At 38.5% G+C, this 51,274-nt stretch carries 58 protein-coding genes and 1 riboswitch; of the genes, 42 read left to right on the top strand and 16 right to left on the bottom strand.

Annotation, left to right across the window (positions count from 1 at the left end):
* Positions 1-263 precede the first annotated feature (263 nt).
* From N782_RS11275 to N782_RS11255, 5 genes are read left to right on the top strand one after another with little or no spacing between them, the layout of a single operon-like run.
* Positions 264-449, top strand: coding sequence for a hypothetical protein (locus N782_RS11275; RefSeq protein WP_036819728.1), 186 nt, complete (start codon positions 264-266; stop codon positions 447-449).
* A gap of 24 nt (positions 450-473) precedes the next feature.
* Complete coding sequence (locus N782_RS11270; protein ID WP_036819726.1) at positions 474-776, top strand: DUF4212 domain-containing protein; 303 nt, start codon at positions 474-476, stop codon at positions 774-776.
* Between the two features lie 43 nt (positions 777-819).
* On the top strand, positions 820-2,487 hold the full coding sequence (locus N782_RS11265; protein ID WP_036819724.1) for a sodium:solute symporter family protein: 1,668 nt from the start codon (positions 820-822) through the stop codon (positions 2,485-2,487).
* The gene (locus N782_RS11260; protein WP_036819721.1) at positions 2,465-4,399 is read left to right on the top strand and encodes a DUF294 nucleotidyltransferase-like domain-containing protein; all 1,935 of its coding nucleotides are present in this window, start codon (positions 2,465-2,467) and stop codon (positions 4,397-4,399) included. Before N782_RS11265 ends, N782_RS11260 begins: the two co-directional genes overlap by 23 nt.
* 41 nt (positions 4,400-4,440) lie before the next feature.
* A complete protein-coding gene (locus tag N782_RS11255; RefSeq protein ID WP_036819718.1) occupies positions 4,441-5,103 on the top strand; it encodes a 3'-5' exonuclease in 663 nt (220 codons plus the stop codon).
* A 143-nt stretch (positions 5,104-5,246) separates the two neighbouring features.
* Here the strand turns inward: N782_RS11255 and N782_RS11250 are convergent, their stop codons facing one another.
* Together N782_RS11250 and N782_RS11245 are read right to left on the bottom strand one after the other, a co-directional pair.
* Positions 5,247-5,675, bottom strand: a complete 429-nt coding sequence (locus tag N782_RS11250; RefSeq protein ID WP_036819714.1) for a BrxA/BrxB family bacilliredoxin — start codon at positions 5,673-5,675, stop codon at positions 5,247-5,249.
* Between the two features lie 30 nt (positions 5,676-5,705).
* The gene (locus tag N782_RS11245) at positions 5,706-6,863 is read right to left on the bottom strand and encodes a conserved virulence factor C family protein (protein ID WP_036819711.1); all 1,158 of its coding nucleotides are present in this window, start codon (positions 6,861-6,863) and stop codon (positions 5,706-5,708) included.
* Positions 6,864-7,056: 193 nt separating this feature from the next.
* Here N782_RS11245 and N782_RS11240 point away from each other — a divergent pair, with 193 nt between their 5' ends.
* Both N782_RS11240 and N782_RS11235 read left to right on the top strand, forming a co-directional pair.
* Positions 7,057-7,296: a hypothetical protein gene (locus N782_RS11240; RefSeq protein ID WP_036819709.1), complete on the top strand. Its 240-nt coding sequence runs from the start codon at positions 7,057-7,059 to the stop codon at positions 7,294-7,296.
* Between the two features lie 280 nt (positions 7,297-7,576).
* Positions 7,577-8,521: a glycine betaine ABC transporter substrate-binding protein gene (locus tag N782_RS11235; RefSeq protein WP_036819707.1), complete on the top strand. Its 945-nt coding sequence runs from the start codon at positions 7,577-7,579 to the stop codon at positions 8,519-8,521.
* A gap of 331 nt (positions 8,522-8,852) precedes the next feature.
* Here the strand turns inward: N782_RS11235 and N782_RS11230 are convergent, their stop codons facing one another.
* The 3 genes from N782_RS11230 to N782_RS11220 form a co-directional block, all read right to left on the bottom strand.
* Positions 8,853-9,563 carry an amino acid ABC transporter permease gene (locus N782_RS11230; RefSeq protein ID WP_052111307.1) on the bottom strand — a complete coding sequence of 237 codons (711 nt, stop codon included), beginning with the start codon at positions 9,561-9,563 and terminating at the stop codon, positions 8,853-8,855.
* Positions 9,564-9,566: 3 nt separating this feature from the next.
* Positions 9,567-10,466 carry a transporter substrate-binding domain-containing protein gene (locus N782_RS11225; protein WP_036819704.1) on the bottom strand — a complete coding sequence of 300 codons (900 nt, stop codon included), beginning with the start codon at positions 10,464-10,466 and terminating at the stop codon, positions 9,567-9,569.
* A gap of 280 nt (positions 10,467-10,746) precedes the next feature.
* Positions 10,747-10,929: a YqaE/Pmp3 family membrane protein gene (locus N782_RS11220; protein WP_036819700.1), complete on the bottom strand. Its 183-nt coding sequence runs from the start codon at positions 10,927-10,929 to the stop codon at positions 10,747-10,749.
* 241 nt (positions 10,930-11,170) lie between these two features.
* Between N782_RS11220 and N782_RS11215 the strand changes: the two genes are divergently transcribed.
* The 5 genes from N782_RS11215 to N782_RS11195 all read left to right on the top strand — a co-directional run bounded on the left by N782_RS11215 (position 11,171) and on the right by N782_RS11195 (position 14,307).
* On the top strand, positions 11,171-11,974 hold the full coding sequence (locus N782_RS11215) for a VLRF1 family aeRF1-type release factor (RefSeq protein WP_036819698.1): 804 nt from the start codon (positions 11,171-11,173) through the stop codon (positions 11,972-11,974).
* Between the two features lie 265 nt (positions 11,975-12,239).
* Positions 12,240-12,545 carry an antibiotic biosynthesis monooxygenase family protein gene (locus tag N782_RS11210; RefSeq protein WP_036819697.1) on the top strand — a complete coding sequence of 102 codons (306 nt, stop codon included), beginning with the start codon at positions 12,240-12,242 and terminating at the stop codon, positions 12,543-12,545.
* Complete coding sequence (locus N782_RS11205; protein ID WP_036819694.1) at positions 12,542-12,895, top strand: hypothetical protein; 354 nt, start codon at positions 12,542-12,544, stop codon at positions 12,893-12,895. Before N782_RS11210 ends, N782_RS11205 begins: the two co-directional genes overlap by 4 nt.
* A 19-nt stretch (positions 12,896-12,914) precedes the next feature.
* Positions 12,915-13,565, top strand: a complete 651-nt coding sequence (locus tag N782_RS11200) for a cobalamin B12-binding domain-containing protein (RefSeq protein ID WP_052111306.1) — start codon at positions 12,915-12,917, stop codon at positions 13,563-13,565.
* The gene (locus tag N782_RS11195) at positions 13,549-14,307 is read left to right on the top strand and encodes an STAS domain-containing protein (RefSeq protein WP_036819691.1); all 759 of its coding nucleotides are present in this window, start codon (positions 13,549-13,551) and stop codon (positions 14,305-14,307) included. Before N782_RS11200 ends, N782_RS11195 begins: the two co-directional genes overlap by 17 nt.
* A gap of 441 nt (positions 14,308-14,748) precedes the next feature.
* Here the strand turns inward: N782_RS11195 and crcB (N782_RS11190) are convergent, their stop codons facing one another.
* The 8 genes from crcB (N782_RS11190) to N782_RS11155 form a co-directional block, all read right to left on the bottom strand.
* Positions 14,749-15,114 (bottom strand): fluoride efflux transporter CrcB, encoded by a 366-nt coding sequence (gene crcB / locus N782_RS11190; RefSeq protein WP_036819688.1) that lies wholly within the window; start codon positions 15,112-15,114, stop codon positions 14,749-14,751.
* Entirely contained in the window at positions 15,111-15,497 is a 387-nt protein-coding gene (gene crcB / locus N782_RS11185; protein WP_036819686.1) for a fluoride efflux transporter CrcB, read from the bottom strand. The genes crcB (N782_RS11190) and crcB (N782_RS11185) overlap by 4 nt, the downstream gene beginning before the upstream one ends.
* Positions 15,498-15,560: 63 nt before the next feature.
* Positions 15,561-15,974: a Fur family transcriptional regulator gene (locus tag N782_RS11180; protein ID WP_036819684.1), complete on the bottom strand. Its 414-nt coding sequence runs from the start codon at positions 15,972-15,974 to the stop codon at positions 15,561-15,563.
* Positions 15,971-16,825, bottom strand: a complete 855-nt coding sequence (locus N782_RS11175) for a metal ABC transporter permease (RefSeq protein WP_036819681.1) — start codon at positions 16,823-16,825, stop codon at positions 15,971-15,973. The genes N782_RS11180 and N782_RS11175 overlap by 4 nt, the downstream gene beginning before the upstream one ends.
* 10 nt (positions 16,826-16,835) lie before the next feature.
* Positions 16,836-17,594: a metal ABC transporter ATP-binding protein gene (locus tag N782_RS11170; RefSeq protein ID WP_036819678.1), complete on the bottom strand. Its 759-nt coding sequence runs from the start codon at positions 17,592-17,594 to the stop codon at positions 16,836-16,838.
* Positions 17,591-18,526, bottom strand: a complete 936-nt coding sequence (locus tag N782_RS11165; protein WP_036819675.1) for a metal ABC transporter solute-binding protein, Zn/Mn family — start codon at positions 18,524-18,526, stop codon at positions 17,591-17,593. The genes N782_RS11170 and N782_RS11165 overlap by 4 nt, the downstream gene beginning before the upstream one ends.
* 109 nt (positions 18,527-18,635) lie before the next feature.
* Entirely contained in the window at positions 18,636-19,094 is a 459-nt protein-coding gene (locus tag N782_RS22200; RefSeq protein ID WP_420805591.1) for a CBO0543 family protein, read from the bottom strand.
* Positions 19,095-19,326: 232 nt separating this feature from the next.
* A complete protein-coding gene (locus tag N782_RS11155; protein WP_036819670.1) occupies positions 19,327-19,842 on the bottom strand; it encodes a CBO0543 family protein in 516 nt (171 codons plus the stop codon).
* A gap of 218 nt (positions 19,843-20,060) precedes the next feature.
* On the opposite strand from N782_RS11155, the gene N782_RS11150 reads away from it, so the two are divergent.
* From N782_RS11150 to copZ, 4 genes are all read left to right on the top strand, one after another.
* Positions 20,061-20,444 carry a DUF302 domain-containing protein gene (locus N782_RS11150; RefSeq protein WP_036819667.1) on the top strand — a complete coding sequence of 128 codons (384 nt, stop codon included), beginning with the start codon at positions 20,061-20,063 and terminating at the stop codon, positions 20,442-20,444.
* Positions 20,445-20,607: 163 nt separating this feature from the next.
* The gene (locus tag N782_RS11145) at positions 20,608-20,925 is read left to right on the top strand and encodes a metal-sensing transcriptional repressor (RefSeq protein WP_052111305.1); all 318 of its coding nucleotides are present in this window, start codon (positions 20,608-20,610) and stop codon (positions 20,923-20,925) included.
* Between the two features lie 18 nt (positions 20,926-20,943).
* Positions 20,944-23,322: a heavy metal translocating P-type ATPase gene (locus N782_RS11140; RefSeq protein ID WP_036819664.1), complete on the top strand. Its 2,379-nt coding sequence runs from the start codon at positions 20,944-20,946 to the stop codon at positions 23,320-23,322.
* Between the two features lie 23 nt (positions 23,323-23,345).
* Positions 23,346-23,552, top strand: a complete 207-nt coding sequence (gene copZ, locus N782_RS11135) for a copper chaperone CopZ (RefSeq protein WP_036819661.1) — start codon at positions 23,346-23,348, stop codon at positions 23,550-23,552.
* Positions 23,553-23,865: 313 nt separating this feature from the next.
* Here copZ and N782_RS11130 read toward each other — a convergent pair whose 3' ends face one another.
* Together N782_RS11130 and N782_RS11125 are read right to left on the bottom strand one after the other, a co-directional pair.
* Complete coding sequence (locus N782_RS11130) at positions 23,866-24,192, bottom strand: spore coat protein (RefSeq protein ID WP_036819658.1); 327 nt, start codon at positions 24,190-24,192, stop codon at positions 23,866-23,868.
* A gap of 18 nt (positions 24,193-24,210) precedes the next feature.
* Positions 24,211-24,492, bottom strand: coding sequence for a hypothetical protein (locus tag N782_RS11125; protein ID WP_036819655.1), 282 nt, complete (start codon positions 24,490-24,492; stop codon positions 24,211-24,213).
* 222 nt (positions 24,493-24,714) lie between these two features.
* Here N782_RS11125 and N782_RS11120 point away from each other — a divergent pair, with 222 nt between their 5' ends.
* The 11 genes from N782_RS11120 (at position 24,715) to N782_RS11075 (ending at position 34,632) form a co-directional block, all read left to right on the top strand.
* Positions 24,715-25,632 carry a proline dehydrogenase family protein gene (locus N782_RS11120; protein WP_036819652.1) on the top strand — a complete coding sequence of 306 codons (918 nt, stop codon included), beginning with the start codon at positions 24,715-24,717 and terminating at the stop codon, positions 25,630-25,632.
* 258 nt (positions 25,633-25,890) lie between these two features.
* Complete coding sequence (locus N782_RS11115; protein ID WP_036819650.1) at positions 25,891-26,214, top strand: MGMT family protein; 324 nt, start codon at positions 25,891-25,893, stop codon at positions 26,212-26,214.
* Positions 26,215-26,456: 242 nt separating this feature from the next.
* On the top strand, positions 26,457-28,856 hold the full coding sequence (locus N782_RS11110; protein ID WP_036819648.1) for a 3-hydroxyacyl-CoA dehydrogenase/enoyl-CoA hydratase family protein: 2,400 nt from the start codon (positions 26,457-26,459) through the stop codon (positions 28,854-28,856).
* A gap of 21 nt (positions 28,857-28,877) precedes the next feature.
* A complete protein-coding gene (locus tag N782_RS11105; RefSeq protein ID WP_036819644.1) occupies positions 28,878-30,053 on the top strand; it encodes an acetyl-CoA C-acetyltransferase in 1,176 nt (391 codons plus the stop codon).
* Positions 30,054-30,066: 13 nt separating this feature from the next.
* Positions 30,067-31,851 (top strand): acyl-CoA dehydrogenase family protein, encoded by a 1,785-nt coding sequence (locus N782_RS11100; RefSeq protein WP_036819641.1) that lies wholly within the window; start codon positions 30,067-30,069, stop codon positions 31,849-31,851.
* A 226-nt stretch (positions 31,852-32,077) separates the two neighbouring features.
* Positions 32,078-32,434, top strand: coding sequence for an arsenate reductase family protein (locus N782_RS11095; protein ID WP_036819639.1), 357 nt, complete (start codon positions 32,078-32,080; stop codon positions 32,432-32,434).
* A 73-nt stretch (positions 32,435-32,507) separates the two neighbouring features.
* Positions 32,508-32,891: a glycine cleavage system protein GcvH gene (gcvH, locus tag N782_RS11090; protein WP_036819637.1), complete on the top strand. Its 384-nt coding sequence runs from the start codon at positions 32,508-32,510 to the stop codon at positions 32,889-32,891.
* Between the two features lie 54 nt (positions 32,892-32,945).
* On the top strand, positions 32,946-33,122 hold the full coding sequence (locus N782_RS21290) for a DUF2553 family protein (protein WP_152600761.1): 177 nt from the start codon (positions 32,946-32,948) through the stop codon (positions 33,120-33,122).
* Between the two features lie 145 nt (positions 33,123-33,267).
* Complete coding sequence (locus N782_RS11085; RefSeq protein ID WP_052111304.1) at positions 33,268-33,624, top strand: toprim domain-containing protein; 357 nt, start codon at positions 33,268-33,270, stop codon at positions 33,622-33,624.
* Positions 33,625-33,642: 18 nt separating this feature from the next.
* The gene (locus tag N782_RS11080) at positions 33,643-33,960 is read left to right on the top strand and encodes a thioredoxin family protein (protein ID WP_036819630.1); all 318 of its coding nucleotides are present in this window, start codon (positions 33,643-33,645) and stop codon (positions 33,958-33,960) included.
* A gap of 348 nt (positions 33,961-34,308) precedes the next feature.
* Positions 34,309-34,632, top strand: coding sequence for a hypothetical protein (locus N782_RS11075; RefSeq protein WP_036819627.1), 324 nt, complete (start codon positions 34,309-34,311; stop codon positions 34,630-34,632).
* On the opposite strand, the gene N782_RS11070 is transcribed toward N782_RS11075, so the two are convergent.
* Entirely contained in the window at positions 34,633-35,046 is a 414-nt protein-coding gene (locus N782_RS11070; RefSeq protein WP_036819624.1) for a TlpA family protein disulfide reductase, read from the bottom strand.
* Positions 35,047-35,252: 206 nt separating this feature from the next.
* A riboswitch (SAM riboswitch) is annotated at positions 35,253-35,360 on the top strand.
* A 332-nt stretch (positions 35,361-35,692) separates the two neighbouring features.
* Between N782_RS11070 and N782_RS11065 the strand changes: the two genes are divergently transcribed.
* The 15 genes from N782_RS11065 (at position 35,693) to N782_RS11000 (ending at position 51,132) form a co-directional block, all read left to right on the top strand.
* Complete coding sequence (locus tag N782_RS11065; protein ID WP_036819622.1) at positions 35,693-36,721, top strand: methionine ABC transporter ATP-binding protein; 1,029 nt, start codon at positions 35,693-35,695, stop codon at positions 36,719-36,721.
* Positions 36,711-37,379 carry a methionine ABC transporter permease gene (locus tag N782_RS11060; protein WP_036819619.1) on the top strand — a complete coding sequence of 223 codons (669 nt, stop codon included), beginning with the start codon at positions 36,711-36,713 and terminating at the stop codon, positions 37,377-37,379. Before N782_RS11065 ends, N782_RS11060 begins: the two co-directional genes overlap by 11 nt.
* 17 nt (positions 37,380-37,396) lie before the next feature.
* Complete coding sequence (locus tag N782_RS11055) at positions 37,397-38,287, top strand: MetQ/NlpA family ABC transporter substrate-binding protein (protein ID WP_036819618.1); 891 nt, start codon at positions 37,397-37,399, stop codon at positions 38,285-38,287.
* A gap of 82 nt (positions 38,288-38,369) precedes the next feature.
* A complete protein-coding gene (locus N782_RS11050) occupies positions 38,370-38,744 on the top strand; it encodes a carboxymuconolactone decarboxylase family protein (RefSeq protein ID WP_036819617.1) in 375 nt (124 codons plus the stop codon).
* Between the two features lie 207 nt (positions 38,745-38,951).
* Positions 38,952-39,128 (top strand): YuzK family famiily protein, encoded by a 177-nt coding sequence (locus N782_RS21830; protein ID WP_202595692.1) that lies wholly within the window; start codon positions 38,952-38,954, stop codon positions 39,126-39,128.
* 582 nt (positions 39,129-39,710) lie between these two features.
* Positions 39,711-40,490, top strand: coding sequence for a Fe-S cluster assembly ATPase SufC (gene sufC, locus N782_RS11045; RefSeq protein WP_036819615.1), 780 nt, complete (start codon positions 39,711-39,713; stop codon positions 40,488-40,490).
* A gap of 18 nt (positions 40,491-40,508) precedes the next feature.
* Positions 40,509-41,828 carry a Fe-S cluster assembly protein SufD gene (gene sufD, locus N782_RS11040; RefSeq protein ID WP_036819612.1) on the top strand — a complete coding sequence of 440 codons (1,320 nt, stop codon included), beginning with the start codon at positions 40,509-40,511 and terminating at the stop codon, positions 41,826-41,828.
* Positions 41,828-43,048, top strand: coding sequence for a cysteine desulfurase (locus N782_RS11035; RefSeq protein ID WP_036819609.1), 1,221 nt, complete (start codon positions 41,828-41,830; stop codon positions 43,046-43,048). The genes sufD and N782_RS11035 overlap by 1 nt, the downstream gene beginning before the upstream one ends.
* A complete protein-coding gene (gene sufU / locus N782_RS11030) occupies positions 43,038-43,475 on the top strand; it encodes a Fe-S cluster assembly sulfur transfer protein SufU (RefSeq protein ID WP_036819606.1) in 438 nt (145 codons plus the stop codon). Before N782_RS11035 ends, sufU begins: the two co-directional genes overlap by 11 nt.
* Before the next feature lie 40 nt (positions 43,476-43,515).
* Positions 43,516-44,913, top strand: a complete 1,398-nt coding sequence (gene sufB, locus N782_RS11025; protein ID WP_036819603.1) for a Fe-S cluster assembly protein SufB — start codon at positions 43,516-43,518, stop codon at positions 44,911-44,913.
* 223 nt (positions 44,914-45,136) lie between these two features.
* Positions 45,137-46,432, top strand: coding sequence for a short-chain fatty acid transporter (locus N782_RS11020; protein ID WP_036819731.1), 1,296 nt, complete (start codon positions 45,137-45,139; stop codon positions 46,430-46,432).
* A gap of 801 nt (positions 46,433-47,233) precedes the next feature.
* Positions 47,234-48,058 (top strand): sulfite exporter TauE/SafE family protein, encoded by an 825-nt coding sequence (locus tag N782_RS11015; protein WP_036819597.1) that lies wholly within the window; start codon positions 47,234-47,236, stop codon positions 48,056-48,058.
* Between the two features lie 12 nt (positions 48,059-48,070).
* Complete coding sequence (locus N782_RS11010) at positions 48,071-49,465, top strand: bifunctional metallophosphatase/5'-nucleotidase (RefSeq protein ID WP_036819594.1); 1,395 nt, start codon at positions 48,071-48,073, stop codon at positions 49,463-49,465.
* Between the two features lie 56 nt (positions 49,466-49,521).
* Positions 49,522-49,839, top strand: a complete 318-nt coding sequence (locus tag N782_RS11005; RefSeq protein ID WP_036819591.1) for a YunC family protein — start codon at positions 49,522-49,524, stop codon at positions 49,837-49,839.
* A 189-nt stretch (positions 49,840-50,028) separates the two neighbouring features.
* Positions 50,029-51,132: an HD-GYP domain-containing protein gene (locus N782_RS11000; protein WP_036819589.1), complete on the top strand. Its 1,104-nt coding sequence runs from the start codon at positions 50,029-50,031 to the stop codon at positions 51,130-51,132.
* Positions 51,133-51,274 lie beyond the last annotated feature (142 nt).

Raw genomic sequence — 51,274 nt, 5'->3', positions numbered from 1 at the left:
AATTTTGAATATATTATATATTTTTACATCCATGCAAGGCTAGTGGGTCTGGCACCGCAAACGGCACCGTAAACACTTTACTGCATTAACAATAAAACAAATTAATTTCAAAAAGTTTCACTAAATTGTTGACATTTACTACTAAATTTTAGAATAATGACAATAAAACAAATATTCAAAAAATAAACCAGGAGGAGATGATGGGTAAGAAAAAATTTTTCGTCATTTTTGATAGCGCTTTCAATTGAAGGAGGGATAATAGAATGTTATGGGTTATTGTATTTGCTCTGGTTACCATTTTATCGGTCGTGTTTGCTTTAAGAAATAAGAGACCTGTTTGGTTGGTAGTTCCATTTGTTTCGATTCTTGCATTTATGCTTGTGAAAATTGCAATGGTCCCACTTCCATTCTGGGATACGGTACAATTTATATTTAATTTACGAGGTTGAATGAAATAAAAGGAGGAGAAAACCGTGAAAAAAATCGATAAGAAAGTAGCAGAAAATTACTTTCGGGCAAGGAACAAGGCAATAATTATTTATCTCGTCATATGGTTTCTCGTGTCGTATGCAGTAGTATTATTTGCTGAACCATTATCGAACATTACCATCATGGGAATGCCATTTCATTACTTCATGGGAGCTCAAGGCGCGATAGTAGTATTTATTATTTTATTATTTGTAAATGCAGTAGTGAGCGATAAAATCGATCAAAGGTTCGGCATTGATGACAAGATGAATGAAACAATCAGTGCAGGCAAACATCTAGATCAATAAAGAAATAGCCAAAACCAAAAAAGAAATGTGGAGGAGGTAAACAATGGATGCACAGTTTTTAGTTTCGTTTGCTCTGATTGTTGCTACGTTTGGATTATACATAGGGATTGCCATTTATAACAAAGCGAAGGCCACATCTGATTTCTATGTAGCAGGACGTGGAGTACCACCTGTTTTCAATGGAATGGCGATAGGTGCCGATTGGATGAGTGCAGCTTCATTCATAGGCTTGGCTGGTACTGTCATGTTGCTCGGATATGATGGACTTGCCTATATTATGGGGTGGACAGGAGGTTATCTTCTATTAACATTCTTGTTTGCTCCACAGCTACGAAAATATGGACGTTACACCGTACCTGAGTTTATTGGGGACCGGTATCAAAGTAATACAGCTAGATTAATAGCTGCTATTGCTACGATTATTATTAGCTTTACGTATTCTGTTGGTCAGTTATCAGGCTCTGGCGTTGTTATTGGACGATTACTTGAAGTAAATGCTTCCATCGGTACACTAATCGGGGTAGTACTCATAGCCTTCTATTCCGCAATGGGTGGTATGAAAGGGATTACATGGACGCAGGTAGCTCAATATGTCGTATTGATTATTGCGTATTTAATTCCTGTTATCTTTATGGCGATGCAACTAACCAACAATCCAATCCCTTGGATATCCTATGGTGAGATCATCAATGAGATGAAGGCAATGGATCAAGAGTTAGGGATTACGGAATATATTGTACCATTTACGGAAAACACCAAATGGCAATTCCTTGCGTTAATGTTTACGCTAATGGCTGGTACAGCAGGGTTGCCACACGTTATTGTTCGCTTCTATACCGTTGCCACCATGAAAGCAGCACGCTGGAGCGGAGCTTGGGCACTGTTGTTTATTGGACTTCTTTATTTATCAGCTCCGGCGTATGCAGCGTTTTCTCGTTTTATTTTAATGGATCGAGTGGCTGGTTCATCCATCGATAATCTTCCAGCATGGACGACATCTTGGGTAGATACAGGAAAACTCTCCGTAGCAGATACGAGTGGAGATGGTGTACTACAGTGGTCGGAAATCGTCATTAGTAATGACATTGTCGTCATGGCTACTCCAGAGATCGCGAATTTAGGTATATTTGTCATTGGACTTATGGCAGCAGGAGCCATGGCAGCTGCACTATCTACAGCAGGTGGTTTAATGATCGCAATCTCTGCAGCATTATCCCACGATATTTACTATCGTTCTATTAATCCTCATGCAAGTGAGAAAAAGAGACTTCTTGTTGGGCGTTGGTCCATTGTAATCGCAACAGTAGTCGCAGGATTAGTAGCATTAAATCCTCCTGGAGCAATTACGCAGATTGTAGCATGGGCCTTTGCATTGGCCTCAGGTTCGTTCTTCCCAGCATTGTTGCTAGGTGTCTGGTGGAAACGAGCGAATGGACCTGGCGTTATTGCAGGAATGATTGTAGGTTTATCCGTTACGTTAGGGTATATCTTTGCAGCAAAATATGGAGGGTTCACGATACTTGGAATTATTGATACTGGAGCAGGGATCTTTGGTGCAATCGCAGGAGTTGTGACGAATCTCGTTGTTTCACTAGCTACAAAAGCTCCTTCTAAACAAGTTCAAGAAGAGGTCATTGATTTACGCTATCCAGAGCAAATGACCTACAAAGATGGTGAGGTATGGATGGATGACTCATCGCACTCCTCCTAACGACTATCACGTAAAAGAGAAAGCGAAGGAACACCCAATATTTCAGCATATCTCAAATGAACAGTTTAAAGAGCTATACCAACAATGTGAGGAGCGTCTTTATAACCAAGGAACCATTATTGCTGATGCTCAAAAAAGAAGAGAGGGAATTCTCTTAGTGGTAGAGGGCACAGCAGAAGTGTGCGCCGCAGGAGAAGAACAAGAGCTTTCTGAAGTACTAGAAGTTGTCCAAACCGGGGAAATACTCGGTTTGGGCAGCTTGCATACATTTTTGGAAGCTCATTCTTTTGATGAGTATGCGTACATGGTTGAAATTCGAGCTGTAGATACAGTAGTAGGACTTTTCGTTCCATATTCAGTGCTTGAGGTCCTGTGGGAAAAAGAAGAGATTCGCTCGTATTTTTTGCGTGAAGTTGTTACGCGTTTAAAGGATGTTTATGTCTCGTTAGCGGAGCAAGTGAAGCTAGCGCAACAGTTTGGCGATAGTGAACCTTTCCTTCGACGAGTGCAAGATATTATGACTGTACCTGTTCTAACAGTAGAAGAGCATCATACCATTCAAGAGGCAGCTGAACAGATGACTTCTATTAAAGCAAGTTCTGTTGTGGTTGTTAAGTTCAATCAACTGGTGGGGCTGGTTACTAAAAATGATTTGATTAGTCGTGTCATTTCTACAGGGAGATCAGTCGAAGAACCGATTCGAAATGTTATGACCCACTCTCCGCTTACTATTCATAAATCCAATTATTACTACCAGGCACTATCTGAATTGATTTTAAATGGGGTTCATCATTATCCTGTCTTAGATGATAACCAAAATGTTGTCGGCATGATTACGTTATCTGATTTACTACGTAAAAAGAATTATCAAATGTTTTCGGCTATACACAAAGTGGAACAGCTTAACGACCATAATTTACATGAGGTGAAACATGAAATTTATGCTGTTTTATCGATAATGATGAAAGACCAAGTTCCAGTTACTCATATCCTCGATGTGATTACCCAATTGTATGACCGTTTGGCAAGACGAGCTGTTGAACTTGCTATACAGTCTCTTAAAGAAAAAGGAGAAGGGGATCCACCTGCATCATTTGTATGGTATCAGATGGGGAGTGCAGGTCGAGGGGAACAATTTGTGTTAACGGATCAAGACCACTTCCTGGTCTATGAGGATGGAGGAGAAGGTCAGAATGAAATCACAGGAGAATATTTCAATAAACTAGGGAAGGAAATAACAAACTTTTTATTGCAAGCTGGATATGAACGTTGTCCGGGCGGGATGATGGCAAGTGAGGAAGCATGGCAGGGATCTTTATCTCAATGGAGCGCTACGCTACGGGGGTGGTCCATTAGAGCAACGAATGATGCGATGCTTAAAGCGCAAAATTTTTTCTCGTTTCGAAAAGTGTATGGTTCTCCAAACGTACATCAATCGTTTCTGACACTGATTCATCAAAATATAGAACGCTCTCACATTATGCTCCATCGTCTTGCCCAAGTTGAAAAAGAAAAACCCATCCCTAATTTAGGACAGCCTATTCGTTCGATGTTGAAACTGAATCGAAAACAATTAGACTTAAAAAAAGAAGTTTTGTTTCCTTTTCACCATGCTTTGCAGATTCTTTCTCTTAAAAATATGATTATAGAAGGAACAACATTTGAAAAACTCGATAAGCTTGTAACGCAACATGTAATTACAGAAGAAGAGGGTAGAGAAGTCTCCCAGGCTTTTTCACAAGTGATGTCTATTTACATGAAGCAAAAATGGGAAAATCTTTCGAGTGATGCTTCGTCTTCCTCTATCATTTTGTTTAGTCGATTGGGTACATGGGAGAAAGAATTATTAATGAATGCTCTGAAGGGATTGAAAATCATACAAAGTAGAATGTATAGTACATTTTCTATCTAAATATGAATGAGTTTTTCTAGATGTAGAGAGGAGAAGAGGATATGTTAAGAAGTCGTAGTAAATTCCGTTATACATTAGAAGAGGACATTCCTCTATCTACGTCATTAAGAGAACTTTCATTTGTGGTCGTAGATACAGAGACCACCGGGTTCCAAGTAGAAAAGGATGACCGACTTATCGAAATTGGAGCAGTAGGTATAGAACATCTTCAAGTAAAAGAGGAGACGGCATTTCAATCTTACATTAATCCACATCGATCCATCCCTGCTACGATTGAACAGCTAACCAGTATTACAAACGATCACGTGGACGAGGCCCCGGTGGCTAAAGAAGTGATTCAGGACTTTTTTCAATTTGTTGAAACTACATCCACCCCTTGTTTAGTTGGGCATAATATTGGCTTTGATGTAACTGTATTTAAACATGAATTAAAAAGAGCTGGTTATAAAATAAAAAAACCAAAAGTAATGGATACACTAGATTTAATTCATGCCATTCGACCACTTCTGAGCGGAAAGGACTTAGAGGAGTATGCGGAAATATTTCATACACCTTTAGTAGGTAGACACACTGCAAAAGGAGACGCGCTCACCACAGCATATTTATTTTGTGAACTGGTAAAGCAATTAGAAAAACGCGGCTACCATACATGGGGTGACCTGCTCCAAATTACAGACTTTAAACATAAACGAAAATTCCTATAGCGGTGCCCTTCTCTAGCGGTGCCAGACCCCCGCCATACTAAAGCATCAACGTTGTACAGCGGTGGGGGTCTGGCACCAGTGCCGCATGGCACCAGTACCGCAAATAAAAAGAAGCACCCCGGCTGAACGGGGTGCTTCCATTATTAACAATATTGGTTATATGCTTGAGTTAAGTTTGCTAGGATTTCTTCTGGCTCGTGGTCTTCAATGTCATCGCGTGGGATGAAGTGAAGGACTTTGCCATTTTCCACTAGTGCCATGGAAGGGGAAGATGGTTCATACCCTTCAAAATACTCTCTCATTCGATTCGTTGCTTCACGGTCTTGCCCTGCAAATACAGTAACAGCGTGGGTTGGACGTTTTTCATTATTCAATGATTCTTTCGCTGATGGACGAGCTAACCCAGCAGCACATCCACATACTGAGTTTACCACGACTAGTGCAGGACCTTCTGCAGTTGTCATGAATTGATCTACTTCTTCAGGTGTTGTTAACTCTTGAAAACCTGCTGTTGTCAGTTCATCGCGCATTGGTTGCGCCATTTGTCTCATATATTCTTCATATGCGTTCATGATAATCCTCCTCGATAACGATGCGCTTCTTTAGCTATCGTTATTTTTTCTTGCTTGTGTCATTTGATGCCAAACAGAGCCTTTTGCTTCTTCGCCACCTTCAATGCGTTGTAATGCCATTTTCGCTTGCATTCGTACCTCGAATTCTGGATCTTCAATTGCCTCGCGTAGTGCTGGAAGGGCACGTTCATCTCCTATTTCATATAAAAACATAGCTGCTCTCCATCGAACAAGCTTATTTTTATCAGCTAACGATTCAATCATTTCTGGTGTTGCTTCTGGAAAGCCTAAATCAGAAATACAATCTCCAGCAGTGCGGCGAACGGTAACAGATTTATCTTTTAAGGCTGTATATAAATAAGGTAACACTTCTGGTTCTTCAATCATACCAAGGTAAGCAGTTGCAAGGCGTCTTATAGAAGCTTTTTCATCTTGCAATGCCTTCTCGAGAATAGGTAAGTCAGCATACGTTGGACTCATTCGATCTAGAGCAGCATAGCGGACTTTCCAATCAGGATTATCCAATGTTTCAAGTGTTATGGTGTTCCCCTGCTCCTCTTTTGTCTCATGATCACCAGGGTCTACTTCAAAAGCGCGTTGAACTAGTTCCTTCAAACGCTCTTCATCATAGCTCGCAGTAAGCTCTTCAACGACTTCATTTTCAATCTCGCTCATGTCACCGAATCTAGGATTTTGTTCAACCCACTGGCGTTCCATAACCATATTGGAAGAGGCTGGTGATGCTTCCATCGCTGCATTCATAAAGGATTCTGGTAATCCTACACGTTTTTCTTGATCTCCTTCTTCGAGCTTAACCTGCATAGGTATGCCACGGAACATTTGTACATATACCTTAACCTCACCAAAAGAGTCTTCAGTAGAATCATTGCCCTGGCTACTAACTGCATGATCCTCTTTTTCCTCTTCAAGTGTTCCAAAAACATTTCGCGTCTTAGGAAGTATGTCTTCCCAAGCGTATTTTGGATGTCGATCTAAAGCAATAAAGTCCATTACATGGTAAAGACTTTTAACCCCGTCAATGTCTAGAAGGCTTTGAATATAAGCTGGTGCATCATCTGTAGCATCACCTTGTTTATAATTTTGTGTTACGCCCTCTGGAAGTTTCTCATCTAAATTGATTTTCATCGAATTGGGGCTTGGTGTCGGTTCGATAGACACGATTTTCATAATGAACCCCCTTTACATCTCACTACATGTGATTTTAACAAACTATAACAGCACATTCCATTACAAGAACTGATATAGTATGACTTTAGAAGCAGAAATACCTTCCAAAATATTTTTCTGAAATAAAGATGTTTATTAGAAAAGCGAAGATGGGAAAAAGAACCATAGCTATTCAATGAAGGAGGAGATAAGCATGACTGAAAAAAGACTAAACACATTAAAACCAGGTGAAAACTATACTGCACAAGAACTTGATAGCTTTGTTAGTACAACGGATGTTGTTCTGCTATCCAATAATGACAATCAATTATTTACAGATCCAGAACGTGAATACAAAGTAACAATGGAATTCAATGGTTTCTTTGAACATTCCTCTGATGATGGGGAAAAGTATTTCCGTGAAAAGAAAGCTTATGTTGTAGAAAAAGTATAGTACATGATAAAGGAGTTCCCTCACAATAAAGTGAGGGGATTTTTTTGGTCTATTTAAGCTTTTATACTTACTAGATATAAATACCTCCTAATCTATTATTTTCAATTAGTAGATTTGATTTATGAATAAAAGTTAGTTAAACTAATTTTATATCAACTTTCTGTACAGACTGTTTACTCTGTACAAAAAATATTGTATAATATTTTTTGTGATTTTGGGAGAACATAGGTAAGCAACCATTAGAAATTTTATAGACAATATTAGGAGGGACATGAACATAATGAATAACTTTAAAAAGTTAATTCCAGCACTATTTCTAGGAATGATTTTACTACTTGCTGCTTGTGGTGGCGGTGGTAACGATGAAGGATCAAGTGGAGACAATACAGATGGAAATGGAGAAAGTAATGGTGAAACCTCAGAAGAAGGTACTTCTGGTGAAAAAGGTGAAATTAAGATTGGTCTGAATAACTGGGCTGAGAACGTTGCAGTTTCAAATATGTGGAAAGTTATCCTTGAGAACAAAGGGTACACAGTTGACCTTACACAAGTTGAAAAAGGTGCTCTATACACAGCCCTTGAAGGCGGAGACTTAGATGTAGGTTTAGAAGTATGGTTGCCTAATACAGACAAGCCTTTCTATGAGCAGTATAAAGATAAACTTGCATGGCATGATGTTTGGTTTGAAGGTACTACATTAGGACTGGCAGTACCTACCTATGTGGAAGATGTAAACAGCATGAGTGACCTTAAAGGGAAAGCTGATATGTTCGGTGGTAAAATTGTAGGTATCGACGCAGGTGCAAGTCTTATGAAGCTAACAAAAGATGCTCTTAAAGAGTATGAGCTTGAGAATTATGAGCTTCAATCTTCTTCAGGTCCAGTTATGACAGCTGAGCTTGGTAAGGCTGTTGAAGATGAAGAACCGATTCTTGTTACGCTTTGGAAGCCTCACTGGGTATTTGCTGAATACGATGTAAAATTCTTAGAAGATTCTAAGAAGGTATATGGTGAGAAAGAAGACATTAACTGGGTTTCTCGTAAAGCATTTGCTGAAGATCAACCACAAGTAACAGAAGTATTAAACACATGGAAAATGGATGACCAAAGCCTAGGAAGCCTTATGAACGTTATTAAAGAAGAAGGCGATCCTGCAGCTGGCGCTAAGAAATGGGTAGAAAACCACCAAGACTTAGTAAAAGAATGGACATCTGCAATGGAATAAGGTAGTACTAGTTTAAAATCCTGCTCTCTTTTGAGGGTAGGATTTTTTTTGTAATCAATTGAGTTATGGTATAGGCAAGCATACGCTTCATGGGATCTAATGCATGAGTATCATTTTACAGATATAGATGGCTCACAACCTGATTGGGGAAAACATTATAGTAATAAGTATGAACAAGATGTGTAGGTTTATTTAAGAGTAATTCGTTTCTTGGGGATTACTCTTTTTATTATACTCTATTGATGAATTTAGAATTGATTCTAAACAGCAGCTCATAAAAGAAGAGCATTAAATTGATCAACAATTCAATGCTCATAAGAGTAGGTTTTATTTATTTTTTATAAAAGTCAAATCGCCTTTCCAAGTACTCTTGAAAAGTAGCGATAAGGACGCATAAAGGCCAATATATAAATGCAACTAATAAATAAAGCGTCATCGAATCAGCCGTACGTCCAATAACTGTTTGTGCCTTTTGAATCATTTCAGGAACTGAGATAACAGCTGCTAATGACGTAGCTTTGACGATGTCCAAGAAAACATTCGTTAAAGGCGGCATCGCTACTCTTACTGCTTGAGGGACAATAATATGCCATAGCGTTTGCCATTTACTAAAACCTAGTGCACGGGAAGATTCCCATTGACCTTTCGAGACACTCCCAAGAGAGGCACGAATAATCTCTGCAATATATGCTGCGCTATTTAGCCCAAAGCCAATGATTGCAGCTGTAAATGCCGATAGCGTGATTCCGATAAAAGGAAAACCAAAGTAGAGTATAAATAAAAACACTAATATAGGTGTGCCTCGCATGAACGATATATATAACCGAGATGGCCAACGTAAGAAAATAGAGGAGGATGTTCGTCCAAGAGATAAGAAAAACCCTAACACTAAACCAATTGCCATCCCGATGAATGAGATGGCAATTGTTAAAGGTAGTCCTTCTAATACAACCGGAAGGCTCTCCCAAGCTAGCTTAGGATTAAAGAGTTTATCAAGTTCAACTTCCTGCAAGAATGTAGGACTAACCAAAAGGTTCATCATACCTTAAAAGTCTACTCCTTCAATTTCTCTTATCTCTTTTTCAGGCTTTTTGGACGCATCTTTACCAACAAAAAATTCTTTAGAAATTTTAGTTAGTGTTCCATCTTCTCTAAGCTCTGCTAATGCTTCGTTGATTTTTTTCTGCAATGTCTGATCTTGTTTGCCAAGTAGAATTCCTTGTTCTGTCGGATGGAAACGGATATCAGGATGAAGCACTAAATCAAATTGAGGCATAGCTTTAAGTGCGATGCTTTGTAGGTAATAATCGTTAATGACGGTATCGGTACGGCCATTATCCACATCTCGTAAATACACATCATTTGTTGCGTTACCATACGTCACAACTTCAGCGCCAAAGTGACGAGCAATATCACTAAATACAGTCGTAGCTCCACCACCAGCTTTTTTACCTTCAAGGTCTTCTAATGTTTCAATGCCACTTAAGTCTTCTTCCCGTACAATCATGGTTGTATAAGAATATTTGTAAGGTTCACTAAATAAGTAAGTATCTTTGCGTTTATCAGTAATTTCGATATCATTAATCGCTGCATCAATTCGTCCACTTTTTACTGCTGCGAATAGACCGTCGATTCCGATTTCTTGGAACTTCACATCTACTCCAAGTTTCTTCGCTACTTCGCGCATAACTTCGACGTCATAGCCAGATAATTGATCAGAATCCTCTGGGTGGAAGGAAGTAGCATAAAGTGTTCCAGAAGTTCCCACAACCATTTCACCTTTTTCCTGAACTTTCTCCCAGGTCGTTTGTTCGGTTTCTTTACTTTGTTCCTCACTTTTATCTTCATTAGATGCTTCTGTTGATTCAGAGCTTGAACCACCACAAGCAGCTAGTAGAAGGAGGAAGGCTAAGCTAAATAGAAATAAAAATCTATGATTTCTCATGAAAGTGTCTCCCCTTTTCTTGATGTAAATTACCTTCATTACTATAGCAATCCACTAGAACAATTTCAAGTTGTCTGGGCTATAAAACAAAAGCTCGGGGCGCCCGCTTAGCGACGTACAAACTGCGGCCCACAGGACGTGGGTTGCTCCCGTGTTGTTACACGACGCAGCGATCTTCACCCCAGAACACTTAATCCGTTTATAGTACGCTAGATGATAAAAAAAGAGTACCCCTTGTCTGGGATACTCTCCTTAGAGATTGTTTTCATCATGTTTTATATTAGGCTTGTGCGTACTTCTTCATTCTTCGATCATCTTTACTGTCTTTCACAACCAGTGCAGCGTGAACTGCCCCTGGCACCCATAGAGCCATTGTAAGCAGTAAATTTAAAAACGCTTGAAATGGTTTGCCTACAAATAATACAGCTACAGGTGGTAGTAGAATGGCTAGTAAATATAACATGATTGTTTAACCTCCTATTGATGTGTTTCTATTATGTCCTTTCCCGTAATAAATAGAAGATATGCATTCATATAATAATAATTTGTTAATAAAGAATTTTTCCTGTCTGAATAGGTGACAAGCCTTGAATTTTTCTTTTCTAGAATAATCCATTATTAGGATATATGTTTTATCTTTGAGATTCCCGGTTACATATATAGCAGAAAACAAATTATCCCATTCTAAAAGGAGAGGCAAATATATGAGTATTGAAAAAGAACTAAAAAAACTAGAAAACTTTCACGTAAATAAACCAGATGGTGTCTTAACCATGTATCTCAACACGGACTTAGCTGATCCTGAACAGCAAGGTGGAGAATGGAAAATTCATTTCAAAAATGGTATGAATAATTTTGATCACTACTTACAAGAAAGTGACAATAAAGACGAGAAACGTAACTTCAGAGAATTGAAAGAAAAGATAGAAACATATGTGCAAGACTATGAGCGTAATCTTTCTAAAAGCTTAATTGTTATTGCATCTACAGATGGATCTCTGTGGTTTGCTCAACCAATTCAAATGCCAGTTAAGACTGAATTCTTCTGGGAAGAAACACCAGTACTAGATCAATTTAAAGAACTATATAACAAGTTTCCTAAGACTGGTATCATTCTTGTTCAGCAAGAACAAGTGAAAGTTATAGGAGCTGAACTAGGTTCTGTTCAAGGTACGAAACATTATGAGCTAGATCTAGATACAGATGACTGGAGAGAAGCACAAGGCCCTCACCAAGCACAAGCTTCCATGGGTAAAGGTGGTAAGAGCCCACAGAAAGAACAATTCGAGGACCGTTTTGAAGCTAATCAGCAACGTTGGTACAAGAGCCTAGCTCCAACACTAGATAAACTAGCTAAGAATGAAGGATTTGATGAAATCATTCTTGTTGGTGCAAGAGAAGAAGCGGAAGAAATCGAATCCCATATGAACAAACCAGTTAAAGAAATTGTAAATAAAAACTTACTAGAACATGAAGAAACAAAAATTATTGATGAAGTGATTCTGTAAGTTGAGATTAAGTAAGCCGTCTCAGTAGCATAGCTGAGGCGGTTTTTTATGGTATGAAGTAATAGGAAAATATTCTACTATTTATAACTACATAGATTTATGAGAACACTTCCATCACGGTCTATTATTCGTCTTGATATTTATTATTGTATAATAGCATTGATGACGAATCCTCTTTACCAAATCAATATTCTTAAACAATAGTCCTAGCTATGATAAAATAATATTACTCATGTATAGTTATGAATGATGTTAGGAGATTGTTATGTATATAGTAGATTCTACCGTTGTCGTACCTGAAGAAAAGGCCGAGGAATTAATAGAAATTTATCAAAATCGCTCCCGTAGTGTTGATGCATGGCAGGGTTTTCGTTCGTTTCAGCTTTTGCAAAACGATAAAAAACCTGGTGAATTGACCGTTCATATGGAGTGGGATTCAAAAGAGGATTATATGCGATGGGCCACGAGCGACGAGTTCAAACGCATTCATGAGCTAGAAAAGAATTATCCAGACCAGGAGCTTGCGAACATCCCTCCAAAAGTATCAAGGTATAAGGTCGTAGCACAATGAAGACAATTGAGAAGGAAAAGATTGTTCATGAGGTTGTTGAGGGTATATATGAAGCCTATCCATTTCTTTGGGAGAAGTTTGGACAAAATGGACGTGAACGAACGACTGAGGACAATTACCATCATCTAAACCATCTCGAAACAACGTATCAGCTCAATGATCTCACATTTTTTCTAGATTATACAGAATGGCTGGAACGCGTGTTAACGAGTCGTAATGTCGGTACGGATTTAATCATTGATAACTATCAAAGGTTGCACCATGCTGCACAAGAGTTAGAAGATGAAGAGGAGCGGTGTGCTTACCAACGTTATTTAACAAAAGCCATCCAGCACTTACAACAGTCTTAATTGGGAAGAGGTGTAAAGCTTGAATCATCATACACAAATGGCAAAGCTTTTTCTTGAAGGTAATGAAGATGAAGCCTTGCAATACTTGCAAACCGCTCAGACACCTTTTAATCGTTTGATGGCTTATGAACAATTTCTAACGCCAACGATGTATCATATTGGTGATCTATGGGAAAATAACCAGATATCCGTTGCTGATGAACATTTGGCTACTGCTGTATGTGACTTTGTTCTATCTCAAGTAGATTATAGGTCTACAAAGCAAGGTCTTGATCAAGCAAAGAAAGTACTACTATTTGGTGTGGAAGAGGAACAACATTATTTAGGATTGAAAATGGTCGCATCCGTCTTCCGTGAACATGGATGGAAAGTGAGATACTTAGGCCCCAACCTCCCACTTGAACACGTTCATAAACAAATCACGACATTCAAACCCGATGTAATTGGAATTTCTGCAGCGTTATCCTATCGTTTGCCTAAGCTACAGGAAGTAGTTGAATCCTTTCAAAAGTTAGAATGGAATCCTCAGATTTTGATTGGAGGCCGAATGGCCAAGAAACATGACTTATCGAAATTCGTATCTGACAAAGTGTTTATCATGAAGGATTTAGAACAGTTACAGGGGTGGCTAGAGGAGGATCAAAACAAAGTAAATGCAACAAGTTCATGATCAAATGCCACTTCCATTACTACAAATTAATACTAAATTTGATACCCTACAGTACACCCCTGAAGCTAGTGAGGTATTTGATATAACAGAAAATTTCCTAAACATGGTTGATGAAGGTAGTAAATCAAAAGTAGAGAAATGGATTCACCCATCGCAAGGAAAAAGTATGCTGGAGATTAATGTATATGGTAAATCCTCCGATGTTGTCCTGACGGAAGTATATGTTAGGTGGCTGAATGATTTACATGCCGAAGTGATTCTTCATCCAAAAGAAAAGCAGAATGAGCATATTACCACCATGTTGGATAAGCTTCAAAATCGATTAAATGATACAAACTTTGCCTTGTTAGAGGAAAAAGAGAAAGTAGAAGACACATTAAAAGAAAACCATCGATTATCTGCCCCTTTTATTCAATTAACAGAAGGTATTGCGTTTGTTCCGCTATTTGGAGATTTGTCAGAAGAAAAGCTGTTTACTATTAAAGAGCAAGTCCTTGCTGAAGCCCACAATTATCAAACTGACCGCATTCTCTTTGATTTTACAGCTGTTGGAGAGTTAGATGCTGAAGGCTTTTGTGTACTCAATGACGTTTTTAAGACGCTGGACTTTATGGGGAAGGAAATAGTATTGATTGGGGTTAAGCCCAATCATTCTATGAAGATTAACGAATTTAAGGTTCAACTTAATATCCAATTCCTACACTCGTTGCAGACAGCAATCTATAGGTATTGTTCTCGATAAGAAAGAGGCTTTTCTTCCACATAAAGGAAAGGCTCTTTTTTATTTAGGTTGAGATTGATTAAAGGGTGATCTGTATTATTCAAGTGGTTGCTTGTTCTATATAAGAGATATGATGTGGAAGACTTAGTTTCTAGATGATTTTTTGTATATGGAGTGGGTCCTACGCTCAAATAGGGGTAGGGATGGGAGAAAAATTTTCTAGCGGACATATAATCTCTTATTTACTGTAAAAACCCTCTTTTAGAGAGGGGAACGGACATATAGTACCTTATTTGTGAAAAAACACAATATATTAAGGTGATTTTGGCTAAATAGCGTACTGAATGTCCGTTACGAATGCAAAATAGCCTTTAAATTGAAGAATAAGAGATCATATGTCCGTTTGGATAGCATCACTTTGTGGTCATAAATCATTCCTCCCGCTAAACCGGAACATCCCCTCTATTCCGGTAAGAAAAGAAACAGCATAACTCCCACAATAATGATCCCCACAAACAAAGAAGTCCCTACATACCATGCTGCTTGTTTATATTGCTTTTCTTCTATTAAATGCACAGTTTCTTTCCCGAATGTGGAGAAAGTAGTAAACGCTCCGCAAAAGCCTGTCCCTGCGAAATACCATAAAGATTGTGGAATCAGGTTGTTGGTATGTAATATAAGAAAAATGCTTAATAAGAATGAACCTGCAATGTTGGCAATCCATGTCCCTAGTGGAAAGGTAGGTCTGCCGGTATTCCATGTTTGTCCAAGAATAAAACGACTAATAGCGCCAAGACCTCCGCCTATAGCTACTAAAAAGAAACTCATACCTGATTCACTCTCCTTAAACCAGCCTTAAGCCCAAGCCAAGCTAGGCCGATACTTCCAAAGACGCTTAGAAACACATAGAGCATCGCCACTGCAATGGACTGGTTCATCCATAGTTGAATGGTTTCAACGGAGAATGTAGAAAAGGTAGTAAATCCGCCTAACACACCAGTACCGATTCCAACGATGACAGGTTTTGTTACGCGTTTAGAAAGGAATGGATGGGTGATGAAAAAGGTTAGGAGAAAACAACCAATCCAGTTCACGAAAAGCGTTTCAACGGGGAACATACTTGAAGGCTCTATTCCTAAAGAAACGGCATAACGTGCGACAGCACCTATACATCCACCGATAAATACACTTATGTATGTTGTGGTACTCAACCTGCCAACTCCCTTCCTTACGTAGTTTGATAAAGACCATAATAAAGTGCTTGATTGTAGAAATCAAGCACTTTTACATGTGGAGCATCTTCCGTATATCTCAAATTTATGATCTTCTATTGCGAAATCTTGTAATTCCTTTTCCACATCCTTCATTGGGCATGTACGGATTTCTCGAGTATCGCCGCATTGTAAGCATATAAAATGGTGATGATGCTTGGAATCACATTTAATGCGAAAATGTTTTTCACCCTCTAATATAGTCGATTCCAGTATATCCAAATCTACAAAAAGATGCAGGTTACGGTATATCGTATCAAAACTAATACCTGTATATCTTTCCCGCATGTTTTCTAATAGTTCACGAGCTGAACGATACCCATTTTCCTTTTCAAAATAAGAAAGAATATCTTCCCGTTTATCGGTGTATTTATACCCTTTGCTCTTTAAATGTTCCAAGGCACTGGTTTTATTCATGACATCACCTTCTTAAAATGAGAGCGTTGTTGAAGTTTTTTGAACCCTAAGGTAATAATAAGAATCAAAATGGCTGTAACGACAATCGTACCCCCGGGTGGAATCTCAAAGAAATACCCTGCAACTAAACCAATTAGAACGGAAGCTTCACCAAAGAGAATAGAGAAAGCAATCGTTTGTTTGAATCCCCTAGCCAACCGTATGCTAGCTGCAACGGGCAATGTCATTAATGCGGAGACAAGCAACACACCAACGATACGAATGGATGCTGCGATTACAAGTGCTGTTAATATTATAAATAGGAAGTGAATGCGTTTTGCGTGAATGCCAGAAACAACAGCATGCTCTTCATCGAATGAGAGCATAAACAGTTCTTTATAGAATAAAAAGACAAGGGAAGTAACCACCAATGCCACAACTAGGATAGTCCATAAATCTTGGCGGCTTACTGCTGTAACTGAGCCGAATAAATAATTGAATAAGTCCGTATTAAATCCGTCAGCTAATGAAATGAAAATAACACTTAAGCCGACACCGCCTGAAAGAATGATAGGAATGGCTAATTCTTGATAGGCTTTATACACTCGTCGTAATTGTTCAATAAAAATAGACCCTAATACAGAGAACCCCATTCCGGTATAAAAGGGGGTTAAAGCGAAACCGCCTAGTTTTTTATCTAGCATCAACCCAAATGCTATGCCAGATAACGTTACGTGAGATAAAGCATCTGCGATTAAGGATAATCTTCGGACCACTACGAATGTACCTAGAAGTGGGGCAATGAACCCTATTAGTAAGGCTGTGAAGAATGCGTTTTGTAAAAATTCGTATTGTAAAAAACTTGATATCATTGGTTTCCTCCTAGTGTTCGTGCTTTACGAGGTGAACGTTGTGTCCATACATCTCTGAAAGATCCTGATCACTCATATGTTCAAAGGAATGAGGATCACCGTGGAAGTGGATGCGTTTATTAAGGCAAGCAATATTAGTAGCATACGATGTCATCGTCCCAGTATCATGGGTCACTAGTAATAAGGTAATGCCTTTGTTTTTATTTAAGTCTGCTAGCATTTCATAAAAACGTTGCACATTTTCCGCATCGACTCCTACAGTTGGTTCATCAAGAATGAGGAAATCTGGTTCACTAACTAGAGCTCTTGCGATAAAAACTCTTTGCTGTTGACCTCCAGATAGATCTCCGACATTTTTGTGGAGATATTCAGTCATGCCGACGATATCCACTGCATGCTTGATTTTTTGCATATGCTGTTTGGTAAAGAAACGAAAGTAGCCCACTTTTGCGGTTAATCCCATTGAAACGACTTCATAAACAGTAGCTGGAAAACCTGTATTAAAGCTATTGGCTTTTTGAGAAACAAAACCTATCCGGTTCCAATCTTTGAATTTTTCGATTGGAGTATCAAATAAACGTATTGTACCTCGTTTATGTGGTAGAAGTCCTAAAATTAATTTTATTAAGGTAGTTTTTCCAGAACCGTTTGGACCTACCAATCCAACGAAGCTACCAGATTGAATGGAGAAGTCTATGTCCTCAAGAACTTGCTTATCTTCATATGCATAACTAAGCTTATCTATTTCTAATATAGAGTTTGTGCTCATTCGTTCCCCTCCTGTTCAGCTCCGAGAGCCTTTTGTAGTACACCAAGATTATGCCTCATTAAGCTCATGTAATCTTCGTTTTCTTCTATATCTTCTTCTGTTAGAACGGAAAGATTGTGAATGGTTAACGATTTGGCATTCAGTTCCTCTTGGATAATGGATGAAACCTGACTCGATACATTTTGCTCATATATCATGTATTTCATATCTAGCTTTTTCGCTTTTTGAATAATGCCTTCTAGATCTTTTTGGGAAGGGTCGCTCGTTGGGCTTAACCCATTTACAGATAATTGTTCAATACCATATCGTTGTTCCCAGTAGCCATAGGCTGCATGTGAGACTAGAATTTTATTACGAGTTGCATTGTTAGTAAGGTTCTCAAATTCTTGATGTAGTGCAGTCAAGTTCTCGGTAAGTTCTTTATGATTTTCTTTAAATTGTTCTTTTTTATCAGGGTCTATATTTATAAGAGCTTCTGTTATATAATCAGCCATTTCGATTGCTCGAATAGGGTCAATCCAAATGTGAGGATCGTGGTTCTCATGGGAATGCCCATCATGGGTATGGTCGTGTCCTGATTCTGAAAACAAGGACTCATGTTTTCCTAGCTCCACAAGCTCAACATCTTCTTCGCCTAATGCATCTGCCGCCGTCCCAGCGAACCCTTCTAGTCCAGCTCCTAAATAAATGAAAGCATCAGCTTTAGCAATCGTTGTCATTGTCTTAGCGGTTGGCTCAAATGTATGTGCGTCTGCCCCAGGTGGGTATATCGTTTCAACAGATACTGCTTCCCCGCCAATTTTCTCCGTGAAATATTGAATAGGGTAGATCGATGTATAGATGGTTAGTGTGTCTTCGGCTTCGTTGCTATTCTGAGTAGAGCACCCAGCACTTATAACAATTAGTAATAATAGGCTTATTAGTTGTTTCATAGTAGACTTCTCTCCCCTGGATTGTGCAATTGACTATGTAATTCTACCGTAATGATTCCGGTTTGTAAATAAGAATGATTCCGATTTGATTGTACAAAAGGAAGTCTGATTATTTCAGCTTCGCAAAAGGAATGGGAAAGAAGAAGATCAGTATGATGGTAATGGGGATGGATAAGCTTAATGCCATAAAAGGCTTTTTACTATGAAGGCGAAGCATGGAAAAAAGTAAAGCATTGAACCATAGGGTATGAAGAATCGCCCATCCATTATCATAAACAAACATGCCAAATTGAAAGCATGCCCACTCAAGGAATGTGAAAAAACTACTCCATATTGCGATATAAAGAAAATTAAATGGAAATATAAAAGGGAAATATTTAAGGTAAATGCAAATGGCAATTGGAAGGACAATAAATGAAAAGGTTAAATCAATGATTGTATGGTTTAGAAGTTTCGTGCTGATGCCCTGAAAGGCCCATAGTGTATGGTTATAGTATAGAAGGTTATAAACTAAATTTAGAATTATATAGTATTGAATGGTTGAATAGTAGAGAGTGAAATGATGCATGTCCAATAGAAAAAAAGCAATGAGAAGCCAAAAGCAGACGATTACTATCAAGTACATAGATGTTCCACTCTCCTGTTTTTAGTAATAATTACCAAAAATGGGTGGTGTCATACATTTCGGTGCTTCAATCATCATTCCGTTTTTTCTGTAAAAAACGTATATATATGCCCATCAAAAGGAATGTACAAGATAATATAAACAAAAATATCGGAGGGGTCATAGATATCACTCACTATTTTAGTTTTTCAAGAGGTATGGGAAACATACTTATTAACACTATGGTAATGGGTACGGATAGGATTATAGTAAGAATTGGTTTTTTGTGATGAAGTCTAATCATACTAAACATAAGAATATTGAACCAGGCGGAATGCCTAACACTCCATCCATTACTATATTCAAACATTTCCATCTTGAAAAACAACAACTCAATAAACGAAAAGAACACAACCCATAAACCAATATAGACAGCTTTATGTACAATTGAACTCGGGAAATATTGCAGGTACACGAGTATTGCAATCGGTAAGATAATAAAAGTGAACGTTAATTCAATGAATGTATGATTTAAAATGGGCGTTGTAATTCCCTGGTATTCCCATAGTGGATGCTTATAGTATAGAAAATTATAGACAAGGTTAAAGATAATAAAATATTGGACGGTAGGATAAGCTTGATAGGCTTTCTTTCGATCCAAAAATAGAGCGGCGAAGATAAGCCATACCACTACAACAAAAATTAAATACATATACTTATATCCCCTTACGTATGAGTCTCCTTATCTTGTCCCTTTCTATTAAGAAGGATTCACAAAACGACCAATTTCTTACATTTGATGTCCTCTAAGAAAGTGTGCACAAAAGGTATGTATCCTTGAACGATTGTGCATATTAAGCTACGGAAAATATGTTTTCTATATACTTGTACGGGTATATTAAAATGGAAACCAATACAGGAGGCATGGAAATGTTTCATTATACTGTAGAATCTACGAAAGCAATTGATGATGCTGTTCAAGCTTTAGAAGAAGAGTTAAAGAAAGAGAAATTTGGTGTGCTTTGGGATTTTGATGTGAAGGAAACATTGAATAACAAAGGGTTTGACTTTAACGATTCGTATCGAATACTTGAAGTATGTAACCCAGGTGAAGCCAAAAAGGTTTTAGAAAAAAATCCATTAGTGAGCTATTTCCTACCATGTAAAGTCGTTGTATATGAGGACGATGGGAAAACAATGATAGGCATGCCAAAGCCAACAACGTTAATTGAATTCGTTAATGACGAAGAACTAAACACCATTGCAAAAGATATTGAAGATCGAATGACTGCTTGCATTAATGAAGCGAAATAATTAGAGAATAGAACAAATAAAGATACCTCTCATGAAAATATGGGGGTATCTTTATTTTTGGATAAACAAAACACCTATTTAAAGTGAATTTTAATTAGTTGACTTCATATACTCAACGGGGGTATAGTAAAATTAACAAGAATTGAATGGAGGAACTTTTCCAATGGAAGATTATGAATTGCCTGAAGATAGCGGAAAGAAACCTGTTCAACCTAGAACCTCGGATGAAAAAGAACAAGTATTAAACCGGTTAAAACGTATAGAAGGCCAAGTGCGCGGAATACAAAAGATGATTGAGGAAGATCGATATTGTGTCGATGTATTGGTTCAAATATCAGCCATAAATGCAGCCTTGAAAAAAGTCGGATTCTCCTTAATGGAACGTCATACTAACCATTGCGTAGCAGACGCTATTCAAAAAGGGGAAGGGGAAGAAGCTATAAATGAACTGATGAAGGTCATGCAACAATTCTCTAAGTAGTGAAAGGAGGGAGGAGCCATGAGTAAGGATGTGAAAATAGGCGTTACAGGGATGACTTGTGCTGCTTGCTCTACCCGTATAGAGAAAGTATTAAATAAAATGGATGGTATAGAAGCGGAAGTCAATTTAGCGATGGAGAATGCTCACATTCATTATGATGAGGAACAGGTTAGTGCAAGCGACATAACGGCTAAAATTGAAAAGCTAGGTTATGGAGTTCAAACAGACCGAATCGAGCTTGATGTATATGGAATGACCTGTGCAGCATGTTCTACTCGAATAGAGAAAGTGCTAAATAAAATGGAAGGGATTCAACAAGCGTCAGTAAACCTAACGAATGAAACGGCACAAATTGACTATCAACCAGGTATGGTCGACCTAGATCAAATGATAAACAAAATTCAAAAACTGGGTTATGACGCAGAACAAAGAGCTGATCGGGAAGAAAAATCATCTCAGAAAGAAAAAGAACTAAAACGTAAACAAATCAAGCTCGGAATCTCAGCGTTATTATCTCTTCCTCTCTTATATACGATGATAGGACATTTAGCTGGTTTGCCAGTTCCCGCATTATTGATGAATCCATGGGTACAAATGGCTTTTGCTACGCCAATCCAATTTGTAATAGGGTGGCAATTTTATGAGGGAGCTTATAAGAATCTAAAAAATAAAACGGCTAATATGGACGTACTAGTGGCTTTGGGTACAAGTGCTGCTTACTTTTACAGTTTAGCTGAAGCAATACAAACGCTCTTTAAAGAAGACTTCGAACCTCATCTATATTTTGAAACGAGTGCAATTTTAATTACGCTTATCTTACTCGGAAAATATTTCGAAGCAATTGCGAAAGGAAGAACGACGCAAGCCATTTCTTCCTTATTAAACCTACAAGCAAAGGAAGCTACTGTTGTAAGAAATGGAGAAGAACAACAGGTTCCAGTTGATCAAGTACAGGTAGGGGACACCATTATTGTTCGACCAGGTGAAAAAGTCCCTGTTGATGGAGAAGTAACCAAAGGTAACTCCTCGGTGGATGAATCCATGATTACGGGTGAATCTATTCCTGTTGAAAAAGTTGCCGGAGAACAAGTTATTGGCTCTACCATTAATAAAAATGGGACCATTTATATGGAAGCGAAAAAGGTAGGGAAAGATACAGCTCTTGCAAATATCGTGAAAGTAGTAGAGGAGGCGCAAGGTTCTAAAGCGCCAATTCAGCGTATGGCAGACGTCATCTCAGGTTATTTTGTACCAATCGTAGTGGGTATTGCTCTTGTTACATTTGTGATTTGGATTACTATTGTAAGTCCAGGAAACCTGGCTACCTCACTTGAGGCTACTATTGCTGTCTTAGTAATCGCTTGTCCATGTGCTCTAGGCCTCGCTACTCCAACCTCGATTATGGTTGGAACAGGGAAAGCTGCCGAACAAGGTATTCTTTTCAAAGGTGGGGAGTATCTGGAAGCGACTCACAAGATCGATACAATGGTATTTGATAAGACTGGAACCATTACCAAAGGAGAACCAGAGGTCACCGATTTTGAAGGGAATACTTCTATTCTCTCTTATGTTGGTAGTGCAGAAAAAAGTTCTGAACACCCATTAGCTCAGGCCATTGTATCCTATGTACAAGATCAAGGAGTTTCCATGTCTGAACCTTCCAACTTTGAAGCTATTCCAGGGCATGGTATTCAAGCAACGGTAGATGGAAGTGAACTATTAATTGGTACAAGAAGGTTATTAAGTCAGCATAATGTGGAATACAGCAAATACGAGGCAATAATGGAAGCCTGGGAGCAAGAAGGTAAAACAGCCATGCTTATCAGTGTAGATGGCAACCTAGAGGGCATCATAGCAGTAGCAGACACTGTAAAAGAGACTGCCTTACAAGCATTAGGACAACTACGGGATCAAGGAATAGAGCTAGTCATGCTAACTGGTGACAATGAACGAACAGCAAACGCCATTGCTAAGCAAGTAGGTATTGATCGCGTATTTGCTGAAGTGATTCCAGAACAAAAAGCGGACAAAATAAAAGAACTTCAAGCACAAGAAAAGCGTGTCGCTATGGTAGGCGACGGAATTAACGACGCACCAGCATTAGCAACCGCAGATATTGGAATTGCAATTGGAACGGGTACAGATGTTGCTATTGAAGCGGCAGATGTAACGATCCTAGCTGGTGACTTGAGCTTACTACCAAAAGCTATTCAACTAAGTGGCATGACCATGAAGAACATTCGTCAAAACTTGTTTTGGGCGCTTGCTTATAATAGTGCTGGCATACCAGTTGCTGCTGTAGGATTATTAGCCCCATGGATTGCTGGTGCAGCCATGGCATTTAGCTCCGTTAGTGTTGTGAGTAACTCCCTTCGATTGAAGCGAGTAAAACTATAAAGTTCAGGAAAGGATGTTGAATCATGCAAATAACATTAGATGTAAGAGGAATGACATGCGATCATTGCGAAAAGGCAGTAAAAGGTTCTCTTGAAGAACTAAATGGCGTACAAGGAGTAGAAGTTTCTATTGATACCAATCGCGTAACCGTAACATATGATGATGTGTATGTATCAAAAGAACAGATGAAATCAGCAATAGAAGAACAAGGATATGACGTAGTAGCATAATAAATCGCCAATTTAGCTTGATGGCTAAATTGGCGATTTTTTTATCGTGTGATTTAGAGGCATAGCGGTCGCTCCTATTTTGGAAAAGTTGCTCGGAATATGGTCGAAGTAGCTCCAAAAATGCAAAAGTCGCTCCTATATCAAGAAACTTGCTCCAAATCCCAAAAACTCGCTCGCAAAAGGCCCCAGCGTCCCCGAGCACAGCACCTCGCCCACTGAATAACTTTTCTACTATATGTATAGCTCTAGCGCCTACTACACTTGAAGTATTAATCCTCTCGAAAGTGAGCAGACTGCTAAAGCTTTGCTTACATTAATTCATATAAGGAAGTTGATTCGTGTAGCCACTAAATTGCTGATGCGCTTGTTGCATTTTTTGTTGGTCAGCAGCTTCGATTCCATACCAACCATTTTTGAACATTAGATTATATAGGTTACGTTGGCAATTTTGTGTTTCGTTAAAGATGCCTGAAAGGTCTTGGTACAAATGCTGGCAGCTGGCTTCATTCAGTGCTGTGCAATAGGAGTCTGTCATGTATTTTTCTGTTGCTAGCATATCGTTTACAAAATCTCTTTCATTCATTTGTGGGTTCTTCGGAACGTTTGTTTCAGGATTTTGTACTTTCTGGCTTTGATTCATTATATGTTCCTCCTTTCCTTAATTTAAAGGTTGATTTTGTTGGTTTGGAGCTGGATTTTCATTTAAATGCTGCAGTATTTTTTCATAGTGACGTTGATGCATTTGACCTGCTTGTTCTAAAGCAGCTTTAAGCTCTGGATTTTGGCAGAAACCTGCAAAAAAATGTGCTTTTTTCGCAGCTATCAGATTCCATGACAGCATATCTGTAATGTATAGTTGATCTTTCGTGCTCACCATTGTTGGGGGTTCTGGCATGATATTAGCTTGATTTTGGCCACTCATTTGATTTTGTTGTTGCATGTTAAGTACCTCCTCACATTTTGTTATCCTTATCGTTTTTAGAATGCCTCAATTTAAACGCACTATGCTTCAGTTAAGATTCCATAAACTTTGTATTTTTCTAAAATTTCTGTCAAAATAGAAGTAATACTAATTGATGGTACAATGAAAGTGTTTACACCTAACAAATGGTTCAGAAGTCTCGCAATTATTTTTTATGATGGAGTGCTGGAGGGGAATATGATGGAACAGTTATTAAGAAACTTCTTTCTGTTTTTATCGAAAAATAAATTCTTTACTAAATTAGCTCGTAAATATGGACTACGATTTGGTGCTGGACGTTTTGTAGCTGGAGAAACGATGGAAAATACAGCGAAAGTGATACAAGAGCTGAATAATAAAGGGATGGATGTAACGATTGACCATTTGGGTGAATTCGTTGATAAAGAAGAAGAGGCAAAACAACGTACAGAAGAATGTATAGAAGCAATAGAAGTTATCTCTGAACAAGACTTACATTCCCAATTATCATTGAAGTTAACATCTATGGGGTTAGATGTTTCAGAAGATTTAGTGATGGAAAATATGCGTAAGATACTTGATGCTGGGAAGAAACATAATGTATTGGTAACGATTGATATGGAAGACTATGAACGCTGTGAAAAAACACTAGAGATATTTAAGAAGCTGAAGTCCGAATATGAGTTACTTGGGACAGTACTTCAATCCTATCTATATCGTACTGTAGAGGATATTGAAGAGCTTGATCAGTATAATCCCAATTTACGTTTAGTAAAGGGAGCCTATAAGGAATCTCCAAAAGTTGCTTTTCCAGAGAAGAAAGATGTAGATGAGAATTTCAAGAAGATTATAAAGATGCACTTACTGAATGGGAATTATACAGCAGTTGCCACTCACGATGATGCTATGATTGAATATACGAAAGAACTTGAAAAAGAGTACAACATTTCACGAGACCAGTTTGAGTTTCAAATGTTATACGGTATAAGAACAGATCGCCAGGAAGAACTAGTGAAAGAAGGCTATCGGATGAGGATCTATGTGCCATATGGGGATGACTGGTATGGTTACTTCATGCGTAGACTTGCAGAAAGACCAGCCAATGTCGCCTTTGTATTAAAAGGTGTATTTGGTAAATAGAAATCAGAGCATGTAATCCCTTTTGTAAAAGGAATTGCATGCTATTTAACAAGTAAAGAAAGCATAAATTTCTGACGCTTATGTGTCTAGCTCCAGCGCCCAGCGACTAGTATGCTTCCCTCGCCTCCGTACGATAAGTTAACATCGAATCACTTCGTTCTTCGTGTTGCCTTTATCTCCTACGGCTCAGTCCAGCATATACGTCGCTAGACGGGCGCTTGCGCTTTTCTTGTGTAATCATTTTTAAGGAGTACCAACATGAAACCATTTACAGAAAACGTTGTGAACATTATCCTATCTATTCCTTCTGGAAGAGTGATGACATATGGACAAATATCTAAATTAGCTGGAAGTCCAAGAGGTGCGAGGCAAGTCGTACGCATTTTGCATACAATGGGAGAAAAGTATAAACTTCCTTGGCATCGAGTTATCAATTCAAAAGGTGAAATAGGAATTAAAGATGAAGGATTATTTATGGAACAGAAAATGTCCTTGGAAGAGGAAGGGATTGTTTTTCAAACAGAGAAAAAGATTGATCTTTCATTATATCAATATGAACCCGATAAAAAATTTGTAGAATAGGGATGTACGCTCTCTGATGTCTAGCACCAGAATCTTAACAAAATCGTTGCTGTGGTAAAAACAAACGCTATGGCGAGGCTTTCCTAAGTCTGTATGAAAAGCCCCATTCCTTTCTTTCAAAAAAAGATTGCGAAATGTCAGAATTTATTTTATAGTAGAGGTAGATAATGGATCGTTTCGATCTATATATTTTTTTGCAGTAAAATGAATGAGTATTCATTCAAAGGATAGGGGGAACTGGTATGAAGCGAACAATCAAAAGGGCGGCCGTCTTAGGCTCCGGTGTCATGGGGGCTGGCATTGCGGCGCACTTAGCTAATGTAGGCATTCCAACACTTATGCTAGACATTGTACCTAGAGAGTTATCAGATAAGGAGGCAAAGCAAGGCCTCACGCTTGAACATCCGAAGGTCCGGAATCGAATAAGTGAAACGAGTAAACAGCAGCTTTTAAAGCAAAAACCATCTCCATTAACAAGCAAGAAAAATTTAGATCTTATTGAAACTGGAAATATGGAAGATGATATGGAGCGGTTACAAGAAGCTGATTGGATTATTGAAGTTGTCGTTGAGAATCTAGAAATTAAACAAAAAGTATTCACCTCAGTTGACCAGTATAGAAAAGAAGGAGCAATTGTTAGTTCCAATACATCAGGTATCTCAGTAGAGGCAATGAAAGAAGGACGTTCTGAGGACTTTAAGAAACATTTCTTAGGTACTCACTTCTTTAACCCACCACGGTACTTAAAATTATTAGAGGTTATCCCTACGAAAGAGACGGATCCAGAGATTCTTTCATTTATGAAGCGGTTCGGTGAGGATGTACTTGGCAAAGGAGTAGTAGAAGCGAAGGATACTCCTAACTTTATCGCTAACCGAATTGGTACGTATGGACTTCTTGTTACCGTCCAAGAAATGGTGAAAGGTAATTATAGCGTAGGAGAAGTGGACTCTGTAACAGGACCTATGATAGGTCGACCGAAGAGTGCAACATTCCGAACTCTAGATGTTGTTGGATTGGATACCTTCTTACATGTTGCTAAAAATGTGTATGATCAAGTGGAAGGAGAAGAGAAAAACGTTTTTGACCCTCCACAATTCATGAAAACAATGCAAGAAAAGGGCTGGTTAGGTTCGAAAAGTGGCCAAGGCTTTTTCTTGAAACAAAAAGGTGAAAAAGGAAGCGAAATTCTCGAATTAAATCCAGATACACTCGAATATCAAGAACGCAAAAAGCTGAAAACAAGCGCAACAGAAATGGCAAAACAAGAAAAAGGCGCCAAACGAAAATTAAAAGCACTTGTATCTGCTAAAGGTGATCGAGCTGGAGATTTAGTATGGAACATCACCAAACCTGCACTGATTTACTCAGCTGAATTATTAGGTGATATTGCAGATGATATACCATCTATTGATGACGCTATGAAATGGGGCTTTGGATGGGAGTTAGGTCCATTTGAAATGTGGGATGCAATAGGTGTTGAAAAGTCCGTAGCACGTATGAAAGAAGAAGGTCATACCGTCCCTGCATGGGTAGAAGAAATGTTGGAAAAAGGATTTTCTACTTTTTATAAACATGAAAATGGAAACGTTTACTACTATCATAACGGAGAATACAAGCAACAGACCTTTAATGAAAAAGAAATTCATCTTAGTCGTTTGAAGGAACGTAAAGGTGTTATTAAACAAAACAAAGGTGCTAGCCTCATCGATATCGGTGATGGTGTAGCCTTACTTGAATTCCATTCCCAAAGTAACGCCATCGGTTTAGATATCATGCAAATGGTGGACTACGCCATTGAGGAAGTGGAACAAAATTATGAAGGCTTAGTGATAGGAAACCAAGGTAAGAATTTCTGTGTTGGCGCTAACTTAGGCATGATTTTAATGGAAGCGCAGGATTATAATTTTGTAGAAATTGAAATGGTCATTAAAAAGTTCCAGCAAGCAATGATGAATATGAAGTATTCTAATAAACCGGTAGTTGTTGCTCCTTTCGGAATGACACTAGGTGGTGGAGCTGAAATCGCATTACCTGCTAGCGCTATTCAAGCTTCTCAAGAAACATATATGGGACTTGTTGAAGCTGGTGTCGGCCTGATTCCAGGTGGTGGTGGAAACAAAGAACTATACTTGAAGCATCTTAGAGGCATTCCTGAAGGTGTGGATTTTGATTTACAGAAGGTTACGAATGAAGTGTTTGAAAAGATTGCTACAGCAAATGTCTCCACATCAGCTGAAGAAGCTCGAGAGGCAGGATTCTTAGACCAAATGGATGCCATTAGTGTGAATGGGGATCACCTGCTGCACGATGCGAAACAGAAGGTACTTGGCTTAGCGAAATCAGGCTATCAGCCACCTAAACGTACAAAAATCCCAGTAGTTGGTGAGCCAGGGTATGCAACGATGCTACTTGGAGCAAAGACAATGGGATTCGGCGGATATGCATCCGAGCATGATATTAAAATTGCGCAGAAACTTGCTTTTGTTTTAGCTGGTGGAAATGTACCTCAACATACACTTGTTGATGAAGACTATTTATTAGACTTAGAACGCGAAGCATTCTTGAGTCTTGTAGGTGAGCCAAAAACACAACAACGCATGCAGCATATGCTTATGAAAGGTAAGCCATTGCGTAACTAATTGCGATAAGGGGGAAGAACTGTGAAGGAAGCTGTCATCGTAGCAGGTGCACGAACACCTGTAGGGAAAGCAAATAGAGGGACACTTAAGAATACACGTCCGGATGATTTAGCTGCTCTAACGATTCGAGAAACATTGAATAGGGCCGGCGGATACGAAGGGAATATTGATGATGTCATTATTGGGTGTGCCATTCCAGAAGCGGAGCAAGGTACAAATATGGCTCGAAGCATCTCAGCTTTAGCGGGTCTGTCTAATACAGTGCCTGCTATCACCATTAATCGTTATTGTTCCAGTGGGTTACAAAGTATAGCCTATGCTGCTGAGCGAATCATGCTAGGTTACAGTGACACGATTATTGCAGGTGGAGCAGAATCTATGAGTCTAGTACCTGTTCCTGGGCATGTCGTAAAGCCCAATGTAAAGCTAGTGGAACAAGCACCTGAATATTATATGGGTATGGGATACACTGCCGAAGAAGTAGCTAAACAGTTTGGAATTACGAGAGAAGAACAGGATGCTTTTGCTGTTCGAAGTCACGAAAAAGCTGCAAGAGCCATTCAAGAAGGTAAATTTAATGATGAGATTGTTCCAGTTGATGTAATAGAGAGAAGCATCGGTTCTGACAACAAAATTAAAGAAAAGGAAACGACCTTTAGTGTAGATGAAGGTGTTCGAGCAGGAACAAACTTGGAAACGCTTGCTAAGTTGAAGCCAGCATTTAAGGTTAATGGATCTGTTACAGCAGGGAACTCGTCGCAAATGAGTGATGGAGCAGCATCTGTACTTGTTATGGAAAAGGAAAAGGCTTTAGCAGAAGGGTTAACACCTTTAGTGAAATTCCACTCCTTTGCAGTAGCTGGAGTAGCACCAGAAATCATGGGAATTGGCCCTGTCGAAGCGATACCGAAAGCGCTTAAGCTAGCTGGTCTTAATAAGGAAGACATTGGACTATTTGAATTAAATGAAGCATTTGCCTCACAGTCCATTCAAGTCATTCGAGAGCTTGGACTGGATGAAGAGAAAGTCAATGTAAATGGCGGAGCCATCGCACTTGGTCACCCACTAGGATGTACAGGTACAAAACTTACGTTGAGTTTAATCCATGAAATGAAACGTCGTAATGAACAATTTGGTGTTGTAACAATGTGTATTGGTGGCGGAATGGGCGCTGCCGGAGTCTTTGAACTAATATAGAGGAGGAAACAGTATGAGTGAAACAAAAGAGAAAGTATTTAAAGGCGGGGGCTTTTTAGTAGAGGATTTAACAGCTGATGATGTTATTACACCAGAGGATTTCTCAGACGAACATTGGATGATTGCCAAGACTGCAGAAGATTTTGTTGCAGGCGAGGTTGTCCCTAAAATTGAAAATCTTGAAAACCATGAATTTGAGCATTCCGTAGCTCTATTAAAACAAGCAGGAGAGTTAGGACTGTTAGGTGCGGATGTTCCTGAAGAGTATGGCGGGCTAGGTTTAGATAAGATTAGCTCTTCTCTTATTACAGAGAAATTCTCACTAGCCGGTGGCTTTTCTGTCACTCACGGTGCACACGTTGGTATTGGATCTTTACCTATTGTGTTCTTTGGAAATGAAGACCAAAAGCAAAAATATCTACCTGTGCTAGCAACTGGTGAAAAAATTGCAGCATACGCTCTAACTGAGCCAGGTTCAGGTTCCGATGCGCTTGGTGCCAAAACGACAGCTAAACTAAATGATGCAGGTACGCACTATATCTTAAACGGTGAAAAACAATGGATCACAAACTCAGCCTTTGCGGATGTATTCGTTGTTTATGCGAAAATAGATGGCGATAAATTTACAGCGTTTATTGTAGAGCGTGATTATCCTGGTGTATCTACTGGCCCAGAAGAGAAAAAGATGGGAATCAAGAGTTCCTCTACTCGTACGTTAATTCTTGAGGATGCAGAAGTGCCAAAAGAAAATGTGCTTGGAGAGATTGGAAAAGGTCACGTCATTGCATTCAATATCTTGAATGTTGGTCGTTACAAGCTTGCAATTGGTGGTGTGGGTGGCTCTAAACGAGCGCTAGAATTAGCAGTAAAATATGCGAATCAACGTAAGCAATTTAAAACAGCCATTTCGAGTTTTCCACTAAGCCAAGAAAAGCTAGGTACGATGGCTTCCAATATCTATGCCAATGAAAGTGCCGTTTACCGTACAGTTGGCTTATTTGAACAACGCATGGGTAAATTGTCAGATGAAGAGCTTAAAGATGGGAAAGAGGTAGCAAAAGCAATTGCTGAATATGCAATTGAGTGCTCTCTTACGAAAGTATTTGGCACAGAGTTATTAGATTATGTTTCCGATGAAGCGGTACAGCTACATGGTGGCTATGGTTTTATGCAAGAGTATGAAGTAGAAAGAATTTATCGCGATTCTCGTATTAACCGCATTTTTGAAGGTACCAACGAAATCAATCGCATGATCGTACCTGGAACGCTAATGAAAAAAGCGATGAAAGGCGAACTTCCTCTTCTTCAAAAAGCAGAAAGCCTACAGGAAGAATTAATGATGATGATGCCTGAAGAGCCAGGAACGGAAACGTTAGAGCAAGAAAAGTATTTATTAAAGAATGCCAAGAAAATCGGCTTACTAGCAGCAGGTTTAGCGGCACAGAAATATGGCGAGAAGCTTGAAAATGAACAAGAAATTCTAGTTAACATTGCTGATATTGTGGGTGAAATCTACAATATGGAATCAACAGTGTTACGAACTGAAAAAGCCATTCAAAGAACGGGTGAAGAGAAAAACAAACAAAAGCTTCTTATGACCCAAGTATACGTTCAAGAAGCATTCAACCGTATCGAAGCTCATGCCAAGGAAACGTTAATTGCAAGTGAAGAAGGAGATTCTTTACGCATGATGCTATCTGCACTTCGTAAATTAACTCGTCACACACCAATTAATGTCATCACGAAAAAGCGTGAAGTCGCAGCTACCATCATTAAAGAAGAAAAATATGTAGGATAATGACTAATCCTAGAGGTAGGCTCGTATTGTGAGCCTACCTTGTTTGTGAGTAAAGAAAATATAAATTTCTGGCGCCCCGAGCTTTTGTTCATATCAATTATATTTAGGTTTTAATCCGTCAAAGAATGGTAATACCAAAAAAGAGTTATCTATCCCTCATTCATTGTTAGGATGAGATATAGATCTATGGTAAAATATGAACATCCATAGAAAAGGAGGGATGTTGATGGCATTAACATTTTATTGGTATCCTCAATGTGGTACGTGTAAAAAAGCTAAAAAATGGCTGGATGATCATAACGTTGAATATGAACCTGTACATATTGTAGAGCATCCACCGTCTAAAGAGGAAATTAAATCTTTGATTAGCCAAAGCGATCTACCTGCAAAAAAGTTCTTTAATACGAGCGGTAAAAAGTACCGGGAACTAGGGTTAAAAGACAAGCTACCGGAGGCAAGCGAGGAAGAAATGGTAGAGTGGCTAGCCTCAGATGGTATGTTGCTAAAACGCCCAATTGCAACAGATGGTAAGCAAGTGACAGTTGGTTTTAAAGAAGATTCGTTTGAAAATACTTGGACGTAATGAGCAAAACATTTGGCTTCTTAAGCCATGTTTAATAAATTTGAAATGAAAAGCAGAAAATGGAGGGTTTAACATGAGTGTACCAAAAGAATTGTATTATTCCGAAGAGCACGAATGGGTGAAAGTAGAAGGAGATAAAGTACGTATCGGGATTACGAGCCATGCTCAATCCGAACTAGGTGATATCGTATTTGTTGAATTACCAGAAGTAGGCGACACAATTAAATCAGACGATCCTTTTGGTAGCGTTGAATCTGTAAAAACAGTTTCTGAACTTTATGCTCCACTAAGTGGTAAAGTGGTCGGCGTTAATGACGAGCTAGATGACAGTCCTGAATTTGTAAATGAATCTCCATATGATAAAGCATGGATGATTCTTGTTGAGCCTTCAGACATGTCCGAGCTTGAAGAATTAATGTCTGATGAACAATACAAAGAAATGATTGATGAAGATTAATTAAAACATAGTCTATAGTAAAACGGATACCCTATACATGAGGGGTGGTTTGCTATGGATTCAAGAGATAATAATCGTAATCCTAAACAACGGACTACGAAACAAACTCAAAACCGTTCATCTCTTCAAAGCAACGTAACCAAAAAGGCAAAAGAAAGTTGGAGAGGCACAGCTGACCCAGCTAAGGTGCGCCAGTACGTTGATTGTGATGATGAGAATGGATGGTGCTAAACGATTTGGCAGTGGGAATCCACTGCCATTTCTTTTACCTAAATATATAATGTTTCTCATTCTTTTCCTGAAAAGTGTATTTTTTATTGGAATTATTGTTCATAACATCATAAACTAAAGGAAAGAGAAAAGCAGAGAACAGGTGATGAATATGGGTGAGTTTAATAAAGTGATTATTGTTGAAGGTAGAACAGACAAGAAACAAATTCAAAAAATATTAAATGAACAGGTTGATATCATTTGCACCAACGGAACACTGGGGATTGAAAGACTTGAAGAATTGATATTTGAATATGATCTAGATAATAAAAATGTATATATTCTTGTAGATGAAGATGACTCCGGTCATAAATTACGAAAACAGCTATCATTCGAATTACCTCATGCCGAGCACATATACATTGATAAGTCATTTAGAGAAGTGGCGGCAACCCCTGAACCTGAATTAGCCTCAGCACTAGTAAGCAGACATATCTCTGTAGATCCTATTTTTTTGACGTAAGATAAAGGTGATATAACAATGCAATTTTTAGAAGAAAATCCTTTTCAAGCCTTGCAGAAAAGTTCCAAAACGTATGAAATGACATTTATCCATAGCCCCTTTTGTGGTACATGCCATATTGCTAGGAAGATGTTAGAAACACTCGAGGCTGCCAAAGAAGAGCTTACACTTAATGAGTTAAACGCATCTGTCCATCCAACTTTCATGCAACATTTTCAAATTGAAAGTGTTCCTTGTTTATTGATTACCAATGGAATGGATGTGGAGGAGAAAGTATATGCTTTCCACTCTGTACCCCACATGTACGATAAGATTAGTGAATATGAAGATTTGTGATAAAGTCATAATTTGATTAGAGAGAGCATCGAATGTAGAGATATTCGGTGCTCTTTTTGTATTGCCTTTTTTAAACTTGGATTATTTAGTAAACTCCTTACTTCTTGTTATTTGTATAGACAATCACCATTACCTTGTATCATATTCTTTCAAATTCGACATAAGAGTTGCTTGTTACATATTTCTCGGGAAATATTTCGACAGGGTTTGCGAGAAGTTTTTAGATTGTTGTGAACCAAAGAGGATATTGTGTTTTTGTAGAGAAATTACAAGCAATAACCTAATAAGAAAAGTTCGAGGTAGGCGGTGTAGCTATACTTTAGTCACTTTGAAAAAAGGAGTGGGCCAATGAATGCCAAGGAATTGTACGCATGGCTGGAAAGGGTAGAAAAGCGTAGTGATTTAGGTCCTTTACTAAAAGATAGGTCGTTGTTGGTTTCGTTTTACAGTAATGCAGAGCAAGTCTGTCTAGAGATAGATAACGGTAAATTGTTTGTTCATAATAGGAAAGATAGCAATGTCCAGGTAATGGTTGAAGCGGATAGTTATACGTTACAGCTAATCTGGAGTGGAGAAATGAAGTTATTAAAGGTGCCCACTCATTTAATTAAAATGAATGGGCGGTATAAAGACGTTTTGCTAATTGAAGCACTTTTTCATCTTTCTGCCTAATTAAACAAGTTCACTTCCAATAGCCTCTACAATGTCTAGGAACTGAGCTTTGTCACCAAATTGTTTTACGATTTCACCTTCTCTATTTATGAGGACAGTGGTAGGTACCCCCTGGGAGTTATATGCGTCATAGACTTCTGTTCCTTGGTCAAAAAGGGTTGGTTGCGTCAAAAATTTAGTTGCGTAATCGATACCTTCTTGGGCATTTCGTTCTCTTCCGACTACATTAATCGTAATCATCTTTACTTTTTCATGGTCCATTGACTGGAAGAGTTGCTCCTTTTTAGGTAAATCTCGGGCACTATCAGGACACCATGACGTCCAGAATGTAAGCACAACGTTGTTCCCTAAATCTTCTTCTAAACTATATGTTTGTCCATTCATGTCTTGTAATTCAAAAGTAGGGGCTTTCATGATCAAACTCCTTTATATTGACGATAATTTCTATACATGCTAGCATAAATCACACTGCAATCAGAAGCAACTCGTACATACTATTTCACATTATTAAGGAAGATATTGAAATTAAAATTTATATCTTGACCATATATGTTTACCATGCTAGAATCATCTTTAGTGAATAACTAAGTTAATGTTTTAATTAAATAAAGAACGTAAATCTCTTATCACGAGAGGCGGAGGGACTGGCCCTATGAAGCCCGGCAACCATCAAACATTGTTTGAAAGGTGCCAAATCCTGCTAAGTCTAAGACTTAGATAGATGAGAGGACGAATTGTTTACATATAAACCTTTCTGTCCTCTCGGGCAGAAAGGTTTTTTATTCGTCTAGCGAAATTATAAAATTCAATGCTTGGTATAACTGAAAAAGTGATGCAGCCACGTCCAGCTCCAGCGCCTAACCCTCGGGGTCTTAAGTCAATCCTCGCTGTGGCAAAAAACGCCACTTCGAGGTTTGCCTTAAGACCCCGAGGGGGTGACCAAGGTGCCCCGAGCTTTTGTTCATTATCTAAGGAGTTTATAATCCTTATTCTAACACTTTATCAATAAATCCAAGTAAATTTATCAGTATAATCGGAACAAAAGGGAGGTAAATCGACCGTGATTTCAATTAAAAGCTTACAAAAAGTATTTCAATCCAGTTCAGGAAATGTTCAAGCGGTTGATGATGTCAGCTTAGATATCGAAAAAGGCGAAATATTTGGTGTGATTGGATATAGTGGAGCTGGTAAAAGTACTTTTATTCGTTTACTCAATCGCCTTGAGGACCCAACTAGCGGTGAAATAGTGATAGATGATAATGATATATCGAAGCTCAGGGGTAAAGGTCTTCGAAAAGCAAGGCAAGAGATAGGGATGATTTACCAACACTTTAATCTACTTTGGTCAAGGACAGTTAAGGAAAATATCGGTTTTCCACTGGAGATAGCCAATGTTCCTAAGCAAGAAAGGGAGCAACGGGTAAATGAACTTGTTGATTTAGTTGGATTATCTGGTAGAGAGAATGCGTATCCATCTCAACTTAGTGGTGGGCAAAAGCAAAGAGTGGGTATTGCCAGAGCACTAGCAAATAAACCTAAGGTTCTTTTATGTGACGAGGCAACCTCTGCACTTGATCCCGAAACGACAGACTCTATTTTAGATCTTCTAACAGATATCAATAAAAAGCTTGGTTTAACCATCATTCTTATAACACATGAAATGCACGTTATCCGAAAAATTAGTAATCGTGTAGCGGTGATGGAAGAAGGAAGAGTTGTGGAACAAGGCGATGTATTAGATGTATTTCGCAACCCTCAACAAAAGGTAACCAAGCGTTTTGTGGAACAAGTTATGGGTGATCGAGACCAGGATGATTCATTACAGGAAATTCTCACTCATTATGATTCAGGTCATATACTAAAACTTCACTTTGTAGGGGAGAAGACGAATCAGGCAGTTATTAGTGAAGTCGCAAAGCAGTACGACATTTCCATTAATATTCTGCAGGGGAAAATTACTCAAACTCAAAAAGGTGCTTATGGAACCTTAGTTGTTCACCTAACTGGAGAAGAATCCGTTATCCAAGAAGCGATACAGTATATTTCTGCAACATCGGTAAAAGTAGAGGTGAATCCAGATGCTTCGTAGTTTATTTCCAAATGTAAAAATGGCAGATCTAATGGAAGCAACAAAGGAAACTATTTATATGACCGGCGTTTCTGTATTGGGAACATTTATTTTCGGGATTGCTCTAGGCTTACTTTTATATTTAACTGCAAAAGATGGGCTATGGGCTAATAAAATACTGAATTTCATCGTAGCGACAGTAGTCAATGTGTTTAGAGCTATTCCATTCATTATCTTAATTCTCTTGTTATTCCCGTTCACGGAATTTTTAATTGGAACAATAAGAGGACCCAATGCAGCGTTACCAGCATTGATTATAGGAGCTTCTCCATTCTATGGAAGGATGGTCGAGATAGCATTAAAAGAAGTCGACAAAGGTGTCATTGAAGCAGCAAAAGGTATGGGCGCAAAGACATCAACTATAATATTCAAAGTTCTCTTACCAGAATCCATGCCTGCCTTAATATCCGGAATTACGGTTACAGCTATTGCACTTATTAGTTATACAGCGATGGCAGGCGTTATTGGTGCAGGTGGCTTGGGAGACTTAGCATATTTGAAGGGTTTCCAGAGATGGGATTTTGATGTTGTATTAGTAAGTACCATTTTAATCGTACTAATCGTTTTCCTATTTCAATTTCTAGGCGATTATGTATCAAATAAATTAGATAAAAGATAAAAAAGGAGAGAGAAATCATGAAAAAATTTCTTACATTATTAGCAAGCACTCTACTTATTTTAGTACTAGCAGCTTGTGGAACGTCCGAGGGTAACTCCGAAGAATCATCAAACGGAAGTACATCCGACTCAGCTTCTGAGGAAGGTTCTTCTTCTGAGCAACAAAGTGAGGAAGTAAAAGAACTTAAGATTGGAGCTTCAAGTACACCACACGCAGAAATTCTTGAAGAAGCTAAACCACTATTGAAGGAAAAAGGAATTGAACTTAACATCGAAACGTACCAGGATTACATCTTACCAAACAAAGATCTATCTAGTGGCGCTATCGATGCTAACTACTTTCAGCACACACCTTATTTAGAAGATCAGAAAAAAGAATTCGGTTATGACTTTGCAAGTATTGGACCAGTTCACATCGAACCAATGGGAGTTTACTCTAAAAGTATCAACAGCATTGACGAGATTCCAGAAGGAACGGAAGTAATTATGAGCCGTTCTGTAGCTGACCATGGTCGTATTCTTTCTCTATTCGAATCAAAAGGTATTATTGAGTTAAAAGAAGGCATAGATAAGCAAAGTGCCAAAATAGAAGATATCGCTAAAAACCCTAAGAATCTTGAGTTTTCTGCTGATGTAGATGCGGGATTACTACCTCAGAACTATGAGCGTGAAGAAGATGCACTGGTAGCGATTAATACGAACTATGCGATTGAAGCTGGTTTAAATCCAACGGAAGATTCTCTATTTATGGAAGGTGCAGAATCACCTTATGCAAACTTGCTAGTAACGAAGTCGGAAAATAAAGATAGCGAAGCACTTCAAACAGTTCTAGAGGTTCTTCAATCTGAAGAAATTAAGCAATTTATGAAAGAAGAATACAATGGCGCCATCGTCCCTGTAAGTAAATAAGTAATTTCATTCCCTCCATGGATAATCCATAGTATGTAGGTCATACTATTCGTAGTTAATTATTATCCTTGGAGGGATTTTTATGGACCAAAAACAACACCAAGCAATGAATACGAGCGAGCAAGCGTTATTTGACTATAAGCATGGAATGGGAACTTTCTCTACACATTTACCTGATGTAGCCCATCATTTTAGTAAGTTTACAGAAGCATGTTTTGCTGAAGGAACATTGTCACAAAAAGAAAAGCAATTGATTGCGCTTGGAATTAGTGTTGTAGCTCAAGATGAGTATTGCATGATCTACCACACAAAAGGTTGCCTTGATCATGGTGCTTCTTACGAAGAAATGATGGAAGCATGTGGAGTCTCTGCTGCATTTGGTGGAGGAGCAGCTTTAAGTCAAGCTGTAACCCTTGTGCAAGAAAGCATTCATGATTTGCAAGAAAATAAACACTAGTAACAAAACTTGAATAATTGTAAGCAAATGAAAGAAACTGCGATGAATTATATGGTGTGTCTAGGTATTAATTCTGTTCGTAATATCTCACTTACAAATAACTGAATATAGGTGTAAATGCCTTTTGTGAGGATAGCATCCCTATGGTAAACTTTATTTCGTAAAGATTGATAAATTTGAAGGGATGGATTCACTATTAGTGACCAATTGAACTTAAATTACACAAATGAGATGGAAAAGGCAATGCACCAATCTCATGGTATGGGCTACGCGGAATACAGTCGTCGATTAGACCAAAGGTTAAAGGTTGAACAACGACGACAGCAAGAGTTTGAACAAAGTCAAAAAATCGTAGCTGAAGTTGATCGGAAAATACATCGCTAAGAATCTATCTATACATTCATGAAATAAAGAACAAAAGCGCAAGCGCCCGCTTAGCGACGTACAAACTGGACGGCTCCGTATGAGATAAAGGAAACACGAAGAGCGGTAGCGATTCGATGTTGACTTATCGTAAGGAGGTGCAGGAAGTTTGCTAGTCGCTGGGCGCTGGAGCTGGACGTGGCTACTTCACTTTTTCAGTTATACACAAGCATTGAATTTTATAATTTCGCTAGACAATAAAAAAACAGGCGACAAGAGGTCGCCTGTTTTTATTGTGAAGATAGTAGCTGGTATATTTGGTTGCTAAAAATTGTAGCTATATCCCTACTTGTTTTCAAACCATATAGAAGTTGTTATCATATGGAAGTAGTGTTTTTTACATTATAATAAGGAAGAAACTAGACCTTATTCTCATTTGAAATCACTTGTTTGCAGGTGAATACGTCAAATAGTTTCCAGTAAGGGAAAACAGTTGATAATAATTTTAATTTGATATAAGATTGTTAATGAGAATAGATTGAGAATGAAACATGAGGTCCTCAAATCGAAGCATATAAAAGACATGATATTGGAGGTATTTAGATGGCAGGATCAACTCTAGAAATTACAGATCTTCATGTAGAAATTGAAGGTAAAGAAATCTTAAAAGGCGTAAACCTTACACTTACGGGTGGCGAATTCCATGCAGTAATGGGACCAAACGGTACAGGTAAGTCTACGCTTGCATCAGCGATCATGGGACATCCTAAATATGAAATTACAAGTGGTTCTATTACACTTGATGGAGAAGATGTTCTAGAGATGGAAGTTGATGAACGTGCTAAAGCAGGTTTATTCCTAGCCATGCAGTATCCAAGTGAAATTTCCGGAGTAACAACATCCGATTTCCTACGTTCTTCCATTAACTCTAAACGTGAAGAAGGCGACGAGATTAATCTTATGAAGTTCATTAAAGAAATGGACGAAAGCATGGATTATCTTGATATCGATAAAAATATGGCACAACGTTACCTGAACGAAGGATTCTCAGGCGGCGAGAAAAAGCGTAACGAAATTCTTCAACTTATGATGCTTAAACCAGAAATCGGAATTCTAGATGAAATTGACTCTGGTCTAGACATCGACGCACTAAAAGTAGTTGCAAAAGGCATTAACAAGATGCGTGACGAGCAATTCGGTTGCCTAATTATCACTCACTATCAGCGTCTATTGAACTATATCACACCTGATAAAGTGCACGTGATGATGCAAGGTCGTATTGTGAAATCTGGTGGCCCTGAACTAGCACAGCGTCTAGAAGCAGAAGGCTATGACTGGATTAAGCAAGAGCTAGGCATTGAAGACGAAACAATCGAAGCGTAATCAGTTAGGAGGGATATCATGACTGTTGAAATTCAACAACTTCCATACGACAAACAATATGTCACCCAATATTCAGAGAAACGAAACGAACCAAAATGGATGACCGACCTTCGCGTGAACGCGTTGGAGGAAGCTGATTCGCTACCAATGCCTAAGCCTGACAAAACGAAGATTGATAAATGGAATTTCTCTCGTTTCACTCACGATGTTGAAGGTCAAGCCATTTCTTCATTAGATGAACTTCCTGAATCAATCCAAAGCTTTTTGGATCAGGATGATAAGGAAGATGCGAATCAGAATTTAATCATTCAACGTAACCATTCTGTTGCTTATTCAGCTCTATCGCAAAATCTTAAAGATAAAGGTGTTATTTTCACTGATATCTTTACAGCTATGTCAGAGCATAGTGAATTAGTGCAGAAATACTATATGACAGATGGTGTTCAAAGTAATGAAAACCGTCTAACGTCATTACATGCTGCTTTAATGAACGGTGGTATCTTCTTATACGTACCAAAAAATGTACAAGTTGATGAACCAATTCAATCTATTTTTTGGCAAGAAGATTTAGAAGCAGGTCTAAACAACCATGTGTTGGTTGTAGCTGAAGAAGGTAGTACCCTAACGTACGTTGAGAACTATATTTCTCATAATGAAAGCGAAGAGACATTTGCTAACATTGTTACTGAAGCGATTGCGAAAGATAATGCAAAGATTTCATTTGGAGCGATTGATAACTTTGCTCACGGCACTACCACTTATGTAAATCGTCGTGGCGTTGCTTATCGTGATGCTCGTATAGAATGGGCATTAGGCCAAATGAATGACGGTAATACAGTTAGTGAAAACTTCACTTACCTAATGGGAGACAACGCATACGGTGATGCGAAAACCGTATCTGTAGGTCGTGGCGATCAAAAACAAAACTTCACTACAAACATTGTTCACTATGGTAAGGAATCAGAAGGCTATATCCTACAACATGGTGTTATGAGAGATAAAGCTAGCTCTATCTTCAATGGTGTTGGAAAGATTGAACACGGGGCTACAAAATCAAACGCAGAGCAAGAATCTCGTGTATTGATGCTTAGTAAGGATGCCCGCGGAGACGCTAACCCTATTCTTCTAATTGAAGAAGATGATGTTACAGCTGGTCACGCTGCATCTGTAGGTCGAGTGGATCCGGTGCAATTGTTCTATCTAATGAGCCGTGGTATTCCACAAAGAGAAGCTGAGCGTCTTGTTATTCATGGTTTCTTAGCTCCAGTTGTGAAACAGCTTCCAATTGAAGCCGTTAAAAATCAGCTACGTGAAGTAATTGAAAGGAAGGTATACTAATGGATGTAAACAAAGTGCGCCAATCATTCCCGATTTTGCATCAGGAAGTAAATGGCCATCCTTTAGTATATTTAGACAGCGCTGCAACTTCTCAGAAATCACAACAAGTTATTGATTCCATTGATCAATATTATAAAGAATACAATTCTAATGTGCATCGCGGCGTTCATACCCTTGGTACGAAAGCTACCGACGGGTATGAAGGTGCCCGTGATAAAGTAAGACGCTTTATTAATGCAAAAAGCACCCAGGAAATTATCTTCACTAGAGGAACAACGACATCCATCAACACAGTAGCATATAGCTATGGCAGAACGAATCTCCAAGAAGGGGATGAAATTGTCATTACACCAATGGAACACCATAGTAATATTATTCCTTGGCAACAAACGGCTAAAGCTACTGGAGCAACGCTTAAATATATCCCTTTACAAGAAGATGGAACCATTTCTTTAGAAGATGTGAAAGATACCATTACGGATAACACGAAAATCGTTGCCATGATGCATGTTTCTAACGTCTTAGGGACAATTAATCCTATTAAAGAGGTTACAGATATTGCGCATGAACACGGTGCCGTTATGTTAGTGGATGGAGCTCAAAGTGCTCCGCATATGCGCGTTGATGTTCAGGATTTAGATTGTGATTTCTTCGCATTCTCTGGACACAAAATGGGTGGTCCTACTGGTATCGGAGTGCTTTACGGCAAAAAGCATATACTAGAGAAAATGGAGCCAGTTGAATTTGGTGGCGAGATGATTGATTTCGTAAATTGGTACGATTCTACATGGAAAGAGCTACCTTGGAAATTCGAAGGTGGAACTCCAATCATCGCTGGCGCAATAGGTCTAGGAGCTGCAATAGACTTTCTTGAAGAAGTGGGTCTGGATGACATTGAAGCTCATGAGAGAGACCTAGCTCAGTATGCCATGGATCGACTGAAGTCCATCGAAGGTGTTACAATATATGGACCACAGGAACGTGCTGGATTGATTACATTTAACCTAGATGATGTCCATCCACACGATGTGGCGACCGTATTAGATGCAGAAGGAATTGCAGTACGTGCAGGTCATCACTGTGCACAGCCATTAATGAAATGGTTGAATGTATCAGCTACTGCTCGGGCTAGTTTCTATATGTATAATACGAAAGAAGATGTTGATGCATTTGTCGATGGATTACAAAAGACGAAGGAGTTTTTCGGAGATGTCTTTTAATAATCTCGATCAACTGTACAGACAGGTCATTATGGATCATTATAAAAACCCTCGTAACAAAGGGTCTTTAGAGGGTGAACATTTGGCAGTAGATATGAATAACCCTACCTGTGGTGACCGAATTCAATTACAACTTAAAGTACAAGACGGAATTGTAGAGGATGCAAAATTTGATGGGGAAGGCTGTTCCATTTCTCTTTCATCTGCCTCTATGATGACGCAAGCTATAAAAGGAAAAAAAGTAGAAGATGCAGTAGAGATGTCCAAAGTTTTTTCTGATATAATGCAGGGAAAAGAAATAGATAAGGACATGGATGAGCTAGGCGATATTCAGGCATTACAGGGTGTTGCTAAATTCCCAGCACGTATTAAATGTGCTACCCTGCCATGGAAGGCCATGGAACAAGGTGTGGAAGAGAAAGAGTAACCTTAGCTCTGTGATTATTACCTAAAGGAGGTTTTGATCGATGGCAAAGAAAGAACCAGAAGTTGGCGAATATCAATATGGGTTTCATGATAAAGACGTTTCCATCTTTCGTACCCAACGCGGTCTAACAGAAGATATTGTTCGTGAGATTTCGAACCAAAAAGATGAGCCAGAATGGATGCTTGACTTCCGTTTGAAAGCTCTTAAACAATTTTTTAAAATGCCAATGCCTCAGTGGGGCGGCGATTTAAATGAGCTAGACTTTGATGAAATTACGTACTATGTAAAACCGTCTGAGCATACAGAGCGATCTTGGGATGAGGTTCCTGAAGAAATCAAGCAAACGTTTGATAAATTAGGTATCCCAGAGGCTGAACAAAAGTATCTTGCAGGTGTATCTGCTCAGTATGAATCTGAGGTTGTGTACCATAACATGCAGGAAGACTTAGAAAATCAAGGTATCGTATTCAAGGATACAGATACAGCACTTAAAGAAAACGAGGATCTTTTCCGTGAATACTTCGGTAAAATCATTCCTCCTGCTGATAACAAGTTCGCAGCTCTTAACTCTGCAGTTTGGTCCGGCGGCTCTTTCATTTACGTTCCAAAAGGTGCAAAAGTGGACACTCCTCTTCAAGCCTATTTCCGTATTAACTCAGAAAACATGGGACAGTTTGAGCGTACGCTTATCATTGTAGACGAAGAAGCATCTGTTCACTATGTAGAAGGTTGTACAGCTCCAGTTTACACAACTAACTCTCTACACAGTGCAATTGTTGAAATCTATGTTAAAGATAATGCATATTGCCGTTATACGACCATCCAAAACTGGGCAAACAACGTGTACAACTTAGTTACGAAGCGTGCAAAAGCTGGCGCAGGTGCGACAATGGAATGGGTAGACGGTAACTTAGGTTCTAAGCTAACCATGAAGTACCCATCTGTTATCCTAGCAGGTGAAGGCGCACGTGGTATGACACTTTCTATCGCATTAGCCGGTAAAGGTCAACACCAAGACGCTGGTGCGAAAATGATTCACCAAGCACCGAACACGTCCTCCACAATTGTTTCTAAGTCCATCTCCAAGCAAGGTGGTAACGTAACGTATCGTGGTATCGTACAGTTTGGCCGTAGAGCTGAAGGTGCTCGTTCAAACGTTGAATGTGATACGCTAATCATGGACAACAAATCTAAATCAGATACAATCCCTTATAATGAAATCATGAACGAAAACATTTCATTAGAGCACGAAGCGAAAGTTTCAAAAGTATCTGAAGAGCAATTGTTCTACTTGATGAGCCGTGGTATTTCTGAGCAAGAAGCTACAGAAATGATCGTAATGGGCTTCATCGAGCCATTCACAAAAGAACTACCAATGGAATATGCCGTAGAAATGAACCGTCTAATCAAATTCGAGATGGAAGGTTCAATCGGTTAAGAAGTATAGATGAAAAGAGCTATCCTAATAGGGTAGCTCTTTTTTTATGGCTGAAAGAACACCCAACCATTTTGTAATAAAAAATTGAAAAACTTAGAACAATCTGTTAATTTGTAAACCACCATATAATTCATTTACATATTTAATCATTACAAGAAATTTTGAAAACGCTTTCGCGGGAGGGAGAAAATTGTTAAAAGGTGCAATTAAAGCGTCGAATCGTATGATGCAAAGATATTTGCCAGATCCTTTTGTCTTTGTAATTATTTTGACATTTGTCGTGTTGTTATTGGGACTCATCATTACGAATAGTTCTCCAGTACAGATGGTTCAATATTGGGGAGAAGGTTTTTGGAACTTATTATCATTTTCAATGCAAATGGTGTTAGTTCTCGTAACGGGCTATGTATTGGCAAGTAGTAACCTGTTTAAAAAGGGGTTAAGCGGTTTAGCATCAAAAGCCAATAATCCTGGACAAGCTATTTTACTTGTTACCTTCGTTTCTTTATTAGCAAGTTGGATTAATTGGGGTTTTGGTTTAGTCATAGGAGCGTTGTTTGCGAAAGAGCTTGCTAAAAAAGTAAACAATGTGGACTATCGACTGCTAATAGCTAGTGCTTATTCAGGCTTTCTTGTATGGCATGCTGGGCTAGCTGGTTCTATTCCTCTTACCATTGCTACAGAAGGGCATTTTACATCAGATATTATCGGGGTTATTCCAACAAGTGAAACCATTTTTGCAGGTTTTAACCTAGCAATAGTCGCAAGCTTGTTTATTATATTACCGCTATTAAATAAAAGAATGGCGCCTCCACAAGATCAGGTAGTAGAGATTGATAAATCATTATTAGAACAAGACACTGATATGCAGGCATCAACAGTAGAGTATGAAGAGACAACTCCTGCCGATAAGCTTGAGAATAGTAAAGTGCTGGCATGGGGCACGGGTCTTTTAGGTATTGCTTTTTTACTGTACTATTTCGTAAATAATGGTTTTCAACTAAATTTAAACATCGTAAACTTTGGCTTTCTATTTTTGGGTATTCTTTTTCACGGAACTCCTAGACTATTTATCGATACAGTTAAACAAGCTGTTAAAGGCGCAAGTGGCATTATTATTCAGTTCCCTTTTTATGCTGGTATTATGGGGATGATGGTTGCGTCTGGATTAGCAAAGGAAATGTCACAGTGGTTTGTTAGCATATCTACTGAATTTACATTTCCATTCTTTGCTTTTATTAGTGCTGGTATCGTCAACTTTTTTGTCCCTTCTGGAGGAGGACAATGGGCAGTCCAAGCACCTATCATGATAGAAGCAGCCAATCAGCTAAATGTATCCATCCCTAAAACATCAATGGCTGTGGCTTGGGGTGATGCTTGGACAAACATGATTCAACCATTTTGGGCATTACCAGCTTTGGCAATTGCTGGATTAAAAGCAAAAGATATAATGGGATATTGTTTAATTGTATTATTTATTAGTGGTGTAATCATTTCGCTTGGGTTATTACTCTTATAGTTCAATAAATTGCTTGAAAAAATATTAGGAGTTATATGGTGAATGTGAATTAATGGAGCCCTGTTAAGAATAAGTTTCTTTTCAGGGTGCTTTTATTTATATAGTTTTATATAGGGATTGAGGCATAATATTGAAGACTTGGTTTTGAGATAATTGGGGTGGTCCGATGCGTAAAAAGAGTAGGGGGAGATGGGAAACAACTCGCTTTCCTGCTACCCGACCTAGGGTGGTTCAACGTTGTCACGCAATGTCCCACCCAACCCTGGCCAAGTATTGCTATCGAATCTAAGGAATACTTGTTGCTTTATTTGCTTTGAATCGGAAGCATATCTTATATGAAGAGTTTACGGAACAATTTAATGTGAAAGCGGACATAGGATGCGTTATTATCTCCAATATGGACGATTTTCGGTACACAACGGACATAGGATACCTTATTTGAAGTAAACGGCCTTTATGAAGGGGGATTTAGCTAAATAAGGTATCCTATGTCCGTTAACTTCTATAAATAGCGTTTTTTCATGAAATAAGAGATTATATGTCCGTTAAAATAGGTGAGACAGTATTGTTAGCTTCAAATACTTCAGTACTAATTTGTAATATCAATACCTTTATTCTAAAAAGCTACGGAAACATTACTCATTCTAAGCAAATACCAAGATTATCTCGAACCCAAGTCTTCAACATAATGGGGCAAGGTGAACAAGAGAAGGACATTTTAATATCGATTCATGTTTTTATATAAGGAAAGATGATAAGATAAACGTAGAATTAGAGTTAGAATAGAGAGGAATATTATAAGTGATTGCAGTTCTTATTATCATTATTGGTTTCTTTACTGCATTTATTGGAAGTATAGCCGGCATAGGTGGAGGAACCATCTTGGTGCCTAGTTTGTTATTTTTAAATCATTTTTTGGATTCTTTTTCCTGGGTAACCCCACAAAAAATTGTAGGAATATCCTTAATTGTAATGGTGTTTACAGGGCTATCTTCCACTATTTCGTATTTAAAGAGTAAACGTATTGATTATAAAAGTGGTGTTGTCTTCTTGGTTGGAAGTATTCCAGGTGGGATTTTAGGGTCCTGGTTGAATCAATTCATAGAAGTGAAGCCCTTCACTCTTTTGTTTGGAATTCTTATGATTATTGTATCTTCATTATTTTTCTTACGTAAAAGAGAAACAAAGCCTCAAGCTCATCGTAAAGGATCGCTATATGTTCATCGCTCTATTGAGCTAGATGGCCATACCTACCACTATTCCATTCCAATACTATTAGGAGCCCTCATGGCTTTTGGAGTAGGGATATTATCAGGTTTATTTGGTATCGGGGGCGGATCATTAATGGTCCCTGCTATGATTTTATTGTTTAGAGTTCCACCACATATCGCGACAGCAACATCCATGTTTATGATATTCTTCATGAGCCTCCTTAGTTCAACCACTCACATTTTATTAGGACATGTTGCATGGTTTTATACGCTTCTATTCATACCGGGAGCTTGGGTTGGTGGAACATTAGGCGCGAAGGTAAATCAAAGGATGAAAAGTGAAACAATAGTTTGGACTTTAAGGATTCTTCTCATTTTGATTGGTATTCGATTGATTTGGGAAGGTATAGGGTAAGGAGTAGATTGTATGAAAGAGAACATTTTTCTTTACTATACCAACGATTTACATAGTCATTTTGAGAATTGGTCAAAAATTGTAGGTCATTGGAAAAAGCAACGATTGCATCATCAAAAGCGGAACGAACCGATGTTTCTAATTGATATTGGGGACCATGTGGATCGATTTCATCCAATTGCAGAAGCGATGCAAGGGAAAGCGAACGTAGAGCTTTTAAATAACGCTTCCTATGATGTAGCGACAATTGGAAACAATGAGGGAATAACACTTACGCATGAGGACCTATATACGCTATATGATCAAGCTGACTTTGATGTCGTTTGTGCTAATTTAGCAAACAAAGATGGTATGGATCCAAGCTGGTTAAAGCCTTACTCATTTAAGACAACGGAAAGTGGGACAACACTTGGATTAATTGGATTAACAGCACCATTTAAAGCCTTTTATGAGTTATTAGGTTGGGATGTAACTTCTCCTTTTGAGTTGCTGGATCAAATAGTAACAGAAGTTAAGGAACAAGCGGATATTGTGGTTCTTTTGTCTCATTTAGGGATCAACGACGATCAAGAAATAGCACGCAGATACGACGATATTGATCTTATTATAGGAGGACACACGCATCACTTATTTAAAGATGGAGAAAAAATCAATAATACGTTGCTTACAGCTGCTGGAAAGCACGGTGTATATGTTGGAGAAGTTGTTCTTTCTTGGGATACCGAGCGAAAACAGCTTAACCAAAAGCAAGCGTATGCATATGAAATTAATTACACAGATGAGGACCAAGTAACAGAGGAGCAATTAGCAGAGTATCAAGCGAAGGCAGATGCTATTTTAAAACAACCAGTTGCCCATTTATATACCCCTTTACATGTGAATTGGTTTCAGGAGTCCTATATTATGAAGGAACTAGTCCATACTCTGAAGGATTGGACAAATGCTGATTGTGCCATGCTTAATGCTGGAGTCTTATTGGATGGTTTTAGTCAAGGAGACGTTACGAGAGGGGATATTCACCGGATTTGTCCCCATCCAATGAATCCATGCAAGGTAGCATTACAAGGAGATGAACTTCTTGAGGTGGTTCGTCAAGCTCATGCGAAACGGTTTATGGAATTAAAGCTAAAAGGCTTTGGATTCCGTGGTGAAATAATAGGACGAATGATTTTTTCTGGCCTCGATGTTGAGACACAAACCGATAGTGAGGGAGAAGAACACGTAAAGAAAGTGACGTTACAAGGGGAAGCAATTGATTTGAATAAGACGTATCAAGTAGCTACGGCGGATACCTTTACATTTGGAAAGTTACTCCCTGAAATCTCTCACAGTCCATCAAAGCAATACTACATGCCAGAATTGTTAAGAGATTTGCTAACACATACCATCACTAGAATAACCCAGTAACTGCTCACCTTTTCCCTTCTTCAACATACTGTGTAGAAGAAGGGAGTGTGGTATAGGTGGTAACTGTTCAACCTGTTTTTATTGAGGGTATACCTTTTACAGCTATTTCAGTAAAACTTCCAAAAACCAACTTACTTGTAGTTAGCAATGATGATGGTTATATCATGTGTGGGGCACTTGATGTGGATCTTCTTAACGAGAAGTTAGCAGACCGAAATATTGTAGCGGCTCGTGCTGTAGGGGTGCGTTCTATTGATGAATTGTTAGAAGCACCTTTGGAAAAAGTCACTATCGGAGCAAAGAATATAGGATGGTTTGAGGGTATGATTGGGAAAGACGCTTTGCTTAAGCTTGTCGAAAAAGACAGAAAATAGTATAATTTTTATAATACGAAAGTAATGAACCTTAAGAACCTGTTTGATGTAAATAAGTAACAGGTTCTTTTTTGCACGTACAATGGTACTACTTATAAAAAGTAGGTAACGTAAAACTAGCAACTCGTTTAATTAGGAGCATGCATAGAAACATAAGAGCGATTCATTTACATGAAGTTGGAGGATATCATGAGACTCATTTCAACGTTTTCTTTAGCTCCTGGTGATGAGCTATCCAAAACTATCTATAACGAAAATGGCCAAATATTAATAAATTCAGGGGTATCCTTAACACAAAGAATGATTGAGCGGTTAAATGATATAGGCATAACCTACGTCTATATAGAGGATGAATTAACCGCAGATATTGAAACGAACTATCCTGTCTCCGATCGGGTTAGAACAGATGCTATCAATACAATAAAAAGTACATTTGATACCATGAAGAAAACGGATGATATCGCTAACGCATTTATATTTGATCGAACTGGCCAAAAAATGATGAATGTAGTTCAACACATCTTGGCTGAGGTGCAAGGGCATCGTGAAGTAATTAATTTACTTTCTGATGTATTTACATATGACGACTATATTTTCACCCATTCTTTAAATGTAACGATTTATGCTTTGGCTCTAGGTACTGAATTAGGATTACCACCTAAAAGATTAGAAGAATTAGGTTATGGAGCTATGCTTCATGATGTGGGAAAGACATTAGTTCCTAGAGAGGTCCTGTTCAAGCCAGGGAAATTAACGGAAGATGAGTTTCAAAAGGTAAAAGAACATTCTGAAGCTGGGTTTAATATGTTGCGAAAAGCTCCTACTGTGCCGTTAGTAGCTGCCCACTGTGCCTACCAACACCATGAACGGCTAAATGGTTCCGGATACCCAAGAGGATTAGAAGGAAATGATATTCACTATTATGCCAAGATTTTAGGCATTGCAGATGTATTTGATGCTGTTACGAGTAATCGTGTGTATCGAAAAGCAATGCTTCCACACGAAGGTCTGGAGATACTATACTCAGGTGCTGGGACTCTATTTGATATTGATATGATTGAAGCATTCCGCAAAAGTGTAGCGGTCTATCCAAACGGGTTAACCGTCCTATTAAGTGATGGAAGGAAAGGAATTGTCTCGAAACAAAATACTCAATTAAGCGATCGTCCATTCATCCGTATTTTAGAAGAGCATGGTAATCCGGTACATGAATATTATGAAATTGATTTATCGAAGGAACTTAATCTTGTGGTGATGGATTGTGATACTACACTATTAAGTAAGAGTGTTTAATTACGGTCGATGTCCTTACTAATAAGGCTTTGTTAAGGTTTGTTGAAATAACGGTGAAATAGTTATTTGTTCTTTTATATAAGCACCATTATGTTGAATAACTGGTGAAGCTGAATCCGTTACTTTTGTGAGGAAGGGGCTG

This window comes from Pontibacillus yanchengensis Y32, assembly GCF_000770635.1.
In the GTDB taxonomy this organism is placed as follows: Bacteria; Bacillota; Bacilli; order Bacillales; family BH030062; genus Pontibacillus; species Pontibacillus yanchengensis.
The sequence above is the reverse complement of the archived record's forward strand: the minus strand, read 5'-3'. Positions and strand labels throughout refer to the sequence as shown.

Bases quoted from the DNA above. Each gene is read 5' to 3' on its own strand.
- N782_RS11275 (WP_036819728.1), top strand. From the start codon at position 264: ATGTTATGGGTTATTGTATTTGCTCTGGTTACCATTTTATCGGTCGTG.
- N782_RS11265 (WP_036819724.1), top strand. From the start codon at position 820: ATGGATGCACAGTTTTTAGTTTCGTTTGCTCTGATTGTTGCTACGTTT.
- N782_RS11260 (WP_036819721.1), top strand. From the start codon at position 2,465: ATGACTCATCGCACTCCTCCTAACGACTATCACGTAAAAGAGAAAGCG.
- N782_RS11255 (WP_036819718.1), top strand. From the start codon at position 4,441: ATGTTAAGAAGTCGTAGTAAATTCCGTTATACATTAGAAGAGGACATT.
- N782_RS11250 (WP_036819714.1), bottom strand. From the start codon at position 5,675: ATGAACGCATATGAAGAATATATGAGACAAATGGCGCAACCAATGCGC.
- N782_RS11245 (WP_036819711.1), bottom strand. From the start codon at position 6,863: ATGAAAATCGTGTCTATCGAACCGACACCAAGCCCCAATTCGATGAAA.
- N782_RS11240 (WP_036819709.1), top strand. From the start codon at position 7,057: ATGACTGAAAAAAGACTAAACACATTAAAACCAGGTGAAAACTATACT.
- N782_RS11235 (WP_036819707.1), top strand. From the start codon at position 7,577: ATGAATAACTTTAAAAAGTTAATTCCAGCACTATTTCTAGGAATGATT.
- N782_RS11230 (WP_052111307.1), bottom strand. From the start codon at position 9,563: ATGATGAACCTTTTGGTTAGTCCTACATTCTTGCAGGAAGTTGAACTT.
- N782_RS11225 (WP_036819704.1), bottom strand. From the start codon at position 10,466: ATGAGAAATCATAGATTTTTATTTCTATTTAGCTTAGCCTTCCTCCTT.
- N782_RS11220 (WP_036819700.1), bottom strand. From the start codon at position 10,929: ATGTTATATTTACTAGCCATTCTACTACCACCTGTAGCTGTATTATTT.
- N782_RS11215 (WP_036819698.1), top strand. From the start codon at position 11,171: ATGAGTATTGAAAAAGAACTAAAAAAACTAGAAAACTTTCACGTAAAT.
- N782_RS11210 (WP_036819697.1), top strand. From the start codon at position 12,240: ATGTATATAGTAGATTCTACCGTTGTCGTACCTGAAGAAAAGGCCGAG.
- N782_RS11205 (WP_036819694.1), top strand. From the start codon at position 12,542: ATGAAGACAATTGAGAAGGAAAAGATTGTTCATGAGGTTGTTGAGGGT.
- N782_RS11195 (WP_036819691.1), top strand. From the start codon at position 13,549: ATGCAACAAGTTCATGATCAAATGCCACTTCCATTACTACAAATTAAT.
- crcB (WP_036819688.1), bottom strand. From the start codon at position 15,114: ATGAGTTTCTTTTTAGTAGCTATAGGCGGAGGTCTTGGCGCTATTAGT.
- N782_RS11180 (WP_036819684.1), bottom strand. From the start codon at position 15,974: ATGAATAAAACCAGTGCCTTGGAACATTTAAAGAGCAAAGGGTATAAA.
- N782_RS11175 (WP_036819681.1), bottom strand. From the start codon at position 16,825: ATGATATCAAGTTTTTTACAATACGAATTTTTACAAAACGCATTCTTC.
- N782_RS11170 (WP_036819678.1), bottom strand. From the start codon at position 17,594: ATGAGCACAAACTCTATATTAGAAATAGATAAGCTTAGTTATGCATAT.
- N782_RS11165 (WP_036819675.1), bottom strand. From the start codon at position 18,526: ATGAAACAACTAATAAGCCTATTATTACTAATTGTTATAAGTGCTGGG.
- N782_RS22200 (WP_420805591.1), bottom strand. From the start codon at position 19,094: ATGCATCATTTCACTCTCTACTATTCAACCATTCAATACTATATAATT.
- N782_RS11155 (WP_036819670.1), bottom strand. From the start codon at position 19,842: ATGTATTTAATTTTTGTTGTAGTGGTATGGCTTATCTTCGCCGCTCTA.
- N782_RS11150 (WP_036819667.1), top strand. From the start codon at position 20,061: ATGTTTCATTATACTGTAGAATCTACGAAAGCAATTGATGATGCTGTT.
- N782_RS11145 (WP_052111305.1), top strand. From the start codon at position 20,608: ATGGAAGATTATGAATTGCCTGAAGATAGCGGAAAGAAACCTGTTCAA.
- N782_RS11140 (WP_036819664.1), top strand. From the start codon at position 20,944: ATGAGTAAGGATGTGAAAATAGGCGTTACAGGGATGACTTGTGCTGCT.
- copZ (WP_036819661.1), top strand. From the start codon at position 23,346: ATGCAAATAACATTAGATGTAAGAGGAATGACATGCGATCATTGCGAA.
- N782_RS11130 (WP_036819658.1), bottom strand. From the start codon at position 24,192: ATGAATCAAAGCCAGAAAGTACAAAATCCTGAAACAAACGTTCCGAAG.
- N782_RS11125 (WP_036819655.1), bottom strand. From the start codon at position 24,492: ATGCAACAACAAAATCAAATGAGTGGCCAAAATCAAGCTAATATCATG.
- N782_RS11120 (WP_036819652.1), top strand. From the start codon at position 24,715: ATGGAACAGTTATTAAGAAACTTCTTTCTGTTTTTATCGAAAAATAAA.
- N782_RS11115 (WP_036819650.1), top strand. From the start codon at position 25,891: ATGAAACCATTTACAGAAAACGTTGTGAACATTATCCTATCTATTCCT.
- N782_RS11110 (WP_036819648.1), top strand. From the start codon at position 26,457: ATGAAGCGAACAATCAAAAGGGCGGCCGTCTTAGGCTCCGGTGTCATG.
- N782_RS11100 (WP_036819641.1), top strand. From the start codon at position 30,067: ATGAGTGAAACAAAAGAGAAAGTATTTAAAGGCGGGGGCTTTTTAGTA.
- N782_RS11095 (WP_036819639.1), top strand. From the start codon at position 32,078: ATGGCATTAACATTTTATTGGTATCCTCAATGTGGTACGTGTAAAAAA.
- gcvH (WP_036819637.1), top strand. From the start codon at position 32,508: ATGAGTGTACCAAAAGAATTGTATTATTCCGAAGAGCACGAATGGGTG.
- N782_RS21290 (WP_152600761.1), top strand. From the start codon at position 32,946: ATGGATTCAAGAGATAATAATCGTAATCCTAAACAACGGACTACGAAA.
- N782_RS11085 (WP_052111304.1), top strand. From the start codon at position 33,268: ATGAATATGGGTGAGTTTAATAAAGTGATTATTGTTGAAGGTAGAACA.
- N782_RS11080 (WP_036819630.1), top strand. From the start codon at position 33,643: ATGCAATTTTTAGAAGAAAATCCTTTTCAAGCCTTGCAGAAAAGTTCC.
- N782_RS11075 (WP_036819627.1), top strand. From the start codon at position 34,309: ATGAATGCCAAGGAATTGTACGCATGGCTGGAAAGGGTAGAAAAGCGT.
- N782_RS11070 (WP_036819624.1), bottom strand. From the start codon at position 35,046: ATGAAAGCCCCTACTTTTGAATTACAAGACATGAATGGACAAACATAT.
- N782_RS11060 (WP_036819619.1), top strand. From the start codon at position 36,711: ATGCTTCGTAGTTTATTTCCAAATGTAAAAATGGCAGATCTAATGGAA.
- N782_RS11055 (WP_036819618.1), top strand. From the start codon at position 37,397: ATGAAAAAATTTCTTACATTATTAGCAAGCACTCTACTTATTTTAGTA.
- N782_RS11050 (WP_036819617.1), top strand. From the start codon at position 38,370: ATGGACCAAAAACAACACCAAGCAATGAATACGAGCGAGCAAGCGTTA.
- sufC (WP_036819615.1), top strand. From the start codon at position 39,711: ATGGCAGGATCAACTCTAGAAATTACAGATCTTCATGTAGAAATTGAA.
- sufD (WP_036819612.1), top strand. From the start codon at position 40,509: ATGACTGTTGAAATTCAACAACTTCCATACGACAAACAATATGTCACC.
- N782_RS11035 (WP_036819609.1), top strand. From the start codon at position 41,828: ATGGATGTAAACAAAGTGCGCCAATCATTCCCGATTTTGCATCAGGAA.
- sufU (WP_036819606.1), top strand. From the start codon at position 43,038: ATGTCTTTTAATAATCTCGATCAACTGTACAGACAGGTCATTATGGAT.
- sufB (WP_036819603.1), top strand. From the start codon at position 43,516: ATGGCAAAGAAAGAACCAGAAGTTGGCGAATATCAATATGGGTTTCAT.
- N782_RS11020 (WP_036819731.1), top strand. From the start codon at position 45,137: ATGATGCAAAGATATTTGCCAGATCCTTTTGTCTTTGTAATTATTTTG.
- N782_RS11010 (WP_036819594.1), top strand. From the start codon at position 48,071: ATGAAAGAGAACATTTTTCTTTACTATACCAACGATTTACATAGTCAT.
- N782_RS11000 (WP_036819589.1), top strand. From the start codon at position 50,029: ATGAGACTCATTTCAACGTTTTCTTTAGCTCCTGGTGATGAGCTATCC.